The sequence below is a fragment of the Sphingobacterium sp. PCS056 genome (assembly GCF_023273895.1).
GTDB lineage: Bacteria > Bacteroidota > Bacteroidia > Sphingobacteriales > Sphingobacteriaceae > Sphingobacterium.
In genome coordinates, this window is the sequence record NZ_CP096883.1 from 57,672 (window position 1) to 115,342 (window position 57,671).

Annotated in this window: 45 protein-coding genes and 1 pseudogene (2 of these 46 cut by a window edge); 9 read left to right on the forward strand and 37 right to left on the reverse strand. The window is 34.4% G+C overall.

The features are described 5' to 3' along the window. A protein-coding gene (locus tag MUB18_RS00220; RefSeq protein WP_094773001.1) for a DEAD/DEAH box helicase crosses the window boundary here: on the forward strand, positions 1–1,512 show its 3' portion. The gene continues 360 nt to the left of window position 1, outside the view; only the last 1,512 of its 1,872 coding nucleotides appear in the window; the start codon falls outside the window, past its left edge; it ends in the stop codon at positions 1,510–1,512. 100 nt (positions 1,513–1,612) lie between these two features. Here the strand turns inward: MUB18_RS00220 and rlmB are convergent, their stop codons facing one another. From rlmB to MUB18_RS00240, 4 genes are all read right to left on the reverse strand, one after another. After that, positions 1,613–2,386: a 23S rRNA (guanosine(2251)-2'-O)-methyltransferase RlmB gene (gene rlmB, locus MUB18_RS00225; protein ID WP_045756020.1), complete on the reverse strand. Its 774-nt coding sequence runs from the start codon at positions 2,384–2,386 to the stop codon at positions 1,613–1,615. A 107-nt stretch (positions 2,387–2,493) separates the two neighbouring features. After that, on the reverse strand, positions 2,494–2,949 hold the full coding sequence (locus MUB18_RS00230) for a hypothetical protein (RefSeq protein WP_248754642.1): 456 nt from the start codon (positions 2,947–2,949) through the stop codon (positions 2,494–2,496). A gap of 185 nt (positions 2,950–3,134) precedes the next feature. Then, a complete protein-coding gene (locus MUB18_RS00235; RefSeq protein WP_248754643.1) occupies positions 3,135–4,304 on the reverse strand; it encodes a DNA polymerase III subunit gamma/tau in 1,170 nt (389 codons plus the stop codon). A gap of 248 nt (positions 4,305–4,552) precedes the next feature. Next, positions 4,553–5,272, reverse strand: coding sequence for an MIP family channel protein (locus MUB18_RS00240; protein ID WP_248754644.1), 720 nt, complete (start codon positions 5,270–5,272; stop codon positions 4,553–4,555). 215 nt (positions 5,273–5,487) lie between these two features. Between MUB18_RS00240 and MUB18_RS00245 the strand changes: the two genes are divergently transcribed. Then, positions 5,488–6,690 carry a hypothetical protein gene (locus MUB18_RS00245; RefSeq protein WP_248754645.1) on the forward strand — a complete coding sequence of 401 codons (1,203 nt, stop codon included), beginning with the start codon at positions 5,488–5,490 and terminating at the stop codon, positions 6,688–6,690. A gap of 68 nt (positions 6,691–6,758) precedes the next feature. On the opposite strand, the gene MUB18_RS00250 is transcribed toward MUB18_RS00245, so the two are convergent. Further along, positions 6,759–8,216, reverse strand: coding sequence for a hypothetical protein (locus MUB18_RS00250; protein WP_248754646.1), 1,458 nt, complete (start codon positions 8,214–8,216; stop codon positions 6,759–6,761). An 86-nt stretch (positions 8,217–8,302) separates the two neighbouring features. After that, on the reverse strand, positions 8,303–11,104 hold the full coding sequence (locus MUB18_RS00255; protein ID WP_248754647.1) for a TonB-dependent receptor: 2,802 nt from the start codon (positions 11,102–11,104) through the stop codon (positions 8,303–8,305). 276 nt (positions 11,105–11,380) lie between these two features. On the opposite strand from MUB18_RS00255, the gene MUB18_RS00260 reads away from it, so the two are divergent. The 3 genes from MUB18_RS00260 to MUB18_RS00270 all read left to right on the forward strand — a co-directional run bounded on the left by MUB18_RS00260 (position 11,381) and on the right by MUB18_RS00270 (position 14,031). Next, the gene (locus MUB18_RS00260; RefSeq protein WP_248754648.1) at positions 11,381–12,046 is read left to right on the forward strand and encodes an ABC transporter ATP-binding protein; all 666 of its coding nucleotides are present in this window, start codon (positions 11,381–11,383) and stop codon (positions 12,044–12,046) included. Between the two features lies 1 nt (position 12,047). Next, a complete protein-coding gene (locus tag MUB18_RS00265) occupies positions 12,048–13,403 on the forward strand; it encodes an ABC transporter permease (RefSeq protein WP_248754649.1) in 1,356 nt (451 codons plus the stop codon). A gap of 151 nt (positions 13,404–13,554) precedes the next feature. Next, a complete protein-coding gene (locus tag MUB18_RS00270; protein ID WP_045753657.1) occupies positions 13,555–14,031 on the forward strand; it encodes a hypothetical protein in 477 nt (158 codons plus the stop codon). 51 nt (positions 14,032–14,082) lie between these two features. Here the strand turns inward: MUB18_RS00270 and MUB18_RS00275 are convergent, their stop codons facing one another. The 10 genes and pseudogenes from MUB18_RS00275 to MUB18_RS00320 form a co-directional block, all read right to left on the reverse strand. Next, the gene (locus tag MUB18_RS00275) at positions 14,083–14,763 is read right to left on the reverse strand and encodes a 16S rRNA (uracil(1498)-N(3))-methyltransferase (protein WP_317233186.1); all 681 of its coding nucleotides are present in this window, start codon (positions 14,761–14,763) and stop codon (positions 14,083–14,085) included. A gap of 39 nt (positions 14,764–14,802) precedes the next feature. After that, positions 14,803–16,121 (reverse strand): annotated as a pseudogene (locus MUB18_RS00280) (hemolysin family protein). A gap of 8 nt (positions 16,122–16,129) precedes the next feature. After that, on the reverse strand, positions 16,130–16,672 hold the full coding sequence (locus tag MUB18_RS00285) for an inorganic diphosphatase (RefSeq protein ID WP_021188159.1): 543 nt from the start codon (positions 16,670–16,672) through the stop codon (positions 16,130–16,132). 4 nt (positions 16,673–16,676) lie between these two features. Continuing rightward, complete coding sequence (locus MUB18_RS00290; RefSeq protein WP_248754650.1) at positions 16,677–17,327, reverse strand: DedA family protein; 651 nt, start codon at positions 17,325–17,327, stop codon at positions 16,677–16,679. Positions 17,328–17,502: 175 nt separating this feature from the next. Next, entirely contained in the window at positions 17,503–17,916 is a 414-nt protein-coding gene (locus MUB18_RS00295) for an HIT family protein (RefSeq protein ID WP_045753661.1), read from the reverse strand. Positions 17,917–18,034: 118 nt separating this feature from the next. Beyond that, positions 18,035–18,508 (reverse strand): transcription elongation factor GreA, encoded by a 474-nt coding sequence (greA, locus tag MUB18_RS00300; RefSeq protein WP_045753662.1) that lies wholly within the window; start codon positions 18,506–18,508, stop codon positions 18,035–18,037. A 142-nt stretch (positions 18,509–18,650) separates the two neighbouring features. Beyond that, positions 18,651–19,349, reverse strand: coding sequence for a response regulator transcription factor (locus tag MUB18_RS00305; protein ID WP_045753663.1), 699 nt, complete (start codon positions 19,347–19,349; stop codon positions 18,651–18,653). Between the two features lie 13 nt (positions 19,350–19,362). Then, on the reverse strand, positions 19,363–21,021 hold the full coding sequence (locus MUB18_RS00310; RefSeq protein ID WP_045753664.1) for a sensor histidine kinase: 1,659 nt from the start codon (positions 21,019–21,021) through the stop codon (positions 19,363–19,365). 6 nt (positions 21,022–21,027) lie between these two features. Continuing rightward, positions 21,028–21,828: an alpha/beta hydrolase family protein gene (locus tag MUB18_RS00315; protein ID WP_248754651.1), complete on the reverse strand. Its 801-nt coding sequence runs from the start codon at positions 21,826–21,828 to the stop codon at positions 21,028–21,030. Between the two features lie 92 nt (positions 21,829–21,920). Beyond that, positions 21,921–22,913, reverse strand: a complete 993-nt coding sequence (locus MUB18_RS00320; protein WP_248754652.1) for a hypothetical protein — start codon at positions 22,911–22,913, stop codon at positions 21,921–21,923. 158 nt (positions 22,914–23,071) lie between these two features. Between MUB18_RS00320 and MUB18_RS00325 the strand changes: the two genes are divergently transcribed. Further along, positions 23,072–23,356 (forward strand): DUF4286 family protein, encoded by a 285-nt coding sequence (locus tag MUB18_RS00325; RefSeq protein WP_248754653.1) that lies wholly within the window; start codon positions 23,072–23,074, stop codon positions 23,354–23,356. A 17-nt stretch (positions 23,357–23,373) separates the two neighbouring features. Here MUB18_RS00325 and MUB18_RS00330 read toward each other — a convergent pair whose 3' ends face one another. From MUB18_RS00330 to MUB18_RS00355, 6 genes are all read right to left on the reverse strand, one after another. Continuing rightward, the gene (locus tag MUB18_RS00330; protein ID WP_248754654.1) at positions 23,374–23,781 is read right to left on the reverse strand and encodes a DUF983 domain-containing protein; all 408 of its coding nucleotides are present in this window, start codon (positions 23,779–23,781) and stop codon (positions 23,374–23,376) included. An 11-nt stretch (positions 23,782–23,792) separates the two neighbouring features. Continuing rightward, a complete protein-coding gene (locus tag MUB18_RS00335; protein ID WP_411028109.1) occupies positions 23,793–24,062 on the reverse strand; it encodes a hypothetical protein in 270 nt (89 codons plus the stop codon). 31 nt (positions 24,063–24,093) lie between these two features. Next, positions 24,094–24,789 carry an RluA family pseudouridine synthase gene (locus MUB18_RS00340; RefSeq protein WP_248754655.1) on the reverse strand — a complete coding sequence of 232 codons (696 nt, stop codon included), beginning with the start codon at positions 24,787–24,789 and terminating at the stop codon, positions 24,094–24,096. 155 nt (positions 24,790–24,944) lie between these two features. Further along, on the reverse strand, positions 24,945–25,949 hold the full coding sequence (locus tag MUB18_RS00345) for an MlaD family protein (RefSeq protein WP_108160724.1): 1,005 nt from the start codon (positions 25,947–25,949) through the stop codon (positions 24,945–24,947). A gap of 4 nt (positions 25,950–25,953) precedes the next feature. Further along, complete coding sequence (locus MUB18_RS00350) at positions 25,954–26,727, reverse strand: ABC transporter ATP-binding protein (RefSeq protein WP_045753670.1); 774 nt, start codon at positions 26,725–26,727, stop codon at positions 25,954–25,956. 2 nt (positions 26,728–26,729) lie between these two features. Further along, a complete protein-coding gene (locus MUB18_RS00355) occupies positions 26,730–27,488 on the reverse strand; it encodes an MlaE family ABC transporter permease (RefSeq protein WP_045753671.1) in 759 nt (252 codons plus the stop codon). A gap of 257 nt (positions 27,489–27,745) precedes the next feature. Here MUB18_RS00355 and MUB18_RS00360 point away from each other — a divergent pair, with 257 nt between their 5' ends. From MUB18_RS00360 to MUB18_RS00370, 3 genes are all read left to right on the forward strand, one after another. After that, the gene (locus MUB18_RS00360) at positions 27,746–29,344 is read left to right on the forward strand and encodes a DUF6600 domain-containing protein (protein ID WP_248754656.1); all 1,599 of its coding nucleotides are present in this window, start codon (positions 27,746–27,748) and stop codon (positions 29,342–29,344) included. A gap of 162 nt (positions 29,345–29,506) precedes the next feature. Then, positions 29,507–30,679, forward strand: coding sequence for a nicotinate phosphoribosyltransferase (pncB, locus tag MUB18_RS00365; RefSeq protein ID WP_248754657.1), 1,173 nt, complete (start codon positions 29,507–29,509; stop codon positions 30,677–30,679). Then, positions 30,672–31,373, forward strand: a complete 702-nt coding sequence (locus tag MUB18_RS00370) for a class I SAM-dependent methyltransferase (RefSeq protein WP_248754658.1) — start codon at positions 30,672–30,674, stop codon at positions 31,371–31,373. Before pncB ends, MUB18_RS00370 begins: the two co-directional genes overlap by 8 nt. Before the next feature lie 83 nt (positions 31,374–31,456). Here the strand turns inward: MUB18_RS00370 and MUB18_RS00375 are convergent, their stop codons facing one another. The 15 genes from MUB18_RS00375 to MUB18_RS00445 form a co-directional block, all read right to left on the reverse strand. After that, positions 31,457–31,930 carry a hypothetical protein gene (locus tag MUB18_RS00375; RefSeq protein WP_248754659.1) on the reverse strand — a complete coding sequence of 158 codons (474 nt, stop codon included), beginning with the start codon at positions 31,928–31,930 and terminating at the stop codon, positions 31,457–31,459. Between the two features lie 249 nt (positions 31,931–32,179). After that, the gene (locus tag MUB18_RS00380; RefSeq protein WP_248754660.1) at positions 32,180–33,337 is read right to left on the reverse strand and encodes a TIGR03364 family FAD-dependent oxidoreductase; all 1,158 of its coding nucleotides are present in this window, start codon (positions 33,335–33,337) and stop codon (positions 32,180–32,182) included. Positions 33,338–33,354: 17 nt separating this feature from the next. Beyond that, complete coding sequence (locus MUB18_RS00385; protein ID WP_248754661.1) at positions 33,355–34,695, reverse strand: DUF5690 family protein; 1,341 nt, start codon at positions 34,693–34,695, stop codon at positions 33,355–33,357. Positions 34,696–34,870: 175 nt separating this feature from the next. Continuing rightward, positions 34,871–35,452, reverse strand: coding sequence for a helix-turn-helix domain-containing protein (locus tag MUB18_RS00390; protein WP_045753677.1), 582 nt, complete (start codon positions 35,450–35,452; stop codon positions 34,871–34,873). Between the two features lie 301 nt (positions 35,453–35,753). Beyond that, a complete protein-coding gene (locus MUB18_RS00395) occupies positions 35,754–38,126 on the reverse strand; it encodes a PQQ-binding-like beta-propeller repeat protein (RefSeq protein ID WP_248754662.1) in 2,373 nt (790 codons plus the stop codon). A 297-nt stretch (positions 38,127–38,423) separates the two neighbouring features. Next, a complete protein-coding gene (locus MUB18_RS00400) occupies positions 38,424–39,224 on the reverse strand; it encodes a glycoside hydrolase family 16 protein (RefSeq protein ID WP_248754663.1) in 801 nt (266 codons plus the stop codon). A gap of 110 nt (positions 39,225–39,334) precedes the next feature. Continuing rightward, positions 39,335–40,222, reverse strand: a complete 888-nt coding sequence (locus MUB18_RS00405) for an alkaline phosphatase (protein ID WP_248754664.1) — start codon at positions 40,220–40,222, stop codon at positions 39,335–39,337. Between the two features lie 343 nt (positions 40,223–40,565). Continuing rightward, positions 40,566–41,729, reverse strand: coding sequence for a PDZ domain-containing protein (locus MUB18_RS00410; RefSeq protein WP_248754665.1), 1,164 nt, complete (start codon positions 41,727–41,729; stop codon positions 40,566–40,568). A 350-nt stretch (positions 41,730–42,079) separates the two neighbouring features. Beyond that, positions 42,080–43,615: a RagB/SusD family nutrient uptake outer membrane protein gene (locus tag MUB18_RS00415; protein ID WP_248754666.1), complete on the reverse strand. Its 1,536-nt coding sequence runs from the start codon at positions 43,613–43,615 to the stop codon at positions 42,080–42,082. Positions 43,616–43,627: 12 nt separating this feature from the next. Continuing rightward, a complete protein-coding gene (locus tag MUB18_RS00420; protein ID WP_248754667.1) occupies positions 43,628–46,852 on the reverse strand; it encodes a SusC/RagA family TonB-linked outer membrane protein in 3,225 nt (1,074 codons plus the stop codon). A gap of 558 nt (positions 46,853–47,410) precedes the next feature. Next, the gene (locus tag MUB18_RS00425; protein ID WP_248754668.1) at positions 47,411–48,922 is read right to left on the reverse strand and encodes a SusD/RagB family nutrient-binding outer membrane lipoprotein; all 1,512 of its coding nucleotides are present in this window, start codon (positions 48,920–48,922) and stop codon (positions 47,411–47,413) included. Between the two features lie 4 nt (positions 48,923–48,926). After that, positions 48,927–52,055 (reverse strand): SusC/RagA family TonB-linked outer membrane protein, encoded by a 3,129-nt coding sequence (locus tag MUB18_RS00430; protein ID WP_248754669.1) that lies wholly within the window; start codon positions 52,053–52,055, stop codon positions 48,927–48,929. 1,546 nt (positions 52,056–53,601) lie between these two features. Further along, complete coding sequence (locus MUB18_RS00435; RefSeq protein WP_248754670.1) at positions 53,602–54,654, reverse strand: endonuclease/exonuclease/phosphatase family protein; 1,053 nt, start codon at positions 54,652–54,654, stop codon at positions 53,602–53,604. A gap of 234 nt (positions 54,655–54,888) precedes the next feature. Next, positions 54,889–56,364, reverse strand: a complete 1,476-nt coding sequence (locus tag MUB18_RS00440; RefSeq protein ID WP_248754671.1) for a SusD/RagB family nutrient-binding outer membrane lipoprotein — start codon at positions 56,362–56,364, stop codon at positions 54,889–54,891. Positions 56,365–56,377: 13 nt separating this feature from the next. Next, positions 56,378–57,671, reverse strand: partial view of a SusC/RagA family TonB-linked outer membrane protein gene (locus tag MUB18_RS00445; protein WP_248754672.1) — the 3' end only. Its footprint extends 1,937 nt past the window's final position; the window shows 1,294 of its 3,231 coding nt (coding positions 1,938–3,231); its start codon lies off the right edge, out of view; the stop codon is at positions 56,378–56,380.

Sequence of the window (57,671 nt, forward strand, 5' to 3'; positions counted from 1 at the left end):
CGTGGAGTGCAAATTGTAGTAGCGACCCCTGGTCGTATGTTAGATATCATTGGCCGTAATGCTATTGATTTCTCTCAAGTAAAATATGTTGTGTTAGATGAAGCGGATGAGATGCTTAATATGGGCTTCAAAGAAGACATCAACAACATTTTGTCAGAGACTCCTGACACTAAAAAAACATGGTTATTCTCAGCTACTATGCCTTCAGAGGTTCGTCGTATTGCTAAAAACTATATGACTGATCCTGTAGAGATGACTGTAGGAACAAAAAACACAGGTAATGCAAACATTGAGCATCAATATTATTTGATTAGAGCTAAAGATAAATATGCTGCTTTCAAACGTATTGTTGATTCAAACCCTGATATTTTTGGTATCGTATTTTGTCGTACAAAAATTGAAACTCAAGAAATTGCAGAATCTTTAATTAAAGATGGTTACAATGCGGATTCACTACACGGAGATTTATCTCAACAACAACGTGATAAAGTGATGAAACGTTACCGTGACCGTAGTTTACAACTACTAATCGCTACCGATGTAGCGGCGCGTGGTATTGATGTAAACGACGTAACTCACGTAATTAACTTCTCTTTACCTGATGAAATTGAAAACTATACTCACCGTTCGGGCCGTACAGCTCGTGCTGGTAAAACTGGTATTTCAATCTCTTTAATCAACATTAAAGAACAAAGCAAAATCCGTCAACTTGAAAAAGTTATCGGAAAGCAATTTGAACGTAAACAAGTTCCTCAAGGAGCTGATGTTGTTGAAAAGCAATTATTGACAATCATCAATAAAGTTCAGAATGTAGAAGTTAATGAGGATCAAATCAATCAATTCTTACCAGCTATTATGGAAGGTTTTGAGTCGTTATCGAAAGAAGATATCGTAAAAAGATTTGCTTCATTAGAGTTCAATAGATTCTTAGATTATTACAAAGGTGCACACGATTTAAATATCGAAGCACGTGATATCAGCAGCAATGGCCGCGAACGTGGCGAAAGAGGTGAACGTGGTGAAAGAGGCGAGCGTGGTAGTTCAAAAGGATTTACTCGTTTGTTTATGAACTTAGGTTCTGTAGATGAATTCAGCCGTGGAGACATGTTAGGATTTATCTGTAACAACGCTAAAATCTCTGGTAAATCAATTGGTAAAATTGATCTAAAAGGAGTTTTCACATTCTTTGAAGTTGAAGATGCTGAAGTTGCTAAAGTATTTGAAGGATTCAAAGAAGTTGATTTCAACGGACGTAATGTTCGCATCGAAGTTTCTGGAGATGGAAAAACTGAAAACCGTGGTGGTGGAAACAGAAGCCGTGGTGGAAGTGGTGAGCGCAGAAGCTTTGGCGGCGGTGAAAGACGTGAAGGTGGATACCGTGGTGGAGATCGCAGAAGTGGTGGCGGTGAAAGACGTGAAGGTGGATACCGTGGTGGAGATCGCAGAGAAGGAAACGGTGGTGGTTTTAGAGACTTTTCTGGAAAAAGAAAAGAATCTAGTAACAAATACTAATCTATTCAAGCTATAAATAATAAGAGCGGCTATCCAAAAGATAGCCGCTCTTATTTATTTGATATTATACTCCGCTTATATTAAACGAAAAGTGCGATCGTTACTTGACACGCTGACGAATAGCTTCGTAAAGGACTACTCCAGCTGAAACAGATACGTTTAATGAACCTATTTCTCCAAACATGGGTATCTTTGCTAAATGATCAGCAATACGAATTAAGTCGTCTGATACTCCTGTATCCTCAGCTCCCATGATGATACATGTAGGTACGGTATAATCTACATCATAAATACTATCTTTTGTCTTCTCCGTACTTACTACCAACTGTATCCCCGATTCAATCAAAAATTTACCAATCTTAGCCAAACCTTCATGACGACATACTGGAATTTTATATAAAGCGCCTGCTGAAGTCTTTATCGCATCAGGGTTAACTTCCGCAGAACCCTTCTTGGGTACAATGATAGCATGAACGCCCGAACATTCGGCTGTACGTGCAATAGCGCCAAAGTTGCGCACATCTGTAACACCATCCAACATTAAAAATAAGGGAACCTCGCCTTTTTCATAAATCTCAGGAACAATGTCTTCAATTTTTTGATAGGTAATAGGCGAAATAACAGCAATGACACCTTGATGGTTTTTGCGTGTGATACGGTTTAATTTCTCAATCGGAACTTGTTGAAATCCCAGATCGTGCTCCTTCAATAGGGCTTTCAATTCTAAAACTAAACTTCCGGCTAAACCTCTTTGAATAAATAATGATTCAATTTCTTTACCACTATCTATCGCTTCTATAACGGCACGAATACCGAAAACCATCTGATTGGCTTCACGATCTGCTGATCTATCGTGTCTTTGAAAATTTTGCATGCTTAATATTCTAAATAAGAATTGGTTGCTAGCAATTAGCTAACCAATTTGAAAGGCAAAGATACAAAAAGAAATATGGGTTAGTGAAATAATAGTTGGTCTAAGTCTTAACTTAAACCCAAATTTAATTCTTTTCTTAGTGTTTCTAAAAGTGGATTTTTTTGAACCATTGCCTGATATTTCTCTTGCGAGGTGTAAGGTTTACGAACCACATCATGTGCCATAATAACACCATGGAGATCTAGAGAAAAATTACGTAATACTGGACGGAGATAATTTAATACATCTATTTTTGCCGTGTTGAGCACATCCATCTGCACCATATTCTCGACCTCAACTTCTATTTTATTTGCAACCAACTTTGGTGGAACTGCAGTCATCAAGGTGTAGAGATTGATTTTATTTTCTTTTTTAATTTGATTAGCTAAAGCTTTCCAAGCTTGAATAAACTGCTCATGAGTGATCTCTTCTTGTTCGGTACCTTTTACTAAACTGGGTTCATTGTCCCCTTGCTCCTCTATTTTAGATTCAAAAATAGAATTTAGATCGGGTAGTGATGGCATAGAGCTTTTGGCAGCCCCCCATCCTCCTTTTTTTACTTTAGGTGGTAGATTGGAGATTTCAGGTTCTACTGTTTGCTCTTTTACCGTAGCTATCGGTGCTGCTACAGTTGGATAAGATGATAGTTGATCTTGTTTTACTGATAATGAAGGCTTTACCTCAGGAACAGGTGTACCTATTGATTGTGTTAAATCAGGGCGTTTTTTTTTAGCCCTTCGCTAACATCTGGAAGCTGAATACTTCCGAGCTGGCTTAATTTAATAGCACTTGATAAGTGACATATTTTGAGAAGTGCTAATTCAACTTGAAGACGTTGATTCTTACTTGTTCTATAATTGATCTCACATTGATTAGCAATATTCAATGCTGATAATAATAAACCTGTCGACGATTTTTGAGCTTGGTCAAGATACTTCATTCGTATGCTTTCGCTCACTTCTAGTAACTTTAAAGTAGCAGGTTCTTTTGCCACTAACAGATTTCTGAAATGTGATGCTAAACCTGAAATGAAATGGCTTCCGTCAAATCCATTATTTAAAATATCATTTAATATGAGTAATACTTGTGCTGGATTTTCGATTAAAATAGCATCAGTCAGCTTGAAAAAATAATCGTAATCTAAAATATTTAGATTATCAATGACTGCCTGATAGGTTACGTTCTTATTAGAAAAGCTCACAATTTGATCAAACATCGATAGTGCATCACGCAACCCACCATCTGCTTTTTGAGCGATGATATGGAGTCCGTCTTGATCAAACTGAATATCTTCATGATGAGCAATATGAGCCAAATGGTTGGCCATATCTTCGATACGAATGCGATTAAAGTCGAAAATCTGACAACGCGATAGAATCGTTGGTAATATTTTATGCTTTTCGGTGGTTGCTAAAATAAAAATAGCATAAGTAGGCGGTTCTTCCAAAGTCTTAAGAAAGGCATTGAAGGCTTGCTGCGATAGCATGTGAACCTCATCTATAATATAAATCTTAAATTTTCCTACTTGTGGTGGAATACGAACTTGATCAATGAGATTGCGAATGTCATCTACAGAATTGTTAGATGCTGCATCTAGCTCATGAATACTAAATGAATTGCCGTTTTGAAAAGAGATACAGCTATCACACTTGCCACAGGCTTCACTTTTGTCGGAGATATTTTCACAATTAATTGTTTTTGCTAAAATACGCGCACAGGTTGTTTTGCCAACACCTCTCGGTCCACAAAATAAAAATGCTTGAGCCAACTGATTGTTATGAATAGCATTTTTGAGTGTACCAGTGATGTGTTGCTGGCCGACAACCGAATCGAAGGTGACTGGGCGATATTTACGAGCAGAAACAATAAAATTTTCCATTGTACGAAGATACAAATTTTGTCTCTCCATCACAATATAAAAAGCGACACTATAAAAAAGCGATCGACTAAAATATACTTACTCCCTGAAAATTAAACAATTTAAATATGGGGCTGATGAAAAAGGTAAGAAAAACTTATGAAACGCATCTTTTCAGAAGTTATGATATACAAAATTAAAGTTGGCATGATTTCAAAAAGGAGCTTATCAAAAATTTGAAAGCTACTTTTCTCTATCTAAATCACCTACTAAGTTCCTTTAGGTTTAAGAACAAGCCATACAATCGCAGCTAATATAGCGCCAGCTACAGGTGCTACAATAAATAGCCAAAGTTGCGAAAGCGCTTGTCCTCCAGCTAATATAGCTGGTCCAAAACTACGTGCTGGATTTACAGATGTACCAGTAATTGGAATGGCTACTAAATGGATCAATACTAAGGTAAGACCTATAGCTAATCCAGCCATCGTGGAATTTCCTACTCTGGAGGTAGTCGCTAAGATTACAAATAAAAAGATAAACGTTAAGACAGCTTCCGTTAAAAATGCGGCTGTAACACCATACTCATTTTGATATCCTTTTCCCCAACCATTGGAACCATACGCCCATTCTCCAGAATTAAATCCGGAAATCTGTCCGTGAAGAATTTGTTGCAGGACTAATGCGCCCAATAATGCACCAATTAATTGTGCAACAATGTAAATGACCGCATCTTTAACTGAAATTTTTCCGGCGACTAAAACACCTATTGTTACAGCAGGATTAATATGGCATCCACTTATACCACCAATTGCATAAGCAAAAACAACGACGGAGAGACCAAATGCAAGAGCAATTCCCAATAATCCTAAGCCAAACAATCCGCCTAATGTTGTAGCGCCTGCAACAGCAGCAGCTCCACAACCAAATAGTACCAAACCGAAAGTTCCAATCAGCTCAGCAACAAATTTTGTAGAAGATTTTATTTCCATTTCTTTAAATTATAATATATTCAAAAAACGTGAAAAATATTGATTTAATTAAATAATGGATCATTAAATTAAATTAAAGTAAATATATAGCTACAAATATAATTGTAACAAAATCCAGTTTTAGGAAATAAGTCATAGTGAAGTAACGAAATCAATTCTTTGAAGTTTTTAATATTATTTTTATGTAACTTCATTATTAATAAATTGTTAAGGACTTGAAATCTCTATATTCATATTTGGTCGCAGGCTTACTTTCGCTACTGTTTATATTGATACAGAAGTCACAGTCGTATGCCCAAGAGCATCAAGTTAATTTCTACAATGCTCCGTTTTTCTTTTCATTAGATTCGACATTCTTAGTTGATTTCCCTTCTGAAGTTGACGAACATCATGTGTTTGATTTTTATAAAAAAATTGAACAAAGTAAAGATTCCTCGATTATCAACTCCTTGTTAGCGTATAAGAAAAAATACAATCTAAACGACTGGATATATTATCAACTGATTCGTCAAACGGCGCAAGAAATAAGTCCAAAACAGGATAATTATAGTCGCTATACCCTATACAAATGGTACTTGATGTGCAAATCGGGTTATGATGCCCGTCTAGCTGTCGGTAACAACCAAATTATATTTTATATAAAAAACAATGAAGATATCGCTGATATTCCATTTTTTTCCATTGACGGCAATCAGTATACTTGTTTGAACTATCACGATTATGGAAAACTATTTCAACGAAATGGTGTTTATAAACCTGTTGATTTGAAAATAAATGAAGCGGTAAATGACTTTAGCTATAAGGTGACACAAATGCCAGATTTTAATCCGCATAACTATGTGGATAAAAAAATAAATTTCCAATACAATGAACGGTTGTACCATTTCAAAGTAAGGATTAATAAGGATGTTAATAAGATATTTGCGAATTATCCTGGAGTCAACTTCGAGACTTATTTTAATATTCCACTTAGTCGCGAAACGTATCAGACTTTAATTCCTGTACTAAAAGAAAATATTAAGAAAATGGATACGATTAAAGGGGTCGATTATTTAATGCGATTTACGCGTTACGCATTCCTTTATGAAAATGATGATGCTAATTTTGGCAAAGAGAAAAGATTATCTCCAGAGGAAACGTTAAACAATTCTTACAGCGATTGCGATGATCGAGCTGCACTATTTTTTTATTTAGTTAAGGAAATCTATAATCTCCCCATGATCACTCTGTTGTTTCCTACTCATATCACCATGGCGGTTCAATTTGATAAACCAATTGGTGATGCCATCTTGTATAATGGTAAATACTATTCGCTATGCGAACCGACTCCTCAGAGTCAGAATTTGGAAATAGGGCAAATGTCTGATAAATTAAAAAATGAATCGTATCAGGTCGTATACCATTACGAGCCAAAGTAGGCGACTGTAAATAAGTAAATTACAAAAAAAAATCCTGCGCAAGGCAGAATTTTTTTTGTATTGAAGATCTATTTGACTTGACCTGGAGTTGTGTAAGGTAAGTTTTGAGGATCATAGTGAGCCCATCCTTTCGTCCAGTCCGTAGTTCCAAAAGCGCCTTTGTAAGCTACTTTCTCAAAGAATGAACCACTTACTTTGGCATTCGTAAATAATGCTCCTGTAGCAGCTGCTGAACCGGATGATAAGGTGAAATCTGGATCTGCAGGAGTACTTGAAATATCTTTACCATAATTATACGGTGCAACGAATAAAGATGATGCAAATTTGGTATTATCAAATACATTACCCGCACGTAACAAAGTATTAACTGCAGCAGAATTAGTCGTCGAGCTTACTTTTAGATCGATATCTTTTGATCCATACACCAAGTTATTTGCAAAAACTGCGGAACCTGTTAAAAAGTTATTAGAAGTGGTATTTGCAGTTACAACTTTTGTATCGTCAATATATAATCCAGCAAATGGAAATCCAGAAATTACTGAATTCAAAATACTAATTGATGAATTACGGCGAATTTGTGCTCCATGCTGATAGTTTCCAATAGCCGATTCGCCAGCTTTTTTGATTGGACCTAAGATCGTCACATTTGAAAATACGGCTGAAGTTTTAGGTGTTTGATCGGTACCTGTTGAATTATTGTCTGACTCAAATCCATTTGAACCAGATTGATCTGCCATCGTAGATGCTCTTTGTGCCAACGCAAATTGAACGTTACCAGCATATCCAAAATCGGTATCAAAATCGTCATCCCAAGTCGCTACAGCCAATAAGTGTTTCGCATTTACCGTACCACCAAACCACTCAAAAGCATCATCACCTGAGCGATAGATCTGAATATAATCCAGTGTAGTACCATTTCCAACCCCAGCTAATGTCAATCCATTAATTTCATTATCTGCTGAATACTCAATACCTGCATATTCAATACGTACATATTTCAATACGCCAGAGTTATCTGCTGCATCGGTACCGCCGTAGTAGATGTAATTTTTAGCATCTTTATCTTTAGGTCCTTCTAAACCACCTTCGATCATAACATCGTTTCCTTGGTTTACTGGAGCTTTACCCAAAAGAATAACACCACCCCAATCACCGCGAGTTCTAGCACCTGCAGGTAAAGCTGATGTAAATACAATTGGTTTATCTACAGTACCTGTTGCATTGATTTTTGAACCTCTTGTTATTGTCAATGTAGCCTTTGTCGCTTTATCTCCTTTAATAATAGTACCTGGTTCAATCGTCAATGTAGCACCATTAGTTACAAATACGAATCCTTTTAATAAATAGATCTTATTAGCAGACCAAGTTGTGTTTGCCGTAATCTCCCCAGTAACCACTACCACATCTTTATCCGTTGGATTTGTCGGTGTTTCGGTATTGTCACCGTCATCTGTAATCTTGGTTTCTTTACATGCGCCAGCAAATAATAAGGCTGCTAGTGATAAGAATAAAAATCTTTTTTTCATTTTTTTAAGTTTTTAAAAATCTTGTTACAAAAAAATAGTTTTGTTATGTCTTTATATTTAAAGTAATATTAAGTTTATATTATCTTTTAGAAGGTGTAATTAAATGATAATGAAACATTTGCACCAGGCTTATATTTAAACCAAGTTTCGTTATCAATATTTCTAACTTTATTATCAAAGTATACATCGATCGGGTTGTTTAAAATATCGCTGGCATTCAGCTTCACCTCTCCTTTATTTTTCATCACTTTGTATCCGACTTGAAAATCTAACACATTACGCGGCGCTTCCCATGCACTTGCAAAAGTTTGGCCTCCAGGCTGGATGATACGTTTTCCAATGCGGTTATATAGGATATTCAGATTCAATTTATTGTCGATAGCCGTATGCTGTAAACCGGCGTTGATCACGTACGGAGACTGACCAACCATTGGTCTTGTTTTTTCTAAGTAAAGCTGATCATCGGCATTTGTAATTTCTGAATGAACATATGTTAAGTTTAAGTAAGCTGTCGTATTTTTAAAGAATGACTGCTCGTTAACAAAATCTAATCGTTTACGTACCTCTAATTCTGCTCCATATATATTTGCTTTTGGTGTATTTCCAAAACTGATATCAGGTGTTGAAGTAACGTCATAACGTCTTGGCTCGATAGCATTCGTAAATTGCTTGTAAAAAGCGGAGATCGATAATATCTCACCTGCAGAAGGATAGATTTCATAACGTAAATCAGCATTATTGATCGATGCTCGTTTTAAATTAGGATTACCGGTTATCATTCCTAGCTGCTCAAAATCATAAAACTTGAATGACGCTAACTCTCTTAACTCTGGTCGTGCTAGAGTACGGTAATAAGATGCTCTAAAATTTGATTTCGGAGTCAGTCCATAGGTCAAGTTAACAGATGGTAGGAAATCCAATTTGGTATCGTTCACATCATTCACCATCTTCATGGCATCTACATTGAGTGCGTCGATCTTTACATTATAATTTTCTACCCTAAGACCGTATACTACTCTAAATTTATCATTGAATTTTTGATCAAGCATAGCGTATCCGAAAGTAGTCAGAGAGCTACCTGTATATTTATCACCATTCATCATGATCTCTTTGTATTTAAAATAGTTTTTGTCAATGTTTTCCTTAGAAAATATTTCGTCAGCGGGTAACTGTGTTACTCTATTAATCAGTTCAACATTATTCAAAACATCGCCATTCAATTCTAACCCGATAAAGCGTGCATCAAAATTTCTTTTTCTATAATTCGTTCCTGCACCTACCTTAAAGGTTGACGGCGTAGAAAGAAATGTCATCGGCAAATTATAGCTTAATTCACCAGAATAGATATTTTCATTTAGCTTGGCAAATAATCGTGCGTTTTGCTTACCGATTGAACTTATATTGGCTGCATATGGGACTGACGGATCATTCGCTGATTCCATCGGTCTTACATAATTAAGCTTAACCTGATTAGGTTGATCGTTTAAAATATTGCTCCACGACGCAGTCCATTTTATTTTATCATTCTTATCACTTAAAACATGCTCTCCATCGAGCGTTGATTTGAATAATGATTTTTGCATGATATCATATGCCGAAAATTTGACATCATAGGATGATCCAAGGTCTGTACCTCTCCTATCCGTATACGTGTTGTCATAATTTCTATTATAAAGATTTTTCCAAGTAATCTTACTTTTACCATATGTATATCCAAAGTTGGCCAAAGCACCTAAATTTGTAGAAAACTTATATTGATCGTCGGTATAATCATATTGATGCCATTGACGTTTTACATTTGGCAAGATATTTTGAGAATTTCTGTAGGTAACAGAGAATAAAGCACCGAACCTATTATTGTTTTCAAACTGTTTTACTTTACCTAAAGAAAACTGATAGTTTTGTGAAGGTAATGCTGTTTTATTTTTAACAGTAAGATCATTAGGCAATGATTTTAATGCTAATCTATTTTCTTTGCTTGATAGTCCATCTTTATATTGTTCTCTTGAATACATATTTGTAGCTAGATTGCTTGACCCATCATCAAAACCTAAATAGTTTTGTAGGTTCTTCTTTGTTTGTAAGAAATCTTTGAACGTAGAAGCTGTGTTGTATCCATATCCTAGACCGAAGGAAACAAAGTTCTGATCTGGAATATCTTTTGTTGTAATCTGTACTGCACCACCAGCAAAATCTGCTGGTAAATCTGGAGTTGCAGTTTTAGAGATCGTGATCTTATCTATTAAATTTGAAGGAATGATATCAAATGAAAATGCACGACGATTGGCTTCCGTACTTGGCAATACAGTGCCATCCATCATTGAGACATTGTAACGGTCACTTAATCCGCGAACTACCACAAATTTATTGTCTTGGATAGTCGCGCCACTTACCCTACGAATAGCCTCTGATGTATTTTTATCTGGTGATCTTCTGATCTGCTCACTTGAAATACCATCAGATATGAGTGCACTATTTTTCTGTTGGGCATATAAAGCTCCGATAGATTCTTTTTTGTAAGATCCTGTCACCACAACCTGATCCAGCAATTGACCTTCAGAATTATCCAATACAACATCTAAATTTGTGATTTCATCCGCTTTGATTTCTACATCTGTAATTCGCTTTGTAGCGTAACCGATGAAAGCATACTCTACTGTATACTTACCCACTGACAAGCCAGGAATATTATACTTGCCTGAAACATCAGAACTTGCAGCTCTTGCTGTCCCCATAATGCGAACAGTGACTCCAGTGATTGTCTCTCCATTTTTACTGTTCGTAATAGATCCTATTAACTTTCCACTACCTTGTGCAAAAACAGCTGTCGCTATTACCAATAAAATTAGTGTGGCAACAAATTTCTTAAGTGTTAATTGTGGTTTCAATTTATTTGTTTTTTTGTTTCTGCAAATCTATTACCATGATATTACGTCTACATTACCTTAAGATTACTATTACATTAGTACCATGTTAAAAAATTGTTAACAGCATCGTTTCCACCTAGTATACATGTTTTAATGTGTTAACAATTGATTAACAGGTAAAATGTTAAGTGTGAAGAGGCTTAATAATTAATACACATGTGATGTAATAATCTCATAACAATTCGGATTATGTGCTGGAATTAAGCTAAATTTATCATTTGAAAGAATGATGATACTATGCAAAAAAATCCAATAATAGCAACACAAGAACTTTCCTTCCAATATAAAGGAGGTACCCGGATAAAGTTTCCATCTGTTGAAATTCAAAAAGGGCAGCATACCCTTCTTCTGGGAAACTCAGGAACTGGTAAAACAACATTGCTCAATCTCTTGGGCGGACTATCGAAACCAACTGAAGGAAAGGTATGGATCAACCAGAAGGATATCTATCAATTTGGCACATCGGAACTTGATCAATTTAGATCGCAACATATCGGTTTTATCTTTCAAGAAGCGCATCTTTTGAAAAATTTGACTATTCTTGAAAACATTCAACTTGCACAATCACTTGCTAACAAAAAAGTCAATAAAACTGAAATTGTAAGCATATTGGAAAAACTTCAATTGTCGGATAAAGCACAGGCGTATCCAAATGAGTTGAGTAGAGGTCAATTGCAGCGTGCAGCTATCGCTCGTGCTGTAATTAATAAACCGTTACTTTTGATCGCTGATGAACCCACAGCTTCTCTTGATGATCAAAATACCGGACGAGTATTAGCATTACTGATGGAAATAGCGGATCAACAAGGTGCAACGCTGTTGATTGCTACTCATGATAAAAGAATCAAAAATAGTTTTTCGAACACCTACGATTTAAACACCATAAATCCTAACAATAACTAGCATGAATACCCTTCAATTAGTTTGGAAAAATATCAGCAAACAGACTGGATCGACTATCCTCAGTATTTTACTCACTGCCTTCGGTGTGGCTATACTTTGTGTACTTTCTATAACAAGTGAAAGTTTTGAAAAACAACTTGAAAATAATAGTAAAAATATTGATCTCGTAATTGGTGCAAAGGGAAGCCCATTACAACTGATATTATCTAGTGTATATCACATTGACAACCCTACAGGGAATATCCCATTAGCTGAAGCTGAAAAATTGCAAAATAATCCATTAATAAAATTAGCTGTACCGGTGTCATTGGGCGACAATTATAAAGGTCATCGGATCGTAGGTACTGATTCTAGTTTTTTAACCTTGTATGAGACCAAAGTTCTACAAGGAAGGTTGTTTCAAAAAGATTACGAGGTAGTCATAGGAACTGATGTTGCACATAAACAAAAGCTTAAAATTGGTGATCATATTCATAGCTCACATGGGCTCAGCAAAGGTGGTCATAGCCATGATGATCACCCTTTTACAGTAGTGGGAATATTGGCTCATAATAATAATATTACCGATAATCTTATCTTAACTAGTTTGAGCAGCGTATGGGATGTACATGGCATAGCACATGATGAACATCATGAAGCACTAACGGCTGAAGAATTGCAAGCGAAAGAGGATCTTGCAGAAACTCGAGATGCATACCTGCACCACCACGGTGAAGCGACAGATGAAGAACATGACCATGTGCATGAAGATGACCAATATGCTGATTCGGATAGGATAGTCAAATCTATAGGTGCAGATATGATACATTCATCTGGACTTGAAATTACAGCATTATTGGTTCAGTACCAATCTCCGGCAGCTATAGCTGTATTGCCTAAATTTATTGCTCAAAATACGCAAATGCAAGCTGCTTCACCTGCGATTGAGAGTGCTCGTTTATTTTCATTATTAGGTGTAGGTATTGACTCTTTGCAGATCCTTGCTTATATCATCATGGCTATTGCGGGGTTAAGTGTGTTTATAAGCCTATACAATGCCCTCAAACAGCGGAAATATGATTTAGCGATCATGCGTACATTAGGTGCCTCCAAACTTAAGCTTTTCACATTAGTAATTTTTGAGGGAATGGTGATTACTATAATCGGTGGATTTCTAGGCTTGCTATTTGCTCATATTGCGCTTTATTATATCAGTCTGCAAACAAGCCAAAGTGCTGATTTTATTAATACATTTAAACTTAATCCTATTGAACTGATTTTCGTCTTACTGGCGTGCATAATTGGTATCATTTCTGCTTTGATTCCAGCAATCAAAGCTTATAAAACGACAATATCACATATTTTATCGGGTAATTAATAGACATTGAAATCTTCATGGGCAGAAGTAATCCATAATTGCGATAAAGATTTTGCTCATGATCGCCTAATCGCTTTTTAACATCACACTGAATGTAACATGGTTTTTCATATTGGAGAATAACAGATTACATTCATAAATATTATTCTAAATGAAAAAAACATTAGTATTCTTAAGTTTACTTTTCTCCTTTTGTTTGACGGTAAATGCACAAATAGGTCGTGATCCCAATACGCCTGACCATACCCCAATGATGAATAAGACCTGGGAAGCGATTGATAAAATGGCTTACAAAGTATCGTATAATGGCAGTAAAAAAATCTATACACCATTCTATCCTACGGAATTGAAGGCATTAGAAAATAAAACGGTTGAAATGCCCGGATACATGGTACCATTAACCAGTGGCAGAACTCATAAAAACTTTATGATTTCGGTGTTACCTGTAGCACAATGTATGTTTTGTGGATCAAACGGTATTCCACCCATGGTCGAAGTATTCTTAAAGGGCGATGCCATAAAATTTACTGAAGAACCAATCAAACTAAAAGGCAGAATGGTTTTTAATAAAGATCCACTCAAAGGAAATTCGGAAATTATGATTGTAGATGCAGTCCTGATCAAATAAAATAAGCCGCTAATAGCGGCTTATTTTATTTGATACATGTAATTACATGATCTATCTGTTCAGCAAAGAAACTTCAACGCAAGAGGTCATAGCAGCGGTCTCAGTTCTCAACCGAGCATGTCCTAATGAAATTGGTTGATAACCTAAGGTCAGTGCTTGATCTATTTCTGTGGTAGAAAAATCACCTTCTGGACCAATTAGTAAGATATATTGTTCTTTGGGCTGCAAGACTTGATTTAAAAATTGTTTTTCACCATCAACACAATGAGCTATTACTTTTGTAGCAAGATTGGATTCTTGTTTCTTACAAAACTGCGAGAACGTAATTGCAGGATTTAATTTAGGAATATAAGCTTTCAGTGATTGTTTCATCGCCGCTATGATCACCTTATTTAATCGATCCAATTTAACTTCTTTTCGTTCTGAATGCTCACAAATGATAGGCGTGATCTCTTGGATACCAATTTCTGTAGCTTTTTCTAAAAACCATTCAAAACGATCTATATTTTTTGTTGGCGCCACTGCAATATGCAAGTGATAAGAAGACTCGTGATAGTTTTCCTGTACCTTCAATATGGTCAGAACAGTTCTTTTGGGATGAGGGTCTAAAATTTCAGCTTCATACAATCCTCCTCTTCCGTCAATTAAGTGAACCATATCTCCAGCTTGAAGTCGAAGTACGCGAATGGCATGCTTACTTTCTTCTTCGCTTAAAATAAAGTTTTTTAAAATCTGGTCTAATCTCTTCTGTAAAAAAAAGCTGCATAATCTCTAATTATCTTGGTCATCATCCATAGACTCGACCAATTCTAATTTAACAAATTCTATATTCTGCTGTGTTTTACGAATGATCGTAAAGGTATAACCGAATACTTCTTTATACTCTCCTACTTCAGGAATTTTATCAAACATATCACTGACCAAGCCCGATACGGTATCATAATCTTGGCTCTCTGGTAATTCTAAAGGTAAAAAATTCATTTACATCATGAATACTTGCTCCAGCATCAACCATATACTCGGTTTCGGATATGCGCTCTACTACTGGGGTTTCTTCATCGTATTCATCTTGAATCTCACCGACTAATTCCTCTACGATATCTTCTAAAGTGACCATACCTGCAGTACCACCAAACTCATCCAATACAATGGCCAACTGAATTCGTTTCAATTGAAATTCAGCCATCAAATCGTTTATTTTTTTTTGTTTCAGGAATAAAGTAAGGTTTTCGCATGATCTCTTTCAATACGACTTCTTTCCCTTTCATGACGATAGGTAAAATATCTTTGGTATGTACGATACCTACAATCTGATCAATACTGTCTGCGTAGATAGGTATACGAGAATATCCTTGTTCAGTTACTGTTGTGATAAAGTCTAAGGCAACACAGTCTTCCTCCACAGCAACAATTTTCGTCCTCGGAACCATGATATTCTTCACGATCCGTTCATTAAAATCGAAAACATTTTTAATTAATTCGTGCTCAGAAGTATCTAATGCACCACTTTCTTTACCTTTATCCAATAAATACTGTAATTCTTCAGAAGAGTGAGAAGATTCACTTGGATGAGGCTGAACACCGATTAGTTTTAACAGAAAATTAGCAAATCCATTGAAAAACATATATCAAAGGCATTAATAACCAATAAAATATACGTAAAGGGATCGCTACTTTCATGGTCGTAGCTACAGGCTTTTGAATGGCAATTGATTTAGGTGCTAACTCGCCCAATACGACATGTAAAAATGTGATGGTTCCAAATGCTAGCGCAAACCCAGTCCATTTAGCCCAACTTTGAGTGGTGTCTACCTGAAAAAATGAAAACACATTGGACACAATTTCGGTCATCACGGCCTCACCTTTCCACCCTAATCCTAGAGATGCCAGAGTAATACCTAACTGTGTTGCAGCTAGGTATTTATCCAAATGTTCCGTAATATTTTTTGCAATTTTAGCAACATTGCTCCCTGATTTTGCTTGGAGCTCAATCTGGGAAGCTCTTACTTTGACTATGGCAAATTCTGCGGCGACAAAAAAAACCATTTGCAATTACTAAAAATATTGTCCAAAAAAATATCGAGGGCCATTATGGGGGTTATTTATTACCGAATTCTTTATTGTACAATTCTATACTATCCAATAGAATTTGTTGTGCGACTTCGCGTCCTTGGACACCTTCCACAACAACATTTTTCTTTTCTAATGCTTTATAACTTTCGAAAAATTGAACAATTTCTTTCATACTATGTGGAGAAAGCTGTTCGATATCTGTAATATAGTTATACACTGGATCATTTTTGGCAACAGCAATGATTTTATCATCTTGTTCGCCACCATCAACCATGTTCATCACACCGATAATTTGTGCTTCAACCAATGTCAAAGGCAGAATATCAACAGAACAGATTACTAAGATGTCTAATGGATCTTTATCATCACAATAAGTTTGTGGGATAAAACCATAATTGGCAGGATAAACTACTGAAGAACTTAAAACACGGTCCAATAATAAAAGACCTGTTTCTTTATCCAATTCGTATTTTCCTTTTGAACCGTTTGAAATTTCAATAATTGCATTTACCGAATTTGGCACATTCGTACCAGGAGATACTTTATGCCAAGGATTTTGTGTACTCATTTGTTTACTGTATATTTTGTTTGTTTTTATTTGCTTTCATCTTACGTTTGATCAAGGCAATGCCTATTGGTAAAAAGGCAACTGCGATTAATCCTACAATAATATATTCTACATAATTAATAATCCAAGGGAATTCTATTCCTAAGAAATAACCCGATAAGGTTAGTAATAACACCCAAAGCAATGCTCCAGATATATTAAAAATCACAAATTTCTTAAAATCTAATTTGACTACACCTGCAAAAATTGGGGCAAATGTACGTACTATTGGTACAAATCGACCAATAATAAGAGCTGTCCCACCATATTTATGGTAAAATTCTTCAGCCATTACAACGTACTTACGTTTAAAGATCAGACTATCCTTTCGCTTAAAAAGCATAGGACCAGCTCGATAGCCAAACCAATATCCCGCAAAATTTCCGAGCACACCGGCTCCAATTAAGCCTGCACAAAGCGTGACGATATCAACCTGAATTTTATTTAATGCACAAAAAAGTCCCGCTAAAAATAACAAATAATCTCCCGGTAAAAAGAAACCAAAAAATAATCCCGTTTCAGCAAATACAATGAGTAGAACCAAATAAAAACCGCCAGAGCTCAATAATTCCTCTGGGTTCAATAATTGTTGAAAAGACAACAAAAGATCTTGCATAATTTCTTTTTTACGTTTTCACTTATTCTGTGAAAAAAATCATCCTAATATAATTACAATCGATGACTTTTTATATAGACATATATATTCTATATAAGATTGCAAAGATATAATATATTATAGTCTTTTTTTATATTAATATTTAAAATACTACTTAAGAAAAGGATCTTTTCGCTTAATTATCAGTTGTAACATTGATAATTGATTCTTTTATTGCCTCTGCAATTTCGGTAAATTCTTCATGAGTAAGCGACAATCTAGGTTGAGAAAAATTTAGATCTGCGACATGATTGAGAGGGACTAAATGTATATGTGCATGTGCTACTTCTAATCCAATAACGGCTATACCAATCTTTTTACATGGAAAGACACGTTCAATACCTTGAGCCACAATTTTTGAAAAAACCCATAGAGCCATGTATTCTTCATCATTAATATCAAAGATGTAGTCAGTTTCACGTTTTGGAATAACCAAAACATGACCTTTTGTCAAAGGGCTCACATCTAAAAATGCTAAAAAATCATTACTCTCCGCTACTTTATAAGCAGAAATTTCTCCCGACACTATTTTTGAAAAAATTGTAGACATATACCAATTGTTTATAAACCAAATATAAAAAAAGGCTGCTTGTAATGCAACCTTTAAATTGTGAGATAACGTTTTAATAATATGCGGTTATGGCAAAACCGCACATAACCGTCATATTTTATCTTGAAATATCGATAATTTCAAATTCGATTTGACCTGCTGGAACATCTATAACGGCTACGTCACCTTTAGATTTACCCAGTAAACCTTTGGCAATCGGAGATTTAACAGAGATCTTACCTAACTTCATATCTGCTTCAGTTTCAGATACCAACTGGTAAGTCATTTCAGCGCCATTTTTCTTGTTTTTAATCTTTACAATAGAAAGTGCTAACACTTTTGATGTATCTAATTTTGATTCATCAATCAATCGAGCTCCAGCTAATGTGTTTTCCAAGTTCGCGATTTTCGCTTCATGTAAACCCTGCGCTTCTTTTGCTGCATCATATTCTGCATTCTCAGATAAATCGCCTTTGTCTCGAGCTTCTGCTATAGCATTTGAGATCAGGCTTCTTCCTTCAGTTTTAAGATAGTGCAACTCGTCCTTGAGTTTTTGTAATCCCTCTGCGGTGTAATAAGTTACTTCTGCCATAATTATTATTATTTATTTTTATCTTATTTTTTCAAAATGAAACAAGACCATGTTATCCTTGTCAGATAACATGGTCTCGTTTGATGTAATACGAAGGTAAGAATTGTTTTTAACAAAACAAATTCTAACTTATTAATTCAGATCAATTCTCTTCATCATCGACAAACCGATAACCTAACCCTCTAACAGTCTGCAAGTAATGAGGTTTGTCTGGATTTTTCTCAATCTTTTTCCTTAGTCGAACGACGTGCATATCCAATGTACGGGTATTGACATTAGAACTATATCCCCACACCACTTCCATTAATTCTTCACGTGTTATTTCTTTGCCTACATTTTGTAAAAAATGCAATAAAATTCTATTTTCTAAAATTGTCAATTCAATCTTTCTACCATCTCTTATTAATGAGTGGATATTGGGTTGATGCTCGGTTTTACCAAAATGGTACACTTCAGGTGTATTTTTGGGCAGAAAGAAACGAACTTTATTTTCTATCATAGCTATCAATACATCCATATTGAAAGGTTTACTGATATAATCGGTGACCCCAAAGCTATAGGCTTCAATTTTATCAATATCCTGAGATTTGGCAGTCATCATGATGACTATGTTTTCAAATCCTGCTTTTCGAATACTTTCACAAATTTCATTACCTTCTTTGCCTGGTAACATCCAATCTAATAATACAACATCTGGTCTTTTTTCTAAAATCAACTTTTCAGCCTCATTTCCATCCCCCGTTTGAACAACATTGTATCCTTCCGTTTCTAATCTGTGACGAACTAAAAAGCGTAGATTTTCATCATCTTCAATAACAGCTACAGTTATTTCTTTGCTCATAATTAATTATATTTTAAACTGAAAAAATGAGTGTAAAGGTAGTTCCTTTACCTACTTCACTTTTTACAGAAATTTCTCCTCCCATAAATTCTGTTATCTCTTTACAAAAGGCTAAACCTAAACCAATACTTCCTTGTTGATTGTACTGACTCTTTATGCGATAGAATTTCTTAAATATATTTGAAAACTCACTTTTATTTATGCCGATTCCTTCGTCCCTAAAGATAATAACAAAATTCTTTTTATTTTGTTGTATTTTAATATCTAATATTTTCCTCTTTTGATCAGAATATTTATAAGCATTATCGATCAAATTTTGAAACACACTGGTCAATAAAACGGGGTCTGCTAGCAAACTTGATTTGACATTAATTTCCTTTGAAATTTTGAAATCAGCATGTTTTAACTGTGTAGAAGCGACAATATTATCAACAAAAGAATTTAAATCAATTTCTTCTTTTTTAAACTTAATCGTCTTATTTTCAATTTGACTAAAAGACAACAACTTATTCATCAAATTATTCAATCGATCAGATTCCTGATCTAATATGTTACCATACATAATACGCTCCTCATCGGATAAATATTGTGCACTTTTAATGTTATTACCTGCGATCTTAATGACACTGACTGGTGTTTTGAATTCATGTGTCAAATTATTAATAAAATCGTATTGTAGCTTGAATAACCTTCCATTAATTTCTAAATTTCGATAAATTAAGTATAAAATAACAAGCAGGATTAAATAAACAAGTGAGATACCTAGTACAATAGGAAAAAAACTTCGGTTTACTTCTTTTGAAATAAAGGACTCACCCGAATGGAATAATAATTTGTAATCTGCCAAAGCGCCTGGTAAAGGCATTTCGGTCACATACTCTTTAATATCTGAAGTAATTGGCGCTCTCACAATAGGAACTACTTCAATGCGTTCATATAAATTTGGATAGATATTTTTGACCTCTAGTAAGGTGGGATCCACATTGAAAACAAACATATCCTGTTCATAATTTACAATATGATCTAATTTTGTATCCATAATATCTTTATATACCAACAAATCATTGATTCGTGGAATATTAAGATAGGTAATTCTTCCAGGTTGAGTAGCATAAAAAACTCGAAGGATATCGCGATCTGTCAACTTGGAGCTAGACTGTAATTTGTCAATATAACTGGCTATTTTGATTCCCATACTATTCAACTCATCATTGAATGGCCCCATCTCTTCGCGCTTGGTAATATATCTTTTATTTAAGCCTCGATTGTTTATGGTAAATATGGATAAGGTTTTGGGTCTAATATTTAATCCATTGATCGAAAAACCTGCCAAAGCATTGACATCATTACTAAATAGCATATCATAGAATGCTATTTCTTTGACAAAGGGATAGGAGCTTAAGACGCTATAAGCATATTTACCGGCTTCCAGAGAATCGAGATATCCCTGATAAAAAGAAACTTCAGGAACACGATTTTGAAAAAAATCATTGAAAGGTACTAATGTCAAATCAAAGACTTCTGATTTGCGATTGGTAAATTCATTATCAACATGATTAATCGTATAATTACGAGCGGCAAAAACAACAACAAAATAGAGTAAGGTAACAAAGGCGAAAAAAACAAAAAGTAACCCAAAATTCTTACGATAATTATAACTTGTTTCTCTCATCACCCACTATTTACCGATGTATTTATCCAAAAACTTTTCAAATTCTTGATAATATTGAATAATATTTTCTTCCTTCTTAAAGGTCCGACCCTCTTCTTCTTTTAAAAGATATTGAACCGGGATATTATTATTTTTTAATTTTTGTACAAATTGATTCGCATCTGTTACTGAACTAAATCTATCTTTTCCTCCTTGTGCCAACAACACGGGTATCTTCACGCGATTGGAGTGAAATACAGGAGATATTTGCTTAAACATACCGGATTCCCTTACAGGATTACCAATGATTTGATAATACTTTTGTAAGTAAGGTTTTACATATGGGGGAATATCTCTAAAATAAGTAAATAGGTTTGTAAAGCCGGAGTACGATACTGCACAGGCATACATATCGGAGTTAAAGCAGGCTGCATGTAATGCAGAATATCCACCAAAACCTTTCCCAACGATAGCAATTCTATCTTTATCGGCGATTCCTTCGCGGATCAACCATTTCACTCCGTCGGTTATATCATCTTGGATCTTACCTCCCCATTCTTTAAATCCAGCTGACCAAAATTCTTTTCCAAAACCTATTGAACCTCGATAATTCATTTGAAAAACGACATACCCTCGATTAGCTAAAAATTGTGCTTCATGATCAAAACCCCAAACTTCTCGTTGATTGGGTCCGTCATGAGGAAGAACGACCATTGGAAGATTTTTTCGATCTTCATGCAATGGATAGGTAATAAATCCGGTAATGATCTTACCATCTCGTGCTTGATACTTTATAAATTCTGTCTGGGATAAATCACGATCTTTCAAATTGGGATTATTGTCAGTAAGCTTATGAAGATCATTATCCTGACAGTCGAAGTAATAAATCGCTCCTGGATTGGTATCCGTATAGGTTCGGATTATAATTTTATCAAATTGGGCATCGACATCAATAACATCAAATTCTGAACCTTTGGTTTTTTCAGATATCTTTTTAAAAATTTGCGCAACTTTTTCATTGAAAAAATATCGTTTCTTTTTGACACGGTATAAGATGCATAGTTCATCTCATTCGTGTAATGGGAATAGTCCCCCCAATCTAAGTCAACTTCCTTATTGCTAAATATTTCATGTACTTCTCTTTTTCCAACCAAATCATACTCTATCAAGGAGAGCTTATCTCTGCCGATATTGGAGAGCGCATAAATATTTGTGGTTGAATTTTTCACAAACCCCATGGGTATAATAGTCGATCCAAAATCATTTTTTAGGACTTGATGGAAAGGTTGAAGATTATCTGCGCGATACATCAAGGACTCTTCTACACTGTCATTGGCCATGACCAGTCTTACTTGACCATCATTGGAGATGTACCAAGCATTGATGTTTCCTGGATTTTGTAAGATCACCTCAGATTTGCGTCCATCAATATATAATTTATGAAGATCAAAAGTAGAAGAATCACGATTGTTGATCGCTACAATAATGCCTTTATCGTATAATCTTGAAGGTTGCACCCAACGAAATTTTGCTTTCATAGGTTTTATTAAAGGTTGAAGCGCATCAGTAAGAATGTTGACCGCATACAATCTTAAACTATCATTAGTAGCCTGCTCTATGGAGAAAATAATTTCTTCATTGTCCCCCCACACAAAACTATTGACATTCATATCGTTTTGATAGGTGAGTTGTTTTGAACTATCTCGATTGTTTAAATTTAATAAAAATATATTTTTGCAATGATTATCTAAACCTATATATGCTATAAAATTACCATCAGGAGAGATTTTAAAAGAAGTTTTTTCAGGAGTTGAGAAAAAACTTTCAATAGGTATTCGCTCTGTTCTATTTTCAGAACAGCCCATACCCAGAAGTGTGATAATTACTATAGATAATATAATGTGTGCGCGCATAAACAATCTCATTCGTCAACTTAATCAAAGATTAAAATTAAATACCAATAACAAATCATGTGCAACCTTATTTTTACAAGAACATCTTGATTTTATTGCATTTCAATATAAATAATATATATTTCAATAAGGCAATTAAAGTTTATATTTTTGTCTTTATGTATTTATATAACATATCCATTATATCAGAAGAATCAGTACATCAGGAAATAGTTTCTTGGATTAAAGAAAATCTGCTAGCAAACACGAGTTTCAATCCGCATTTTTTAGAAATGCTTCATTCTCCGCATGAAGGAATTACGTATTGTTTACAGATTCAGGTGCCTTCAGAGGAAGATATTGCTCGATTTCAGCAAGATCATTTAATCCATTTACAAAATGTAATCTTATCTAAGTATCAAGATAAAGCTTTCATTTTTGATAGTACGATGAAATATCTATAAAAAAGGAGCGATAATAACTATCGCTCCTTTTTTATATTTTCTTCGATCAGCTCCCACTTTGGATCATAACTAATTTTTGGAGTCATAAAATGCAACAAAACTAACCTTGAATAACGGAAGTTGAAGGGCGCAAAGATAATGATCGTTGCGAAAAGCACTAACATATAAGTCCAAGGGGATTCACTACCAGTAAGCACAGCAGTTGCGAGTGCAAAAGTGACGACTTCTGCTACTGACATGGCATAGCTCACATACATAGCTGCATAAAAATAACCTGGCTCTATTTCAAACGTCAAATTACAAACGGAACATACCTCTTTTGTCTTCTGTTTACTGAAACCATAAACAGATCCCTCAAACATATTTCCGACATGACATCTTGGACATTTTGAATGGATCAATGCATGAATTTTAGATGTTGGCATATAGATTTAGTTTAGAGAATTTTTTCTTGCGATTTATTCAGTTTTGAGGTGCGAAATTTTTTATACCATAATAACCCTAATCCAGCTGCTGCTAAATAAGGTATCGCAAGTAAAAATAAAATGCCATCATTTAAGCCCTTTCCTTGTGTATTGCCATTTTGGGTCGAGTTTTCGGCATTTAAAGAGCACATAGCGCATTGAGCCTGTACTGAACTAAGAGGTGCTACAGTAATTGTACAAATCAAAAACAATGTAACTAGCAAATACTTAAACATTTTCATATTACAAAGATACTTAAAATATCGATGAGATCTAGTCTTTAAACTTTGAAAATTTCTCCCAAAAGCCATCAGCTTGTAATGGAGCTTTTAATGTCATCATTTCTTTTTTGATTGGATGCATAAAAGTCAGCGACCTGGAATGTAAACATATACTTCCTTTTGAGCTACCTCTAGGATAACCATATTTATTATCTCCAACGATGGGACAGCCCATAGTGGACAATTGTACTCGAATCTGGTGGGTGCGTCCAGTCAATGGCTCTACTTTCAACAGGTGAAACCCATTCAACTCGCCGATCAAGGAATAATCTAATTCGGCATAACTACTTTCTTTCACTTCTTTGTTGAACGCTTTAGTTACCATTTTTTCTCGATTCCGAACAAGCCAATTAATCAATTTTCCAGCGGGTTCCACTGGCCTTTGTCTGACCACAGCAAGATATGTTTTCTTTACCTGTCGATCTTTAAACAATTTATTCATACGCTCTAGTGATTTACTTGTCTTGGCAAAAACAATTAATCCACTAACAGGTCTATCCAAACGATGGATAACGCCTAGAAAAGCCTCATTAGGTTTATGGTATTTATGTTTTAAATATTCCTTTACCATCTCTTCTAAAGACTTATCACCTGTATCATCTACTTGAACAATATCCCCTGCTCTTTTATTGATGGCAATGAGGTGATTATCCTCATATATAACATCTTTATCTGTAATATAATGCATTTAAATAAAATAAAATCCTTCTATAATCAGAATTTATAGACTAAGTGATTTGCTGATTATTAAAACAAAGATACAGCTAATCGGAATACCGAAAAAAAGTAAAGGACAATTTTACATGAAAATTGTCCTTTACTTTTTGTTAAAAATATAATATTCTATTGTATCGAATCTTTCAGTGCTTGCTGATTAGCCTTTTTTGTTTCTTTTTCTTTCTTTTTAAAGAAACCTCTTAGCAAGAAGTTACTTTGCAAAGCTTCCATATTCTGGTCTAATTTAGCTGTACTTGTATTTAAATTCCGTACGACCTCTCTGAGTTCATTGCCAACTGTAGGGTCGTTGATCAATGTACCGATAGCATTATCTTTATTATTTAATTTATTTGATGCGGCATTTAAGTTTGTCATCAAAGCATTAGCCGTTTGAGATACACCCTGTAACTGCGCTGCCGATGATCTTAAACTTGCGAATACTGCGGTATCCGTTGCCAAATCGTGTACTAAACCTTTTTTAGAATTTAATTTATCAGTCAATAAAACAAGATTTGAAGTCGCTGTATTTGCGCTCGCCATCACTTGACTGATCGAACGTAAGGATTGCTGTAAAGATGATACTAAAGCGGTATCGGTCAATAAAGAGCCAACCACTCCTCGACCTTCCACCAACCCGCGTGAAATCTCTACGAAATCTGTAGTAATTTTTGCCAGATTCTGATTATTTAACTGCAAAGTTTCCATCATTGCCTCCATATCAGCAGCTTTTGCCGAACGAAGAAAGTCGTTCGCTTCGATTGAAGGTGCATTTTGAGAACCACCCGATATCACAATAATCTTATTACCAATAAGACCGTCAGATCCCAATTTGGTAATGGCATCTTTACGGATATATTCAGCAGATTTTTCTTCGATCGTCATCACAACTTCGACATCTTGTAGATTCTTGAAATGAATATTTTTTATAATACCAACTTTAACACCTGAAAACCAAACATTACTTCCTACTTTCAAACCAGCGACATCAGGAAAAGATGTCGTAATTTCAAAGGTTTTTGTAAATTTCTTTTGCTGGCTACCCAGTATAAATATACCCGCAATCAGAATAGCTAACCCTATAAAAACAAATAGTCCAACTATCACTGCTCTCTTATTTTCTGCTTTGCTCATTTAATTAAACAATAAAATTATAATCATAAAACGCTTTAACTCGCGCATCATTTGTTTCAAATATTTCTTTAAAAGATCCCTGTCTCTCAAATTTCCCATCTAATAGCATTACAATGCGATCACCCACTGATCGCGCGCAAGCTAAATCATGTGTAATAATAATGGATGAGGTTTTATAACGCAGCTGGACTTCATTGATTAGACTATTGATATCTAAACAAGTGATCGGATCTAATCCCGCAGTAGGCTCATCGTACATCATAATATCTGGACGTAAGATCAATGTACGCGCGATACCAATTCTTTTTCGTTGACCTCCTGATAATTCTGAAGGCATTTGATTAATCGCTTGTGATAACCCTACACCCTCCAATACATCTTCTACTTCTTTATTAATTTCTGTTCTTGTCAGATTTCTTTTATTACGTATCAATGGAAATTCCAAGTTTTCCCGAACAGTCATACTGTCGTACAAAGCACTGTTCTGAAATGAAAATCCAATTTTTAAACGTAGTTTCATCAGATCATGATCTCTTAAATCGTTGACCGAAATCCCTAAAACATTTATTGTTCCGTTATCTGGCTTCAATAAACCCGCAATAAGCTTAATCAGGACTGATTTACCTGTACCTGATCGTCCCAATACGACTAAGTTTTCTCCACGGTATAAATCTAGATCTACATTTTTCAAAACATGATTTTCACCAAATGATTTACTGACCCCACGTAGGGTAATAACAGCATCCTGATAATCAATATGTGTTTTAGCTTTTTCCATACCTAATTTATTATCGCTAAAATTTGTACAATAATAATCTCTTCAATAAAAACTAAGAACATAGAGGCAACAACCGCAGCATTAGCTGCTTTACCCACACCCTCTGTCCCTTTTGAGGAATAATATCCACAATAACAACTTACTGCTCCAATTGTAAAACCAAATACGACAGCTCTAAACACCATCGCCCATAAATCTTGATAGCCAATGGTTTCAAATACTTGCGTAAAGAAACTTAAAAAGCTTAAATCATCTTTGGATGCCAAACTCAGGTATCCACCTAGCAGTCCAATTCCTGCAACATAAAAAGTTAAAATAGGGATACTGATTGTTGTCGCGATGATGCGACTAACGATTAAGAATTTAAATGGATTGGTCCCCGATACCTCCATGGCATCAATCTGTTCGGTCACATTCATAGAGCTCAACTCTGCTCCTACCTGCGAACCGATTTTACCTGAAGCAATTAATGCTGTCACTAAAGGTGCTAAAGCACGTACGATCGCAATAGAAATCAAAGAAGGCAACCAAGAGGTAGCTCCGAACTCTTCCAATGAAGGACGTGACTGTTTTGTGAAAACAAACCCGACAATAAAGCCCGTTACACTAATCAAGGGCAAGGATTTCCAGCCTATCTCAAAACATTGCCGTATTATTTCCTTAAATTCATATGGTGGTGTAACAAGTTCGCGCCAAAATCGAAGTAAGAAACGATGAATATTTGCAAATTCAGTAAAAAATGATCGAAGTTTATTTAACATTAAAATAAATATTTCCTGTGTATAATAATTCTATAACACGAATGAAGGGATAAAGGTACAAAAAATAGGTAATTATTATCATCCCATAATCACTTACTTTGAGACTAAGCTTTCTTATAATCCTAGAAAACAACAAAATAATCTTCATAAAGTTTTGCCTTCATCAAAAAACATACCATGGATTAAACCATTTGCTAATTCAACCTGTCATACCTACAAAGATTCTATAATTTCACAATTTATAAAATTGAATTGTCATGAATAAAGTTAAACATATAAAACTAATCGCTATAGCAGTATTTACTATACTATTTTTTGCGATTCCAAAGTCATCCATAGCGCAACGTGGATACTCAAATTATAATAGTGGTGTATCTTTTCAAACATTTTATGATGAATTAGCCCCCTATGGTGATTGGGTAAACGATCGTACTTACGGCTATATATGGATTCCTGATGTAGGTCCTAATTTTCAACCTTATTCTACTAACGGATATTGGACTATGACTGAATATGGCAATACCTGGGTATCGAACTATTCTTGGGGTTGGGCACCATTCCACTATGGAAGATGGGAATACAATAACAATTATGGTTGGGCATGGATTCCAGATTATGAATGGGGACCTGCATGGGTAAATTGGAGAGAGGGATCTGGTTATTATGGCTGGGCACCTTTGGGAATAAATATCTCGATCAACCTACCTATGAATTTATGGGTATTTGTTGGATCATCTAACATTTATAGTAATAGATTAGATCGTTACTATGTACATCCTAGAAATTATAATAATTTTTATAATAATACGACAATTATCCACAACACGGTTATTATTAACAATAGAAACTATTATGGTGGTCCAAGAAGATCGGATATTGAAAGAATTACAGGTAGACGTGTCCATGTAAGAAGTATCAACGATGCAGGAAGACCAGGAGCATCACGTGTGACTAGAAGTAGCGTTGATATGTACCGCCCAAATGTGGATCGTAACTCTAGAACAGATGCAAGACCAAGCCGAGTTGCTGAAGCTTCATCTCGTACAAGAAGCAACAATACGACCTTACAAAATAGAAATGATCGAGTGATCTCCACGAGAGATAACATGACCAGTACAAGAGGTAACCGCGAATTGTATATTGACAATAGTGGAAATGCGACCGTAAGATCAAGCACAGACTCAAACACAGGGAATAAAACAACTGAGCGTTCTAGAAATAATAGCAATACTGTGGATAGAACACAAAATGTAGACAGTCGTGTAAATAATAATGGAAATAACAGTAATAGTCGGACAAGAACGAATACAACTACTACAGGAAATACGAGAGAAAGAGTACCGTCAACTGAAAACAATAATACTTCAGTTCGTACTGAACGATCTTCAAGTAATCCTCCTTCTGTAGAACAATCGAGAACGGAACGTCCTGCTAGGGTACAAAATACTTCTGGAAGTGAAAATAGAAGTAGCAGAACTGCTCCATCGAATACTACTGAACGTCCAGCTCGGGTACAAAACACTTCTGGAAGTGAAACTAGAAGTAGTAGAACTGCTCCGTCAAATAATACTGAACGTCCAGCGAGAGTGCAAAACACTTCTGGAAGTGAAACTAGAAGTAGCAGAACTGCTCCATCGAATACTACTGAACGTCCAGCTCGGGTACAAAACACTTCTGGAAGTGAAACTAGAAGTAGTAGAACTGCTCCGTCAAATAATACTGAACGTCCAGCGAGAGTGCAATCTAACTCGGCAGAAAGAGGTTCTTCGAGTAGAGCTTCAACCAGCAATGTGGAAAGAAGTTCATCACAATCAGGCACAACACGTAGCACAAATAGTGGTTCGCGCACCAGATAAACAAAAACAAGATTCGTTTAAAAGAGGTTTGGTATTGGATTATCAAACCTCTTTTTTATTCCCCATATACCATGACGCAAAAGTTTCATTTTTCGAACAATTACCTTAAATTGATGTTAATTAGTAAATTTACATCATTATTTATTTAATAAAACGAGGCGAATGGCTCAACTTACATCTATACTAGATAACGATTTTTACAAGTTCACGATGCAATATGCTGTTGTCAAGCTCTTTCCCAAAGCAAAGGCTCGATATCAATTTATAAATCGTGGACAGCATAAATATCCTCCAGGATTTGATCAAAAATTAAGAGAAGCAATTGACGCAATGGCAAAATTAAAATTGACCAAAGCTGAAAAAACATTTTTTGCGCAAAACTGTCCCTACATCGATCCAACTTATTTTGACTTTTTACAAGGCTATCGGTATGATCCTGAAGAGATCACTATTATCCAGAATGGTGATGATTTAGAAGTTAAAATTGAGGGATACTGGTATCGTACCATCCTATGGGAAGTTCCTGTTATGTCTTTAATATGTGAGCTTTACTATGAAGTCACGGAACAGGAGCGCTTATCAGATGAACAGGTAATCACTGATGCTAGAAATAAAATTGAGAAATATAAAAAGTTGGCCATCACGATTGCAGATTTTGGTACAAGAAGACGACATTCGTATCATGTACATAAACTTGTTGTGGAAACTTTAAAAAAATATGGCGCCGGTACCTTCATCGGAACAAGTAACGTACACCTTGCTATGCAATATCAAACTAAACCAATCGGCACGCATGCGCATGAATGGTTTATGTTTCATGCTGCTAAATATGGATTCAAAATGGCAAATTTACTAGGCTTAGAGCATTGGGCTGATGTGTATCGAGGTGATTTAGGAATTGCATTATCCGATACCTATACAACAGAAGTATTCTTTAGACAATTTGACAAGAAACTTACGAAACTATTTGATGGGGTAAGACATGATAGTGGAGATCCAATAGAATTTGCCGAGAAAATCATTTCTCATTATGTCAATAAGGGAATCGATCCTTTATCAAAAACCATTATTTTTTCCGACGGATTAGATTATGAAAAAGTCGCTCATATTACACAATATTGCAAAGGAAAGATTGGGCATTCATTTGGAGTTGGAACAAATTTAACTAACGATGTGGGATTAAAACAAATGAACATCGTGATTAAGATGACTGAAACTCAGCCCGAGGATGATGAATGGACTCAGGTCATAAAACTATCTGATGAACCTAAAAAAAACACAGGAGACCCCGCTACGATCAAATTGGCAAAACAAATATTAATGATACATGACTAGAGATATATACGGCGAAGCCTTAAATGATTATTACCTCCACCAAAAAGAGATAGCTCCTCTACTTTTACATAGTAGTTATGGAGATATTGAAGAAATGCCGGTAGATATATTTTTTCGTGACCAAGAAGAAATCCCTGAATTAGAATTTATCGCACTTTCTCTATGTGACGGTCGTGTTTTGGATGTTGGTGCTGGTGCCGGTTGTCACACCTTATATTTACAAGACAAAAACTTTGATGTTGAGGCTTTAGAAATATCGAATATTGCATGTCAAATCATGCAGCAACGGGGTGTTCAAAAAATTCATCATAACGACTTTTATCAATTTAAAGGTGAACAATATGACACACTGCTATTCTTGATGAATGGGATTGGACTGGCTGGAGATATTGACGGATTTAAAAAATTATTACTTCATGCTGAATCATTATTGACTTCAAGAGGTCAACTTATTTTTGATACTTCAAATATTGATTATCTTTATGAAGAGTATAAAATAAAGCGTCCAGAACATTATTTTGGAGAAATTAATTACCAATATCAATATCAAGGCAATTTTGGAGAGAAATTTAAGTGGTTATATCTGGACCAAAAAATGCTCATTAACATTGCTCATGAATTGAACTGGGTTGTTCAAATTTTATTTGAAGATGAGCATGACCAATATTTAGTTCGAATGGAAAAAAGAAAATAGCATCTGCTGCGATCCAAAACTGACTCTATTAAAATAGCCTCTGTTCTTTTATCATGAAACTTATATCAAATTCAAATATTACCTTATTTGAATTTGATATAAGTTTCAATAATAATCTGCTTTACTCCTAATTCTGGAAGATTTTCTTGTCCCTTTTGAATGAGGGTGTCTCCTTTTTGAATCAATTCGAAATCAAAGATATTATTTTCCCAATCTCGCAAACTGCAGTATTGAAGTCGTTCTTGATATTTGTTACCATTTAATGTATAAGTTCCACCTCCAGAAACAAATAAAGGATCTTTTCCTTTGCCCTTCTCTTTGTCATGATTAAAGAAAGAAAAATGATTTTCATTGAACATTTTAAACATCTCTGTTTTTAATGTATCTGAAAAAGCAATAATAGTATCCCCTCCTTTGATGGTTTTACTTTCAATTAAACGATAGGTTCCTGAAAGGTTTTGATCACTTTCGACTGCCTTATCTATTTTTTTAGAACAAGAGGTACACAAAATAAAGGACAACAAGACTAGCAGCTTTTGATTTTTTAGGTTTTTCATAAAATGGTTTTATAATAATGGCGTTCAAATAATTATAGTCTGAACGCTATTAAAGATGCAAGATTTTTTTTGTACCACCAAACACATCAGGTCAAATTATTCTCTTCACCTACTACATTTGTACCAAGGTTGTAATTTTGCAGTTTTCATAACAGGATATCTTTTAATACCATGTGTATCCTAAAAATGCATCAATGAGATGGTCTTAAGAATCTGCTGACTTTTCGATCTATTTAACATCGGGTATCCTTATCCAAATATCTTAGCTATACTAGCTTCAGCGTAACCAGCACTTGCTGTCATACCCTTTCCCCCGATGCCTGTACGTACATGTATACGATCACTGATATCCAATTCTAATATTTCATCGTCATGCTGTGCATAAAATCCAGCCCAAGAACTTGCAATCATCGTATGATCAACAGGAAGAATACGATTTGCCTCATTCAGCATCAAATCGTTAATAGTAGCGTGAATAGAAAAACCGAGTTCATCTAATTGACTTCCGCTAGCATATTCATGTGAATCGCCAATGATAATGCTGCCATCCACTGCTTGTTTAAATAAAATGTGAATACCTTGCTTACGTAATTCATGATAATGCTCAGGCACGACTACTTGGTGGAAAGAAGGACAATAGGCTTCAAAACTCTCATAGCGGCGTATCGTAAGTCCTGTTAAAATGTTACCAGGCAAATGCATCGATTTCAGCGGTTTGGTACGCATCATTTGCAATTTACTAATCGTCAAACCACTATTTTCAAAGAGTGATCGGTATAGAATTTTAAATTCATACCCGTTACATATAATAACCTTATCTGTGTAGAATACTTCATGGTCACTACTCGTCACGTTGACAGTATCGGCTTTATCTTCACAAGCTATCACTGTCTTATTATATTTTAAAGTATATTGATCAAACTTACTTTGCATATAGTGATGTAAACGATGGATCATTAAATCTGGTTCTACGCTTACTTCCTGTTTAAAAATAATGGCCTCTTTGACATAAGAGGCATGCATCATTGGATAAGCTTGCAATACTTGTTCTTTGGACCATAGTTCATGGTCATAATCAACAAGTTGGTAATGTGCACTTAATTCATGTAACAGCTGAACTTCATCCGGATCGGAAGCAATGTACATACTGCCATTATTACGGACAGAGATATCCATTTCATTTTGTATGGATTTGTAGATTTCCAAGCCTCTAACACCATAATCAAACCATCGTCCAGCCATTCCAGAAGGTACAACTTGTCCAAAATTTCGCACTGTTGAACTGACGGGATAATTATCCTTCTCTAATTGCAAAACACGTAATCCTTTTAATAATGCATGATAAGCATGAAATGTGCCTAGAATACCACCTCCGACAACAATTAGATCGTATTTATTTGAATCCATATTTATGTATATTTTTATTAACTTACTTGAACATCACTATTACTAGCATTCCAGGGTTTTATAGGATTTTGTTCTTTTTTATCGATACCCTCTTTTTTACGAACGAAGTAGCATAATGATACCAAAGATAGTCCACCCCCTATTATTGAAGTAAGGAAAACTAATTGTATAAAATAGCTCCCCCATGTGACTGAATTGGGTAATAGTTCTTTATTGATCAAAACTAAAAAACTTCCCAAATAACCAATTGAATCTGCTAGATACATGACAAATCCAATATTGCTTTTCATTTTATAAGTAGCAATCATTCTTTCAAAAAATATGGCGTTATAAGGAATATAAGCTAAGTATAGACCCAAACCGACCATCAACATCCAACTCAGACCATCGATATATTGATAGTTGAATAAGTAAGTCGAACCACCTGCTATAAAAAATCCCGCTATAATCATGATATGAATCAGTTTAAATGCTTTTAAATTATCTTTAACAACGATTAACAAAGCAACCCATATCAAGACAATCATAGCGATGATACCGTCAACTTTTGCGAAAATACCAGTACCTTTTATATGTAACATTTCCCAAATTTCGATTTCGAAATTGTCACGTACATCCCTGATGATGGTCAGCATGGTATAAATAAAAACAGTCAGTATAATACCTGGTTTAAACATTTTAAAAAATTCTTTTCGACTTGTACTATCCATAGCAATTCGCTCGGTACGGAGTAATTTATCTTGCTCAGTTGGGTCCGGTGCATTTTCCAATAACCAGACACATCCTATAAATGGTAATAAGAATAAAAATCCTGTACAGAAAGGCATCCAATATTCATTGATTGGAAAAGTAAGCATAAGCCAACGTCCAGTAGTCTTTATAAGACCTGATGCAAAAATCAAACTAACAGCCATCACAGCCCCCATGATCTCTGTATAGCGACGACCTTCTAGGTAACTAAAAACCAAACCCCATACCATACCCAAAGGAAATCCATTTAATAAGAGAAAAATAACATTCCAAGGACGTGGGCAACAGGCAAATGCCAGTAAACTAATCCACGAAATACTAATGAGTAGAATCAAATAGCGTCCCCGATTCTTATGCTTACTCTCAGCTATAAATTTAATACCATAAAACTTAGAAATCATGTAGCCAATCATTTGAGTAATCACCAAACAAACTTTATAATTGATACCCCATATCGTCTCATCATCAAATGAAGCTGCTGTAAAGGATTTTCTAAAAGAATACATACACGTGTAACATAGAAATGCTGTAACAGCCAAGAGAACAGCTACAGATTTTTCATCCAGTTGATTAATACGGTTTTTAAATTTATCTGATAATCCCATCATTTAGATTTTAGTATGTGACAATTTCTCACAACCAAAAGTAAAATTCAGAAATTAGCAAAAAACTAAACTTTTGTTAAGTATTTGTAAACAAATATAATTATATTCGGGAAATATGATTACAAATAAAAAGGCTTTCTCCATGGAGAAAGCCTTTTTATTTGTAATGCATTACTAGCTATTTTTTATGCTGTTCAAAAAAATAAACGATTAACATGATCGCTTTTTCCTTCCCTATATTTCTAGGTGTATGTGATAGCCTTCCGTTAAAAAATATAGAATCGCCTTCATCAAGTACGATCACCTGATCTTTAAAAACATATTCTACTTGACCACTAAGTATATATTTATATTCAAATGCCTCAGTCTGTACCATTGGTCTTTTGGCATCTGGTTGTAATTCGAGTAAGACAATATCCAGTGTTGAACTATCAATGGATGAAGTAAATATACGTTTATAGTGAAATCCTATAGCTTGTTCTTTTTCAAACTCAACATAACTATCTTTCTTTTTTACAATAATAGGACCTAAGGCATTGTCCGAATTAAAATCTTTAAAAAATTCATTTAAATCAACTTCAAGCGCATTGATAATATTAATCAAGACAAACAATGAAGGCACAGTTCTATTGTTTTCAATTTGAGAAATCAATCCTTTGCTGACTCCGGCTTTAACCGCTAATTCTTGAATAGTCACTCCGTTAATCTTACGGATTTCCTTAATTTTATTACTGATCCTAAATATCGTATTATCTTCCATAATCAACCTCAAAATTAAACAAATTATTGTCAACAGTGCCATTAAGTTTTTATTACCTAACAACAGATTAACATGTTACTTCATATACTACATTAACAATACTAGTAATATTGACTTAACGTTTCATTCATATACAAAAACGTTTTAAAAAACGTCTTTGAAATTACCATACCTTTCTGCGGGAATAGCTAAGGATAGCTACTGATTCTGATTAATGGTTATGAATATTATGATATCGATCATTATTATTAGAATAGACCAATCTATGTATCTCTTCTATTTTAATGATGTATAATTTACATTAATTTTCGAAACAGTAGACATTTCCAGCAAAATCCATCACATATAGCAAATTGTCTTTTATAAGTACCTCAGCCAAAATTGGAACACCTAAATTAATTTTTCCTTTTAAATTCCCTTCCTCACCTAAACGATATAAGTAACCATCTGATGCTCCAAACACCAAGTCAGATCCACTTTGCTGTACTGCAGCTTCAACTGTTGCAACGAGTTTATTTTGATCAGGTGTACTATATGAAGAAGTATAGATAAGTGCTTCACCAGTAAGAAAATTCCATCTTTCTTCTAAAGTACTCTTGTCTAATGCAACAATTCCCTTATCGGAAGTAGACAATATTAATTGTTGATGACTTACTACAGGTGTTGCCATCACTTTAAAATCATAATCAAACATTTTTTTACGTAATATCTGACCCGTTAACTTATCCAATACAAAGACAGTGTTTAATCCTGTTACATAAATTTCTTGACCAACAACTGCAACACCGGAGCTTCTAAAACGTAGACCATCTTCATTCTTCTTCCAAATTAATTTTCCAGTTTTTCTATCATGGGCAAACAGACTATTCCAATTAGCACCAGTAAACAACTGATCTTGGGTAATGGTCATCTCGCCTGGCATTGCCTCTCCACCATTCCAGTCTTTATTTTTCCATATTTCCTGACCCGTTTGTAAATCTAATGCAGTTAAATATGATCCATAACCGGTGTAGTAAACTCCTTCATAAATAGCTCCTGCAGTTACATAACTTGGTAAACTCCCTTGACTCAAAGCCTTTTCCCAAATTAATTTACCAGTCTTCGCTTCCAGAGCATAAGCATTACCTGAGACATCAGTACCGACAACAATCCCATCCTGAAAACGAAGTTTTTGCTTAATAGAATTGACTGTCGAAAATGACCATACTTTCTTCCCAGACTTTTCGTCCAATGCTACTATAGTAGATCTTCCATTCCCTCCATCGTCAAAAGTACCGCCAATAATAAGACCATCTGCTACAACAGGACTTACTTTCCAACTGTTACCGCCTAAATTACTAATCCAATTAAGTCGAAAATCTTGTCTGTTAATATCTTTTCCAAAACTTTGCTTTTTAATAGCTTGTGTACCATCTTTATAGTCAACTTCTACATATACAATAAAAGATTTATTGACAACTTTCATAATTGGTGCTGATTCCCAAGTCCAATCTGAAATTGCTTTTAATGGTACAAACAAGATTTGATTTCCTTTATCATTAAGAACTCGGATATGGACAGATTTTATTGTACGATTGCTATCATATATTTGAGCTCGAAAAGAAATCAAATCTTTTGTGTGAGTTTGTAAAGTCGGATCTAAGAGTTGAATATGGTTATTCAAATTGGTATATTTTGAAGAAACATCTCTTACACCTTCTTTGGTTACTTTAATCTCTAAAAACTGCCCAACAGCATGATCTATACCTCCTTTATTAGGTGCATTTGTCGAAATTACACGAACACCATTATTCTTATTAACAAAAGAGTAATTATTATGCCAGTGACCAAATAACCAAGCCTTAAGATTATACTCTTTAAGATCAATTTTGGATGTTTTTCCATTTAGAATAAAATCTGGACCTATATCAAAATCATGATTTATAAATATAACTGGCTTATTTTTATCTTTCAATTCCAAATCCTTCTTTAGCCATGCTATCACTTGATCTCTTGTATAGCTGGGCTGGTAATCACCACCCCACATCGGTGTCACGACAAAATGAGCAGGACCGGCATCAAAAGAATAATACGTTGGACCAAATAAATCTTCAAACAATTTTTCACCGTATTCTCCTTTTACAAGATCATGGTTGCCAACAGCATAATAAACAGGTAAACCCATGAGTTGACTATTGACTTGTTGAGCATGGAAGCGCATACCTGGTTCATAACAAATATCTCCTGTATGCATGATCAGAGAACTTTTTTGGTTCACAGCATACTTTCGTACATTCTCTATCCACGAACCATATAAAGCTGTCTCGGTATCCGTGATTTGAATGAAATTGAGAGAATCAGGATTTTGCGTATTGTCTTTCATCAATCCAATTGAGTAATCCTCACGTTCGGAATTAATTTTCAAAAAATGAGTTTTTGAATACTTATATCCGCTAGGAGACGTTACAAACACAAATCGAGCATCAGAAGTTACAGGCAATTCAAATTTTCCCCTACCATTAGTCTGCACAACTTGGTAACCATCTGAAACCACGACACCTGAAAGAGTAGTTTCATTATCGTCAAATTTGCCATTTCCATTTGCATCAACAAAAACTTGACCCCGATATTGCGCATGGACAATACTCATACTTATGGTCAATAATATTGTCAATAGATAGTAGGTTCTTTTCATTTTTAAATTTTATATTTTTTTAGATTTTAAAGTTTAACATTTATAAACAAGGAGCTATCCTACAATTGCGCCTAAGGAATTAATGCTTTTTTTGATATCATTTTCACTAATAAAATGACTTTCTTATTAAATTCATTTAAATAAATGAGTATTTAGATAGAGATAAACATGTCAAAAGTAAAATAAAGAGTTTAGTATATATTAAAAATAAAATTAAGGAATTGTTATTTTTAAATTCCCGTTTGCATAAAAAATGTCCACCAGTAAACCGTTGGACATGCCGTGGAGAATAATAAATTATTGATATACTTTCACCCAATCAATCAGCATTTCCACGGGTAATTGTTTCGAATCTACTTTCCCCACCCAATTACCTCCTAATTGTTGATCTATTAATAAAAAGAAAGGTTGATCATAGGGCCATTGTGATTGATCTAATTCAGTCATTCTAGGATATGAAAATGTATCTTTTCCATCTAACTGAAACACAATACGATCTGGATACCAGCTGATACCATAAACATGATATTTTCCAGCGACAATATTTGCAGTTCCGGAATGTGGTGGGCTATTTTTTCTTCCGAGATCCAAAGTATAATAGGAATGAGTTGTCTGATAGATAATCGAATCATGATTAAGATGTTCCATAATATCAATCTCTCCATTTTTAGGATACTTTCCATATTTATCTAATTCAGCAAGCATCCAAATTGCTGGCCATGCTCCTTGTGCATAGCCAAGCTTAGCGCGTATTTCAATTCGACCATATTGAAAGGCAAACTTTCCTTTACTCCAAATACCACCTGTTAAAAAAGGACGGGAATCTCTGGATGAATCGGGATTATTAATACCCTTCAAAATCAGTTTACCATCTTCCATTGCAAAACAGGCAGTATCCATACTCATATGTCGATTCCAATCAGCCTCGCCTGCAGGGATTTTACTCCATTTTGTCGTATCTATAGAAGTGCCATTAAATTGATCTTCCCAAATCAATTTCCATTTTTTTGCTTCATGCCCCTCATGTTGTATATACACATGTGGATGTGTTTTTAAACGATTGCTAACTTGACATGAAGTAATGAATACAATGCTCATAAAACATAGTATAGCATATTTAGCCATCTGGATAAAAATTTCTTTGATAGATGTAAATAAATTCAAAATATTTATTTTGTGATGTAGCAGTTGAAACTCTTGACCAGTCATTATTTTTGAAATGATTTAATAGGTTTACCTCTCCATACTCCTAATTGAGATGCTCCCAGTAACCAAGTTAAAGTAGGTGCAATATCGTAAATTACCATAGATTCTTCAACTTTTTTGCCCTGCGGAACTCCTGGTCCTGTCATAATAAATGGTATTTCTACTTCTGCTAATGTTTTTCCACCGTGACCTTTATCGATTCCCCCGTGATCGGCTGCGATAACAAATATAGTTTCTTTTTCTATACCAGCATCTTTCACTGCTTGCTGTAATTGTCCAATCCCTTTATCAACATTTTTTAATTCTGCAAAATATTCAGGTGTATTATGCCCTATTTGGTGACCTACACCATCTGGCTGATCAAAATGTATAAATGTCAAAGTCGGCTTATCCTTTTTGATAACTTCTATAGCTTTTTCTAAAGTCTTTTCTTCATTATCTTCCATATTATATACTTGTTGAACAACCTTTTTATCGATTAGATAACCAATTCCTGGCCAACTGTGTATAACAGCAAATGTTGCTTTAGGATTTTTGGACGCAATGGCATTAAATAGAGATGGAAAAAGTCCGTTCGCTGTTGTCCTTATAGAAGGGATTTCAGGTTTCTGACTTCCCCATTCTGTATAACCATGCATGGTTGGACCAGCTCCCATCAGCATGGATGCCCAGTTAACTGCACTAGATGACGGCAAAACGGTTCTTACATGTAGGCTGTAACTTCCGGTTTGCATCATCTGCTTCACATTTGGCATCTCTGCCTTTGGAATTGCATAAGCGCCAAATCCATCAAATCCTACTAGAACAACATGTTTTATTTTCCTTGTTTGAGCAAAAATAAATGCCTGTACCAGGAAAAATGAGATTAAAAAAATAAAGCATTTTTTCATAGAATTTCGATTTGTTTTTAAGCGAACCTTTCCTGAACTTAACCTATTTTAGCTTGATTTATCAAGTATTATAACATGATGTCAATTTTTGTTCTTAAAATGATTATTGGTCTATTAGGTTTATTAATGCTAAAAATAACACTATAAAGTTAATAAATATTAAACATAATTACAGGATTGATCAGTCTTCTATAACAAGATAATTACAAAGAACAGAAATGACTTAGGAGATCAGTAAGTGCGAAAAATAAATTATTGTATGTAGAAATTTGAGTGATGAGATCTCAATATCAAAGTCTTTGGTAGCCGGTAAATTTCAAAAATATGATTATTTGCTAGAAAATCAATTCTGTACAAAAGGTAGCGGATCTCGCAATATAAAGCGAAAATTTATCTTAGTTCCGTTTCTTTCAATCTTCATTATGATTTCTTTTCCTTCTTCCGATTTCATTAAATTTGTGATATCTTCTAATGTATAAGCAGAAGCTGTTCTACCATTAACTGCTAAAATTTTATCATCTCTCCTTAAACCTGCCAATTGAGCAGGAGAATCTGCCCTGACCATATCGATTTTAAATAAAGGTTTTAAAACAAACTTAAACTGCACTTTATTATTAAAATTAACATCCTTACTATCATCACGCTTTAATGTAACTGGTATTTCCTGCTTTTCCCATTTCATTCCATCGTGTACAATTTCTAAACCACTCATATTCAAATAATAAAATTTATCAAAATTTCTATTCTTACTTAGATAAATCTGTTTATTGGGATAATCAAAAATAATTCTAAACCGCCGTAACAACTCATTGCCAATAGATCCAATTCTCTCATTTACCATCTTTGCATTTTGAACGGATTCCAACTCTGGGTAAGCCACCAGTGGAAATGACATTTGGAATGGACCTATGGTCAATTTCTTTATGCGATTTCGCAAACCATAGATTTCACCATTAAATCCCTGACCGATATAATCCGAGATAAAGGGGGGGCGAATTTCATAATCTTTCAATCTATTTTTCAATAACAATACTGCATCGCTATTTCCCATATCGATAAGTGCCTTACCACTAATCTCCAGATTATCTTGCTGTACAGAAATTTTAACAAATGGGCGGCTTCCAATAATCTCAATGGCTAATGTCTTTAGATTTGACCATGACTTTGGGGTAGTTTTATTAGGAAATACTGTTATTCTCTTTTTCAAAAAGTCAAATTCAATTCTATGGTCTGAAAAGAAGCGACTGCCCAATATCCCATTCACCTCAACACCAATTCGTGATGATATATCAATATGCTCATTATCTAAAATAAAAATAGGATGATCTATATCTTCCATTCTTTTTGCTATTCGCAAATGATTATTGATTGCTAGAATACCATCTATCCCGCCACTACTTCCAAATCCCTGAAACTTATTTTTAAATATGGTACTATCGACAACACCTAAAGACTTTCCAAATACCATTGTTTCTTTCACTCCAGTATCAAGCAAAAAATTCATCATAAAACCATTGACTTCGACAGGTATAATAACCAAATTATGAGCAAAAATAAAAGGGATACTCAGCTTTTTATTTTTGAGCAAAACAAACCCTGACTGCGCGAAAGCGCATTGGAAAAGAAAACATGTGAACAATAGGAGGCCTATTTTCATAAAAGTCTATATTGGTATCTACAATATAGTGAAAAATAGAGGATAAAAATTACAACAACTATAAAAACAGCAAATTATGCTGTATAGATAGTTTGGACATAAATAAAATGAGCCCGATATTCCATCGGGCTCATTATAACAAATTTTACAATAAATTTGTTCATTTTTTTGGTAACAGCTTAAAACTGTTTCCGATTTTTTTAATTAATTAAGCTATTATAATCTGTTTCCCTAGCAGGGGTTACTAGCTTCCATTTATTTTTTTCCGTTGGTTGAATAGTAACAGCTAAAGGTGTTTGAAAATTTCCACCATTCGCAAATGATTTCCGAACAATTGGATCACCCCATCGTTTCATATCAAAAAAGTCAAATCCCTCACCCCACAATTCGATTCCACGATATTTCTTAATTTCGGAGAATAAAGATGCTCCGGTTGCTGTACAATTATAATTAGGATCACGACCTGAATCTCTCGTCAAAGTATTCATTAAAGCCTGAACTTCAGAAGCGGGTTTATTTTGTTTATATTTCGCTTCAGCTTCAATTAGCACCATTTCTGAACTTCTAAAGTTATTGGTATGTCCAACACCTGGCATCTCATTGGCCTTTATTTTAAATTGCATATAAGCGTACGCAGTTGCATTACTTGGTATATCCGAATATTGTGATCGAATATAAGCTAATGCAGCTGCATTACCAGCACCTGTATTCGCATTGAATGTCAAACCTGTACTTACTGGATCTAGAAATAATTTTTTCCGAATATCAGTAGCTGGAATGGTATTATACAACTCTTTACTTATACTTTTAGGAGAACTTCTTACGCCACTAGCTGTTGAGTTGTAAGCAATATAAGACTGATAAGAATAGAAATAAATTGTTTCATCTAGAGCATCGTAGATGGACCAGATCCATTCTTTATTTGGATTGCTAAAGCCTGCCTTATATTCTGTAGCGCTCATCAATCCGTAATTAGTTCTTGCAAGTTTCGCATACTTTTCAGCATTTACATAATCTTCCTTTGTTAAAGCAGCTCTTGCATATGTAGCATAAGCAACATCAATATTTACGGAATAATTGTTATTACGGTCCAAAGCTGATTTTTCATACAGATCAATAGCAGTATTCAAATCACCATAGATCAATTCATAAGCACTTGCTAACGATGAAAGAGGTAGATCTTCAAAGGTCGGATTTACTCGAATAACAACGGCGTCCGTTGTACCATTATTTGAATCAGACCAACGATCCCCATACAACTGTACTAACATCGTATAAGCATAGGCACGGAAAGTTAAAGCTTGTGCTTTTATAAAATCCTTTTCTACCTGAGTACCACTAGCTGCATCAATATTTAATACAATTGCGTTAGCATCGCCAATTATTTTATAATAATAATACCATGGATAATATGTATATGTACTTGTATTAGTAGCGAAATAATCCATATTGGTCAATAATGTCCAACCAGTCAATGGCGAAGAAAAGTGATTTCCAGAATAATTCCCGTAATACATTTTTATAGTACCTTCACCGTTGAAACCTTGGCTACTTAAATATTGCATCTTCATCAATCTTGACAGACCATTGATTGCCAACTTTGCACTTTCAGTGGTTTCAAAAGCTGTTGAGGGGGAAACAGCATAGGTTGGTACCGTATCTAAATAATCTTTGCTACAAGACATCATCATTGTCGCAGCTAAAGTCAAAACCCCTAATTTATATAATAATTTCATAAATATTTCTTCTTATAACCCAATGTTAATACCTAATGAGAATGTCCTTGCTGGTACAAATTGATTTCTACTAGTTCCATCAAATGCTTGTTGAGAACTGTAACCTCTCATTGCTGTAAAAGTAGCAACATTTTCAACAGCGAAATTCACACTCAAACTACTTAGATTAATTCTCTCAATTGTCTTTTTAGGAACTCTATATCCCAAGGAAATATTCTTAAATACAAAATAAGAATTATCGAATAGGAATCGTGTTGAAGTAGCATTATTGTACTGACTATTAGTATAATTAATTTGAGGAGTAGCATCTTTATTGATACGATCAGCAGATGTTTCTGTCATACCTGCAGGAGCTTCTGTCCACGAATTTAATACATCTTTATGCACTGCCCCAGGAGTAGACGTAACCGACATCAAACTCATATAAGAATAATCTAATCCTTTTCCTCCTAGTGAATATGTGAATAATCCAGATAAACTGAAATTTTTATAATCTAATGAGGTATTAAAAGAACCAAAAACTTTTGGAATGGCCGAACCACTAAACTCACGCTTCGCATAACTGGAATTAGTCGTATACAATTCACCATTTACTTCTTTTTGGAAAGGTACCCATGCACCAGTCGTACTTGTCGGATCAAAGTCTTTAGTATTAGCATAATAAAGAGCTTGACCTGTCATCATATCAACTCCTGCATATTGGAATAAGTAATAGTCAAAGACATCATGTCCCTCTAAATATTTAAACGGTGATGTCGCTGAAAGGATACCATTCTCACGATTCTGTTCAGGTAAAGTTTTAATTTGATTGTTCAAGAATGTGGCATTTATGCCAAAATTCCATCTTAGATCCTGCTTCTTAATTAAATCAACATCGAATGTTAGCTCAAAACCACTATTTACTAGATTTCCAATATTTTTCTTAACAGTTGCAGTACCTTCTGTAGTTGTTGTAGATCCGACCGATAGAGGAAGATTTAGATCAAAAATTAGATCCTTAGATTGCTTGTTGAAATATTCAACATTAAAATTGAAACGATTAAATAATCTACCTTCTAAAGCAAATGATGAAGATTGATTACCTTCCCATTTTAGGTCAAGATTTTCCATGTTGGATCTGTAAAGAGCAGCAACATTATTATTTTGACCAATATTATATAAGGCTTGATAATCATAAAAACCTAAACTCTCAAGATTACCTACAACACCTGTAGACGCTCTTAATTTTAATGCATTTACCCAATTAATATCTTTAACAAAGTTCTCTTTAGATAACATCCAAGTACCACCTACTGACCAAAAATTACCCCATCGATTAGCAGGGGATACGCGAGATGATCCATCACGTCTAAATGATCCTTCAACATAGTATTTTTCATCATAATTATAACGTAAACGAGAAAAATAAGATTCTGAACGGTCATTATATTCATAATCTGTCAGATTTGTAATTTCAGTAAAATTGATTAAATCAATCTGTCCTGCAAAAGTTTGATTAACTTTATATCCATACAAGTACGTGTAATCATTTCCATAATTTTCATGACCTAACATCACATCAAAATTATGAATAGAATTAAGGGACTTAGTATAGTTTAATAATTGTTGTACTGTATAATTTTTATAATTATACAATGTTCTAGATCCACGACCATTGTTTCCTGAACCATCACCAATAATTGCATTATTATAGCTTCTTGCCTCATTATAACGAAGATTTACATCCCCTAGAACACTAAATTTTAAATCTTTAGTGATATTAAAATCAACATATGCCTGTGTATTAACAGTATTACGTTTTGATGCATTCGTATTTAATTCATTTTCCCAAATTACGTGACGACCTACATATTGATTTCTAGTGTCGGCTCCATCATCATATATTTTGTTACCCTGAGTATCTAAAGTATATGCTCCAGTAGTAGCATCATGAAGATGAATTGGATAAATTGGGGCAATATTACGAGCAAACATCCAAGGATTAGTGAATCCACTACCTTCTCCTGTTGTATTATTACTTAATTGATGAGAAGCATTCATAGACATACCCGCTTTAATCCATGATTTAGGTGAGATATCCCCACTCAATCGAGCATTTAATCTTTTAAAGTCTGAAGTAGTTACATAGGCTTCTTCGTCCAAATAACCAACAGAAAAGTAGTAACCACCTTTTTCGAAACCACCAGCACCATTCATTAAATATTCTTGACGATAACCTGTTCTGCTGACTTGATCAAACCAATCTAAATCAGAGGCATAATCTCCTTTAATATTTGCATTAGCATTGAAATTCCCATTTGCATCAAAAAGTTCTGCATCACTTTTATCAAAAATATTTAATTTCAATATGGAAGGAATTAATCCATTAGTAGCCTGACTATTAGCATCCGCCACAGATAAGTTTTTATTTCCAGTTAATAATTGATTTCTATATCCTTGCCAAGCGACACCCATATATTCCTTCGCATCTAATTTATCGTATTCAGCAATTGCCCTCGTATAGAGACCTTGGTTAACAACTGCATTTAAACTAGAACTTCCTTTTTTAGCTTTTTTTGATGTAATTACAATTACACCATTTGCTCCTTTTGCACCATATAATGCAGCTGAAGTCGCATCCTTCAATACAGATATTGACTCAATATTATCAGGACTTAAATCAGCAATGTTACCGCCAAAAATAACACCATCCAATACATAGATTGGAGCAGAAGATCCATTAAGCGAATTAAATCCTCGCACACGAATACTTGGGCTTGAACCAGGCTCACCATAAGAGTTGTTAACCTGAATACCTGGAGCAATACCTTCTAGCACAGCAGTAACTGATGAAACTGGTCGTTTTTCAATATCTTTAGATGTTACACTTACAACAGAACCCGTGATGGCTTCTTTTTTCTGAACACCATATGCTGTCACTACTACTTCATTGAGATTTTGATTAGAATCTTCTAAAGTAACATTAAATGTTGAAGTACCTTCTTTAACAATAATTGTCTTATCGGCATAACCTAACGATTTAAAAACAATAATTTTTCCCGCAGGTACGGAAAAAGAATAATTCCCATTCGCATCGGTTTGAGTAGCTAAATTTGATCCCTGTACAACGATTGTCACACCAACTAAAGGGTTACCATCAGCGCCAACAACGCGACCAGTAACCTTTTTGTCTTGCGCAAAAGCAACAGAAGTCAGAATCATACTACCCACAAAAAAACTGAGTAAAGTTTGTTTCATATGTTTATGTTTAGTTTAAGTCCTTTTAAAGACTTGGGTTAAGTAATTTACTTTTCATTAGTTAATAACATCTATTATTTTATAATAAAGATTTAAAGATCTTTACTATAAAATATTATAAAGAGTTCATACTCCTTAGTGATAGTGTGATAGTGTGATTTTCATATCGGCTAGCATATGAGTGCTAGAGCCGTTTGTTAAAAATATGTTAAAACAAATATAAAACATAAATTCAATTTAACAAATTTTAACAGTTAAAATTTACTTATCAAAAGTAGTATTGTAAAAAGATATTGGACTATAGAAAAAGTAATACAAACTTTAATTACACAACGAATCATTTATAAATAATAAACTTATTTGCAACTCATTAATATCAAAAAGTATTGAATTAGCATTAATTATTGAGCAGCAAAAAGGTTCTTACCAAGAATCAAGTAAGAACCTTGTGCTAAAATTTTAACAATTTCTCATTTAATTATCCCGTTTTATTAAAATAAAAAAGGTTCTTACCAAGAATAGAGTAAGAACCTTTTAAAAAGAAATTATAATAATTTTTTATTTGCTATTCCACCATACAGGTATCACAATTGCCTTTACAGGATCAGTTGGAATATCTGCAGGAACATTATCACTGTTATAAAGACGCTCACCTGACGGATAAGGAAATCTAACAGGAATCTGATTAATACGCGGAGGTTGATCTAATTTAGTTTGACCAGGATACATTTCATTATTTAAAGGAAGTGCTGGCAATCCCGTTCTTCTAAAATCATTATATGCCTCGAACATTAAGAAATTAGCTATATATTTTTGATTCATAATTTGACTATAAGCTGCAGTCGAACTACTACTCAATACATTATTCGCTATATAAGTATTTGCCTCTGTACCAGCTATTCCATAAAAATCCATAGATGCTTTTATAGCTTTTTCATATGCCGCAGTGACAGCTGCAGTAACAGTTTTGTTAGCAACAAGAAATTCAGCTTCTGCTTTTATAAATTCAACTTCAGGATAAACCATCCAATATAAAGGTGCATCTTTAGCACTATAGAAAGGGGCAATTGCAGAATAGTTTAAGATATTATTTGAAGGTGCTTCATTTGTTAGACCAATAAACTTACCAACATTTGCTGGATCAACATTTGTAGCTGCAGTAACTTTTGTTGCTTGGAAAGCAAGCCTTGGATCATTAGAATCTATTAGTTTATTTACATAATACTGTGAAGGTCGTGTTGTCACAGCCCACTTACCATCAATAGCATACTGATACCAAGGATTTTCAGCACCAGTTGAAGCCAAATAAGCAAATTTAGGCTGAGTTGCCATCGTAATTGCCCCTTTAGCCAATTCATCTAAAGCTAATTTAGCTTGCGTACTTGCTGTCATTCCTGGAGCATTTGATAATCTCAAATAAAATCTTGCTTTCAATGTATGCGCCAAGGCAGTCCATTTAGCCATGTTACCTTGATATAACAGGTCATCAGCCGCGGGTTTCAATGCATTTGTTGTAGAGGCTGCTTCTACAATAGCTTCATCCAATAGAGTCTGAATACTCTTATATACATCCTCTTGTTTATCATATTTAGGTTTAAAAACACCTTCAGCACCTTTAAATGCATCTGTATAAGGTACATCTCCAAAAACATCTGTTGTCATTGATAGATTCCAAGCCAATACAACTTTAGCAATTGCAGAATAATTTGGATTACCATTTGTTATAGCTTTATTCTTTAAAACTGTGGCATTATTCATGACATCTGAATAAGAAAAACTTGTCCAAAAATTATTCACATCCGAACTTGTTATTAAATAGTTCCCTTCATGATTTCCTGCTATTCCTCCAGCAAGATATTTTGTCCACAATACAGATACTCGAGTTGGGTAACCCCCATTTACTTCGTACGAGAAATTTGATAAAAGTGCTGATAGAATCAAATTTTCAGGAACATCAGTTGGATTATTAGGATCTTGATTAATATCTAGATTTTTGGTACAAGAACCAAATATCATCGGTGATATAAACAATATCAAAAGTATTGATAATATATAATTTTGTCTTTTCATATGATTAAAATTTAACATTGACGCCAAAAGTAAATCCTTTTGAACTTGGAGTAATAGCATGATACAATCCTTGCACCTGATTACCTAACAAACTTCCTTCTGGATCTTTGTATGAAAAATCAGATTTAATCCAAAGATTTCGTCCCGTCGCAGAAAAAGTTACGTCCTCTAATTTTGATTTCTTCAACCATGATTTAGGTAGAGAGTAACTTAATGTTACTTCTCGTAACTTAATAAAACCAGCATCTTCAACAAAGTTTTTATCTACAGTAGAGAACCAATTTTGGTAATAAGCTTGATTTTTAATAACCTCAGTAGTATTCACCTCTCCATCAGATTCACGTACACCTTGATGAACAATTTTTGTACCCCTATCTGCAGTAACCCCTGAAGAACCATAAAATGTAGCATAATATAAATCCAGATTCAACACTTGTCCACCTGTCCTCACATCTAATAATCCTGAAACAGAAAGGTTTTTATATCTAAAGCTGTTTCTAATTCCCATTGTCCAATCGGGCATTACGTTACCGATAGGTCCTAATTCCTCTGACAAGATAGGTAATCCATCATCATCAATAAGGGTCTGTCCTTTATCGTTCTCTTTGAATCCATAACCCCATATTACGTAACCGTAATCCTTATCAATTCGTACTTGTGGATTTGTAAATCCACCAATGAATATATTATCTACTCCTTCTGCTAATGATTGTAATTTATATTTATTTTTTGCAAAATTAGTAACGATATTCCAGTTGAAATTTTCAGTTTTCACAGGTGCAACGTCCAACATGATCTCAACACCCGAATTTTTCAACTTTCCAGCATTTGCAACTAATAACTGAAAACCGGATGAGGCTGCAATTGGTTGCTGAATAATTTGTTTTTCACTTTGCTTACTATAATAAGATAATTCCAAATTTACGCGATTCTTAAAGAATTTCAATTCAGTACCAAATTCATATTCTGTTACAATCTCAGGTTTCAACTCATTATTTGCCAATACACTGCTCATGTTAAAACCGTTTAAACCATTAAAAGGAAAATCGATATTACCACGTGTACCGTCACCAGGATTTGCCTTTGAAAAAGTTTGTGTTGTATAATACGGCTGGGCATCATTACCTGCGACAGCATAAGAAGCTCTAATCTTACCAAAAGAAAATACATCATTTGTTAGATCAAATGCTTCGGAAAAAACAAATGAAGAAGAAATGGATGGGTAAAAGAAGCTGTTATTTCCCTTAGGTAAAGTTGATGACCAATCATTCCTTGCTGTTGCATTTAAAAATAAATAATTTTTATAATCAATACTTGCTGATGCATATAAACCTACCAACCTTCTCAATTCATCGCTTTGGAAAGCCTGTACAGTTCCCATACCACTTATATCAAAGAATCCTGGAATATTTAAATCTAATCCTCTAACTGTTCTGCGATTAAAACCACGTTGATTGTAGTTTGTTCCTACCAATCCAGAAATAGACCAATCCTCATTAATTTTCTTATTTGCAGATAAAATGAAGTCATTGTTCCACTGTTTATATTTAACTAAAGCAGAGAAATAGCGACCCTTTGGAATACCTTTGGTACCAATATCAATTTTTTCTTCGATTAAATCAGTATAGCTATCTAATCCAACTCGATTTGTTGCTTTTAACCAAGGTAAAATATCAATATTGATTTCATTTGAAATAACAAAACGATCAGTTATACTTGGACTTGAATTATGATTAACCAACCAATAAGGGTTATTAAAACCCGTTCCTAAAGCTATAGGAGATTGCCATGAAAGATTACCATATTTCTCATATGCTTCTTTCATATCAAAACTAACTGGAGCAAAATTTAAACCATATAAAAATGATTGACCGCCATTTCCTTCTAGCATTCTATTATTTTTAGAATTCACATAAGAAACAGAAGTTGACGAAGTAACAATCTGACTTAATTTAGAAGCAAATGCACCGTTAAAACTATTTCTTTTAAAGGTATTATTAGGAACAATACCATCTTGATTGGTATTCGAATACGTTAATCTATAAGTAGTATTGGCAAGTCCACCACTTATAGATGCGGAGTTATTCCACATAACTCCAGTTTGATAAAATTGTTTACGAGGGTCTACAATTTTTGGCATGCCAATAGCATCTATTACAGCTTGACTAACAGAATCTCTATGAGGCCCCCATACAGCCGAAGTTTGTGGATTAGTTGTTCCACCCTCCTCTGCATAACCACCTAGAGCCAAAGGTAAACCATTTCTATACTTACCATTAACTCCCTGCAAATAAGTGGTTTGATAACCATCAGTATAAGCTTCATCAAAAGTAACGCTTGAAGATAATGAAACTCTAGGTAACTTTCTGTTATCTTCTGCCATTCCCTTTTTAGTGGTAATCATGATAACTCCGTTTGCCCCTCTAGAACCATATAGAGCACTTGCTCCCGCCCCTTTTAATACTGAAATACTCTCAACAATATTTGGATCTAGATCAGAAAGTCTACTTCCATTAGTACCTGTGAACAAAGTAGAAACATTGTCATCACCACTGTTTACGGAATTATCCATAGGTATACCATCTATCACAAATAATGGTTCTGAACTTCCAGTAATTGAAGTATTACCTCTTAATTGTATAGAAGCTGAAGATCCAGCTTGTCCACCTGAGCTGGTAATCTGTAAACCTGCAACTTTCCCTGCTAAAGCATTGACAACGTTAGGCTCTCGAGAGCTTAAGATATCTGCAGCTTTAACTTCCTGAACAGAGTAACCTACCGATTTTTTTTCTTTTTTCACACCTAAAGCCGTCACAACAACCTCATCAAGAGCATTGTCATTATTGTCCAAAGTAACATTAAAGGCAGATTGCCCTTCCTTGACAATTAATGTCTTATCAGAATAACCAATCGAACGAAAAACAATAATTTTACCAGTTGGGACTGAAAATGAATAATTTCCATTCACATCTGTTTGGGTAGCTACGTTAGATCCTTGAACAGCCACAGTTACACCCACCAACGGTTTCCCGTCAGCTCCTGTAACACGACCGCTGACCTTTTTCTCTTGTGCAAATGCAACAGAGGTCAGAATCATACTACCCACAAAAAGACTGAGTAATGTTTGTTTCATATGTTTATGTTTATTAAAATTAAAAGTCCTAAAAGACTTTGGTTAAGTAAATTTTTCTTTGCCCTATATTATTCAGAATTATACCAAAACTTGCAAATTACTTTTTGCACAAAATTTAAATAATAAATTATTTACGTAATAGAACTTTTCAATCGATTACTCTTTCTAGCGATAAGAATTAATTCAAAATTATACATTACACATAGAATCGGAAAATTGGATAGCAATTATAAACTAATTAATCTTATACATTTACGAATGTGATGTTTTTAACTTAAAACAACAATCTCGATTCATAACATGAAAGTGAACCAAAGTTAGAACAATAATTCAATTGTGTATATAATAAATTAATTTAATTTTCATTAAATTTCAATAAATATGTATAATTACAATTGTACACATAATCTGTAAATAGAATTATGCAAGCAATCATTTATATTAAATCAAATTCTATAATTTGTTTGAATGTCTTATCTCTAAGAATTAGTTAGTAAAATATATTTTTGTTAAAAAATGTTAAAACAAATATATATCATTTTTATATGTGAAACAAAAAAATAATATGCTAGCATATAAAAACATAGAATTTAACCATAATTAACTATATATCAGTCAGTTATTTTTAAATAAAAATGTAACAAAACAATAAAAGTTAATATCAGATCAGTCTTAATTTTAGTTTTTCATTAATTCAAATAATTAAGATGGTATTAAAGTACATCTTCTAAAACATTATTAAACTCTATACCGCACTTTCCTGCTTAATCAAGATTGTAATTGGAAAATCCAAACTTAACTAGGTTAATAGCTAAAAAAATAAGAGCACAAACAAAGTTAGAAACGCAACCATTTCATTGAGCGCTAAAAAGCAAATAAACAAAACTTAGAAAACAGCCTTTAAAGCTCTCAATCAATCGTTAAATGATAAAAGGTCCCTTTGTAGGATTACTTTCTAGCTTAGAGAGACAACAACTTGAAAAGGTGTAATAACTTCATCTAAGCTTACCAACCAAACTTTAAAAAATTATATCATATTTTTACCCATAACAAGCTCCTATTTAAAAACAAGTGATCCTCCTCTTAGAAACGGTTATCACAGATCTAAAATGTAATAGCACCTTAGCAAGAAAACGTCTCTTATTGACAAATGATAATCGCAAATTCAAAACAATGTGATCCATTGTTTCAAGTTTGTAGATATAAATTAGAAAGTCATTGATCAATGATTTTAAAAAAGCAAACACTTCATGAACACATGCAGTACGTTTTTCCTTAAAATAGGTCATATGGTAACCTAGATACGTACTCCCAACTAGATACGAATCACAAATTATAAATAAGTGGCACCATTTTAATAAAAAGGCATTTCTCAAAGCCAAAAAGTAGTTAGAGTATTGCTCTTATATGTGAAATCGAACGGACAAATACAACAAGAAGATAGCACGCTAACTATCCTACACAAAGGTAGGTTGTACACAGAAAGTTAACCTCCTTTCATATAAAAGGCCGACCAGATGTATAAACAGGCAAGAAATGAAGCTTCTTAAAACTTAAACGTGACTAACAAAGCTTTATGGTCTGTAGGCCATACATCTACAGGTAATAAGAATTTATCCTGACTATCAGGATTTTGTTTTTTACCATATTTGACCGTTTCAGAAGGCCCAACTATGTTGACTTCAGAAACATGAAATGGTATGTTCGTCCTATAATAAACGTAATCAATACGATCTCGATCATCAGCCAATGGTGCCCATGCAAGTTTTTCCATACCGACATCCTTATTAAACGATGGATAAGTAAAACCGGGATACTTAACAGGATTTGGATATTTTTCTCGAAAGCTATCCACAAAGCCAGATGCTTGTAATAAGACTGAACAATCCCAAGGAACTACTGTACCTCTATGATCGAACAGGTTTTTTGTTGCAGATGTCCAATCCAGATGAGAAGGTTCATTAAAGTCGCCGGCTATAATAATTGTTTCATCCTTATTTTCTTTATTAGCATCTTGAATAATATCTTTTATAGCTTCTTCTCTTCGCCCCTTTCGGTTAGCTTCTAAGATAGCGTCTACACCAACTATAGGTTGATCAAGTTTTTTCCAGGTAACGCCATCATATCCTCGAGGTAGATAACAGGCATAATTAGTGTAGTCCAAGTGCACAGCATAAAATGTTATGTTCCTACCATTCACTTGGATTTTACTTTTTAATACTCCGCCCATTTTACTAGTATCACCATACAACGCTTGTTGATCTTTAATTGGAAATTTAGAAATAAAAGCTACATCTAAAGATGGCTCACTAGAAATGCCATGATACACCGCATTTGTACTTTTCAATTCTTGCAAGATACGCTGCACAAAATCCGTTTTGTTATAATTGCGAACATCGCTGAATAACACCACATCAGCCTTTTTATCTATAATCTCATCCGCTATTGCCTTAAAACCATTTGGAACCATCGTACCTTCTTGCCAAATATTAATCTGCAAAACCTTCAACTGATTCTTTTGTTGTGAGAAAGATAACTTCCCAATAAAAACAAGGGTCAGGACAATTATCAACTTTATTAAATTGAATATATTAAACATACTTTTTATTTTTCCTAATTATGATGCAAATCCCTCTTACTTATTCATAACATGTCAACAAGCTCTATGATCACGCTATTATAAAAACAAGGTTTCAAACAAGCAAGTCTTCACGTATATATGAATTAATCATAGACAAAAGAAAGATATAAATCTACAGTTTTATACATACGATTAAAAATAAAAAAGCGATCTCTTTCGAGATCGCTTTTAAAATGATAACCTTAAAAATAATTATTTAACATCCCACCATACTGGTGTATAGATAACGACATTACCTGGATAATTGGCATTCGTAGTTGCTTCACTATTTGCATAAGGCATACGCAAAGGCATTCTACCTTCTCCTAAAGTTGAAGCTGCCGAAGTTGTGAAGAATGTCGGATATCCTGTTCTTCTCCACTCTGTCCACGCTTCAAACCCTTGAAAACCGCACATCGCAAAATACTTCTGTGTGATAATAGCTTTCACTTTTTCTTCTACCGTTCCAGAGAATACAGCATCAGGAGCTTTTGCAATATAATTTACCGCATCTGCGGCATTACCTGTTGCATTAAAACTCGAAGTAATACCAGATTCATACAATGCCTTAGCATCACCTGTACCCCAACCTTTTGCTACAGCTTCTGCTTGCAAAAAGAAACTTTCAGCATTTGAAATCAACTTTACTGGAGCTACCGCTGATGTTGGGTCAACCGCGCGCCCACCAACTAGTGATGATGGAGAAGAAACTAATTTCTTGGTATTAGCACTATATGTTCCTTGATTAATAAAGGCAATAGTATCTTGTACTTTCCCATCGATATTAACTACTTTTTCGTAGAATGCAAATCTTCTAGGATCATTGTTTTTTACAAAAGCTTTTACAACAGTTCCACTAGCTACTACATTTTGAGTTTTACCTAAGCCCACCATTTCATTATAAAATGGATTTTCATTTCCTCCTGTAGTAGTATAAGTAATTGTAGCATCTTCATCCAAGAAAACTGGATTTGAAGCATAAAGTGCTTTAATTCCTGCTGAAGCTTTAGCAGCATCAACATTTGATATTCTTAAATATGCTCTTAATTTCAACGTATTTCCAAAAGCTTTCCACTTATCCAGATCGCCATTGAAAAGCATATCTTGACTCGTCACAGGTATAGCTTGTTGAGTTTGCAATAAAGCAAGACCTTTATCAATATAATTGAAAATAGAATCATAAACAACTTTCTGAGCTTCGTATTTTGGATTTAAATTACCTGCTGCTTGTAAACTTTCAGATAATGGAATATCCCCAAAAGCATCAGTTGCAATTTGAAAAGTGTAGGCTTTCAAAATATAAGCCATTCCCTTATAATTTTCATTTGCGGATGCCTTTGTATCGATAATCAAATTTGCATTGTTCAACGCATTTCTGTATAGAATGGACCAAGAACGATCCATTGCAGAATTCGCAATTCTGTATTGGTCTAAAGTACGGTACTGTGATGATGTCGGGTTTTGAGTCCAATATTGACCCCAAACATTTCCATAAACCTGAAATGAATTACCCACCACTTGACTGATTGCTGCTTCTACCGAAGGCAATAATAAGCCAGGAGTAGCCTGTTCAGGATTATTGGGATTATCATTGATATCCAAAAATTTATTACATCCCGTCAAACCAACTGTGCCAATTAAAGCTAAAACTAAAAGCTTTTTAGCGTTTTTTAAATATATAGTTTTCATACTTTACTTGCTTTTAAAATGAGACCTTAACATTGATACCATAATTTCTTAACGAAGGTTGAGCTGTAAAATCAAAACCTTGCGCATTACCAGCTCCTGCAGAATTCACTTCTGGATCAGCATATTTATTTTCGCTAGGCGTCCAAATAAATAAGTTGTTTCCAAAAAATCCAATCGAAGCCGCTCCAAATGGTGTATTTTTCAATTGATCTTTAGTAAATTTATAAGACACTGTTAAATTACGTAACTTGACATAAGTCGCATCCACAATATTAACTCCAGCTTCCATATTCGGATAATAATCTACTTTATCATATGTTGCTGTTGTATTCACTACAGAATTTCCTGCAGCATCTAAATAAACAGAGTTAGGGAAAATTTGTCCAAAACGTTCTCCACCTGTTTCAGCAGAAGTACCCACAAAACCTAGAATATCTTTTGTTCTGGAATAGAAAACACCTCCTTGTTTGGTATCAAACAAAGCGCTCATAGACCAATTTTTGTACGTTAAATTAGTTCCTAAAGATGCCTGAAAATCTGGATTATAGGTACCTAAGTATTGAGGTGAAGAAGAAACTACTGGTAAACCTGTTTTTTGATCAACAATTGTACGACCTTGATCATCTGTCGCATTGGTTACACCATAAAACTCACCATAAGGACGACCAACTGCAGCAACAATATTCATTCCTGAAAAACCACCAACAGAAACCTGTTCCACGCCATCCATCAACTCAACAACCTCACTGTTGTTTTTAGTAAATGTTCCGAACATCTCCCAAGTAAAATTATCCGTCTTTACAGGCGTGCCTCTCAATGTTAATTCAACACCAGTATTTTTAACTTTACCAGCATTAACCAAACTAAAACCATATCCTGTAGAAGCAGGAATTGGAATACTTAAGATTTGATTTTTAGAATTGTTGTTGTAATAAGTAAAATCTGCATATAAACGGTTACTGAAAAAGCCCAATTCAGCACCAATTTCAAAAGAAGTGGTGATCTCTGGTTTCAATTCCATATTTCCAATTGTACTGCTCGACATCAATGCAGAAACATTACCAAATGGGAAAGTTGTGGTTCCAAAACCGCCGTTGATCTCACCTCTTGAGAAAGTAGTCAATAGTTGGTAAGGGTCCGTATCAGAACCTACTTGTGCCCAGTTAGCACGTAATTTTGCATAGTTAAAATTACTTTTCAACTCAGGAGTAAATAATTCTGAAAGAACAAATGATCCACTTACACTTGGATAGAAGAATGAATTATTTTGTTTTGGTAATGTAGATGACCAATCATTACGAGCAGTA

Bases quoted from the DNA above. Each gene is read 5' to 3' on its own strand.
- MUB18_RS00420 (WP_248754667.1), bottom strand. From the start codon at position 46,852: ATGAAACAAACTTTACTCAGTTTTTTTGTGGGTAGTATGATTCTGACT.
- MUB18_RS00425 (WP_248754668.1), bottom strand. From the start codon at position 48,922: ATGAAAAGACAAAATTATATATTATCAATACTTTTGATATTGTTTATA.
- MUB18_RS00285 (WP_021188159.1), bottom strand. From the start codon at position 16,672: ATGAGTACACAAAATCCTTGGCATAAAGTATCTCCTGGTACGAATGTG.
- MUB18_RS00250 (WP_248754646.1), bottom strand. From the start codon at position 8,216: ATGAAAAAAAGATTTTTATTCTTATCACTAGCAGCCTTATTATTTGCT.
- MUB18_RS00325 (WP_248754653.1), top strand. From the start codon at position 23,072: ATGTATTTATATAACATATCCATTATATCAGAAGAATCAGTACATCAG.
- MUB18_RS00310 (WP_045753664.1), bottom strand. From the start codon at position 21,021: ATGAGAGAAACAAGTTATAATTATCGTAAGAATTTTGGGTTACTTTTT.
- MUB18_RS00290 (WP_248754650.1), bottom strand. From the start codon at position 17,327: ATGCAAGATCTTTTGTTGTCTTTTCAACAATTATTGAACCCAGAGGAA.
- MUB18_RS00260 (WP_248754648.1), top strand. From the start codon at position 11,381: ATGCAAAAAAATCCAATAATAGCAACACAAGAACTTTCCTTCCAATAT.
- MUB18_RS00295 (WP_045753661.1), bottom strand. From the start codon at position 17,916: ATGTCTACAATTTTTTCAAAAATAGTGTCGGGAGAAATTTCTGCTTAT.
- MUB18_RS00380 (WP_248754660.1), bottom strand. From the start codon at position 33,337: ATGGATTCAAATAAATACGATCTAATTGTTGTCGGAGGTGGTATTCTA.
- MUB18_RS00345 (WP_108160724.1), bottom strand. From the start codon at position 25,949: ATGAGCAAAGCAGAAAATAAGAGAGCAGTGATAGTTGGACTATTTGTT.
- MUB18_RS00435 (WP_248754670.1), bottom strand. From the start codon at position 54,654: ATGTTTAATATATTCAATTTAATAAAGTTGATAATTGTCCTGACCCTT.
- MUB18_RS00265 (WP_248754649.1), top strand. From the start codon at position 12,048: ATGAATACCCTTCAATTAGTTTGGAAAAATATCAGCAAACAGACTGGA.
- MUB18_RS00370 (WP_248754658.1), top strand. From the start codon at position 30,672: ATGACTAGAGATATATACGGCGAAGCCTTAAATGATTATTACCTCCAC.
- MUB18_RS00430 (WP_248754669.1), bottom strand. From the start codon at position 52,055: ATGAAACAAACATTACTCAGTCTTTTTGTGGGTAGTATGATTCTGACC.
- MUB18_RS00360 (WP_248754656.1), top strand. From the start codon at position 27,746: ATGAATAAAGTTAAACATATAAAACTAATCGCTATAGCAGTATTTACT.
- MUB18_RS00240 (WP_248754644.1), bottom strand. From the start codon at position 5,272: ATGGAAATAAAATCTTCTACAAAATTTGTTGCTGAGCTGATTGGAACT.
- MUB18_RS00355 (WP_045753671.1), bottom strand. From the start codon at position 27,488: ATGTTAAATAAACTTCGATCATTTTTTACTGAATTTGCAAATATTCAT.
- MUB18_RS00405 (WP_248754664.1), bottom strand. From the start codon at position 40,222: ATGAAAAAATGCTTTATTTTTTTAATCTCATTTTTCCTGGTACAGGCA.
- MUB18_RS00335 (WP_411028109.1), bottom strand. From the start codon at position 24,062: ATGAAAATGTTTAAGTATTTGCTAGTTACATTGTTTTTGATTTGTACA.
- MUB18_RS00400 (WP_248754663.1), bottom strand. From the start codon at position 39,224: ATGAGCATTGTATTCATTACTTCATGTCAAGTTAGCAATCGTTTAAAA.
- MUB18_RS00270 (WP_045753657.1), top strand. From the start codon at position 13,555: ATGAAAAAAACATTAGTATTCTTAAGTTTACTTTTCTCCTTTTGTTTG.
- greA (WP_045753662.1), bottom strand. From the start codon at position 18,508: ATGGCAGAAGTAACTTATTACACCGCAGAGGGATTACAAAAACTCAAG.
- MUB18_RS00415 (WP_248754666.1), bottom strand. From the start codon at position 43,615: ATGAAATTATTATATAAATTAGGGGTTTTGACTTTAGCTGCGACAATG.
- MUB18_RS00235 (WP_248754643.1), bottom strand. From the start codon at position 4,304: ATGGAAAATTTTATTGTTTCTGCTCGTAAATATCGCCCAGTCACCTTC.
- MUB18_RS00350 (WP_045753670.1), bottom strand. From the start codon at position 26,727: ATGGAAAAAGCTAAAACACATATTGATTATCAGGATGCTGTTATTACC.
- MUB18_RS00375 (WP_248754659.1), bottom strand. From the start codon at position 31,930: ATGAAAAACCTAAAAAATCAAAAGCTGCTAGTCTTGTTGTCCTTTATT.
- rlmB (WP_045756020.1), bottom strand. From the start codon at position 2,386: ATGCAAAATTTTCAAAGACACGATAGATCAGCAGATCGTGAAGCCAAT.
- MUB18_RS00390 (WP_045753677.1), bottom strand. From the start codon at position 35,452: ATGGAAGATAATACGATATTTAGGATCAGTAATAAAATTAAGGAAATC.
- MUB18_RS00410 (WP_248754665.1), bottom strand. From the start codon at position 41,729: ATGATGAATTTTTTGCTTGATACTGGAGTGAAAGAAACAATGGTATTT.
- pncB (WP_248754657.1), top strand. From the start codon at position 29,507: ATGGCTCAACTTACATCTATACTAGATAACGATTTTTACAAGTTCACG.
- MUB18_RS00440 (WP_248754671.1), bottom strand. From the start codon at position 56,364: ATGAAAACTATATATTTAAAAAACGCTAAAAAGCTTTTAGTTTTAGCT.
- MUB18_RS00305 (WP_045753663.1), bottom strand. From the start codon at position 19,349: ATGAGCAAAGAAATAACTGTAGCTGTTATTGAAGATGATGAAAATCTA.
- MUB18_RS00330 (WP_248754654.1), bottom strand. From the start codon at position 23,781: ATGCCAACATCTAAAATTCATGCATTGATCCATTCAAAATGTCCAAGA.
- MUB18_RS00395 (WP_248754662.1), bottom strand. From the start codon at position 38,126: ATGAAAAGAACCTACTATCTATTGACAATATTATTGACCATAAGTATG.
- MUB18_RS00385 (WP_248754661.1), bottom strand. From the start codon at position 34,695: ATGATGGGATTATCAGATAAATTTAAAAACCGTATTAATCAACTGGAT.
- MUB18_RS00230 (WP_248754642.1), bottom strand. From the start codon at position 2,949: ATGCCATCACTACCCGATCTAAATTCTATTTTTGAATCTAAAATAGAG.
- MUB18_RS00320 (WP_248754652.1), bottom strand. From the start codon at position 22,913: ATGCGCGCACACATTATATTATCTATAGTAATTATCACACTTCTGGGT.
- MUB18_RS00340 (WP_248754655.1), bottom strand. From the start codon at position 24,789: ATGCATTATATTACAGATAAAGATGTTATATATGAGGATAATCACCTC.